Raw genomic sequence first — 55,717 nt, forward strand, 5'->3', positions numbered from 1 at the left:
TCCTGCTCCGGCTCGGCCGACAGCGACACGCGGATCGTGTCGCCGATGCCGGCCCACAGCAGGCTGCCGATGCCGATGGAGGACTTGACCGTCCCGCCGATGAGGCCGCCCGCTTCGGTGATACCTAGATGCAGCGGGCAGTCCACCGCTTCGGCAAGGCCGTGATAGGCCGCAACCGCGAGGAACACGTCGGACGCCTTCACCGCGACCTTGTATTCGTGGAAATCATGGTCCTGCAGCAGCTTGATGTGGTCGAGCGCGCTCTCGATCAGTGCCTCGGGGCACGGCTCGCCGTATTTTTCGAGCAGGTCCTTCTCGAGGCTGCCCGCGTTCACGCCGATGCGGATCGCGCAGCCGTTCGCCTTGGCGGCGCGCACGACTTCGGCAACGCGTTCGGACGAGCCGATATTGCCCGGATTGATGCGCAGGCAGGCCGCGCCCTTGTCGGCGGCCTCCAGCGCGCGCTTGTAGTGGAAGTGGATGTCCGCAACGATCGGGACATTCGCCGCCTTGGTGATCTTGTCGAAATTCGCAGTCGCTTCCTCGGTCGGGCAGGACACGCGAATGATGTCGGCGCCCACATCCTCGCAGCGGCGGATCTGGTCGATCGTCGCCCCCACGTCTTCGGTGGGCGTATTGGTCATGGTCTGCACGGTAATCGGCGCATCGCCCCCGACAGGGACATTGCCGACCATGATCTGGCGGGACTGGCGGCGCTCGATAGTGCGCCAGGGACGTACGGATGACATGGGGGCGATATAGAGGCGCTTCGATGAAGGGGCAATGACAGGCCGCACGACTTGGGGCATGAGACGCGCATGAGCGAAGCGACCGACGAAATCTCGACCCAGACCCCGCTGTTGTTCGGGCGCGTGATGGACGGCAAGGGCGGGGCCCGGCCCATCGGCTGGGACGAGGCGCAGGGATGGACGCCGCAGTCGGCGGACGAAGTGCTGTGGCTGCACCTGCGCCGCGATTTTGCAGGCACGCGCCTGTGGCTCGAAAACGAGCTCCGCATGCCCGAGCCCACTGCCGAACTGCTGACCAGCGACCAGACACGGCCGCGCGCCTTTCGCGAGGACGATACGCTGGTGGCGACATTGCGAGGCATCAATTTCAATCCGGGCGCAGAACCGGAAGACATGATCTCGATGCAGCTGTGGAGCGACGGGCAGCGCCTCATCACCCTGCGCCGCGCGCCGATGCAGACCCCGCGCGAGGTGATGGGTATGCTCGACCGCGGCGACGGCCCGCTCGATGCAGGTGGCACCATCACGCTGCTGGCGGAACTGCTCATCACCCGCATGAGCCAGTCGATCGTCGACATGAACCAGGTGCTCGACGAACTGGAAGACGAGGACCCGGAGAAAGACCCCGAAGGGATGCTGAAGCGCATCTCCACCATCCGGCGCAACTGCCTCAGCCTCAAGCGCCACATGGCCCCGCAGCACGAGGCGCTGGAGCAGATCAGCCGCGATTCGCCCGACTGGTTCGAGGAAGAGGACCGCCGCGAGATCGCGGAAAGCATCGCGCGCCTGCGGCGCTATCTCGACGATATCGACATCAGCAAGGAAAGCGCCGTCGTGCTGCAGGACGAACTGCGCGCCCGCAGCCTCGCCAGCAGCGAACATGCGACCTACATGCTGACCATCGTGGCAGGTATCTTCCTGCCGCTGTCGTTCCTTACCGGCCTGCTCGGCATCAATGTCGGCGGCATGCCGGGGGCCGACAATCCCGAGGCGTTCTGGGTAGTGGTGACCGCCTGCCTTGCGGTTTTCGTCACGCTGATCGTGGTCTTCCGCCGCCTGCGCTGGCTCTAGGCCCTACCAGCGCACCAGCGGGGGCACGGCGATCCGGCCGACGAGCCCCATCAGCGCGACCGGCGCGACATGCCAGATGCCGAGGTGGTCGATGGTGTCGATCGGGCAGGCAAGGCCGTAGGCGAAGCTGCCGATGGCGCCTGCTGCAATGCCGGTGAACAGCCCTGCCGCACCTAGCGAGACAGGCGCGCCGCGCCGCAGCCACAGCACCAGCGCTGTCGCCGTCACGAGGCCGAAGCCTGCGCCGGCAAGGAAGCACTCGAAGCCGTAGCGATCGCTCGACACTGCCGCGTAAAACCCGCCTGCACCCAGCGCGAGCAGTGCGGTCAGGGGCAGCAGGCCGAGCATGGCCGCCGACCAGCGCGCGCCTTCGTGGCGGTTGCCGACGCGCGGGCTCGCCATGGAGATGACCGCGCCTGCCGCTGCCACGCCGAGCAGGCCCAGCATGCCGTTGGCGATAAAGAAAATGCTCGACGCAGCGCCGGTGGCGATGCCGCGCCACAGCCCGTCGACCAGTTCGACCAGCACCACTGTGGCAAGCGCCGACAGCGCGACCAGCAGCGCACCGTGCCAGGGGCGGATCGGGGCGACGGGGGCGAGATCGGCCGCCAGTTCGTCGATCAGCGGATTGGGGACCCGGTTCATTGTCATTCGGCCTTTTCTACGAGCGCGGACAGCTTCTTCAGCCCGCGATGGATGTTCACCTTGACCAGGCTTTCGCTCTGCCCGGTCCGTTCTGCGGCTTCCGCTATGGAGAGCCCCTCTATCTTCACCAGTTCGATGACCTCCACCTGCCGGTCGGGCAGGTGCACGAACAACCTCTCGAGGCTCATTCGGGCCATCACGGCTTCTTCCTCGCTGTCTTCGGCGGCATCGTGGTCGCCCAGCTCGTCTTCCGCGCTGCGATAGACCTTGCGCAGGTGATCGACCCAGCGATAGCGCGCGATGGCTGCCAGCCAGGGGTAGAAGGCGCGGGTGGGGTCCCAGGTGGCGCGCTTGGCATGCACTGCCATCATCACCTCCTGCACCAAATCGTCGAGCTGGGCGGGCGGTACGCGTTTCCTGAAATAGCGCGCCAGCCACAGCTGCACTTCGCCCAGCAGGACGCGGTACATCTCGCGGTCGCCGCTCTGCGCGGCCGCCATCATGTGCGCCATGCTGGCTTCGTCGGCGATCATCGCTGCCCCTCCGCAAGCATGGCTATCACGCCGCCCGCCGCGAGGCGAGGAGCGCGTCGAGCGACAGCGCCCCGCCGCCGCGCGAAACGAGAATCGCAGCCATGGCAACCCAGACGATATGCGTGCTCCACCAGGCCTCCGGATAAACGAAGAGCTGGATCACCAGCGTCATTCCCAGCAGCGACAGCGCGGCAAAGCGCGTGAACAATCCGGCGACCAGAAGGGCGGGAAACAGGTGCTCGGCATAGGTGGCCAGCGGTGCCGCGATGTCGGCGGGCAGGGGCAGGCCGGTATATTCGTATTCGAACAGGAAGACGGCATTGTCGCTGACAGTCAGCGCCGTGCCGTCCTCCACCTTGGTGCGGCCCGAGCGCCAGAAAATCCCGGCCAGCGCCACGCGGGTGAGAAGCAGTGCGAGGCTTTCCGGCCCGCGCGATGCGAGCCAGGCGGCCAGGCGGTCGTAGGGGGTCAGTACTCGCTGCATGTCTCACCTCGTCATGGGCTGGCCGGGCAGGCGGGAGGGACGCGTGGCTCAGCGCTTCACGGGCGTGAGCGAACCCTTGCCCTTGGGCGTGGAGATGGTTTCGCAGCTGCCCTTCTTGACCAGCTTCCAGGCATCGCCCTGCCAGTCGCGGGTGGACGTGCCTGCGCAGCTGGTGCCGGGGCCGGCGGCGCAGTCGTTCTCGCCTGCCTTGGCGACGCCGTAGCACTTCTCCATCGCCGGTTTCTTCTGCGCGGCGGCAGGGCTGGCGGCGAGCGTGGCGGCGATGCCGGCAGTGAGGGCAAGACCCGCAAGGCGGGCGATCGATTGATTGTGCATGGCAAGTCTCTCTTGTTCTCGAATGCTGTGTCGGGGCGGGGGCGCCGCAACTGGCAGGTCATTCGGGGCGAGAGGCGGGGCGGTTACGCCGGCTTGTGAAAAAATTGCCTGTAACCGGTCGCTTGCCGGGGGCGAAGGATGCCGGGTGCACCGACGCACGCATCAGATCACAAGGAATGGATGCCATGAACCTCGCTACCCGCAAGACAGCCACCGCCGCCGCCGCCGCGGCCTTTGCCCTTTCGTCGATGAGCGCGCTTGCCGCGCCTGCCCCCGCCGGCAGCAGCGGCGCGGCGATCGCCGCTGACGATACCGTCCATTGCTACGGCGTGCACAGCTGCAAGGGCCAGGCCGACTGCGCCACCAGCGAGAACGCCTGCAAGGGCCAGAACGAATGCAAGGGCCACGGCTTCAAGGCAATGAAGGCGGGCGAATGCCTGACCAAGGGCGGGACGATCGGCGACATCGGCTGATCTCACTGCCCCAAGCGGGCGGCCCGGCGTGCGGGGGATCCTCCCCCTTCGTATCCCCCAACGTCCCTCGCCGGGTCGCCTTTTCCCATGCTGCCGGAGACAACCATGACGAGCATCGCGCCCTTCCACGGCTTCGGCCTCGGCCTCAGGCGGACGCATTATGCGGACTTCCTCGAAGGCGACGTGCCGGTCGATTTCGTCGAGGTGATCTCGGAAAACTACATGGTGGAAGGCGGCAAGCCGCTGCGCATCCTGGAACAGGTGCGCGCGAAGCATCCGGTGATCCTCCACGGCGTTTCGCTGTCGATCGGCTCGGCCCACGGGATGGACCACGATTACCTTGCGAAGCTGAAGGCGCTGATCGACCGGATCGAGCCGCTCTGGGCGTCCGACCATTTGTGCTGGACGCACAACAGCGCCCATAATTCGCACGACCTCCTGCCCCTGCCGCTCACGCGCGAGGCGCTGGAGGTAGTGTGTGAGAATATCGACCGTGCGCAGACCGCGCTCGGCCGCGTAATGCTGTTCGAGAACCCGTCTAGCTATCTCACCTTTCCGGAGGACGAGATGGCGGAATGGGAGTTTCTGTCCGAAATGGCGCGGCGCACGGGGTGCTACCTGCTGCTCGACGTGAACAACGTCCATGTCAGCGCGCAGAACCATGGCTTCTCGGCGCAGGACTACATCGCCGGCCTGCCGCTCGACCGCGTGCGCCAGATCCACCTTGCCGGACACACGCCGGGCGAGATCGTCATCGACACGCACGACCGTGAGGTCTGCGGCGAGGTGTGGGCGCTTTACGCGGAAACCGTGGCCCGCACCGGTCCCGTCGCCACCATGATCGAACGCGACGACAAGATCCCCCCGCTGGCCGAATTGCTCGGCGAACTCGACCACGCCCGCGCACTGGCGGCGCAGCGGATCGCGGCATGAGTGCGCTTGCCCAGGTGCAGGACGCGATGCTGGCGCGTATCCTCGACGAGGACCTGCCGCTTCTGCCTGGCTGGACCCCGCGCCATGCAGCGGGGCTTGCGGTCTATCGCAACAATTATCGCTCCGCGCTGGTCGAGGCGCTGCGATCCACTTTCGAGCGGACCGCGCGGCTGGTCGGCGAGGACAGTTTCGAGCGCGCCGCCGCGCATCACGTGATTACCCATCCTCCAACCAGTTGGACCCTCGACCTTGCAGGCGAGGGGTTCGATGCGACCTGCGCGCAGCTGTTCGCGCAGGACCCCGAAGTTGCCGAGCTCGCCTGGCTGGAATGGGCCATGCACCGCGCCTTCGTCGCGCGCGATGCGGCAAGGCTCGACGGGGCGGGGTTTGCTGCAGCGACGGCGAGCTACGGCGATGCGGACTGGGCCGGATTGCGGCTGCGCTTCGTGCCCGGCATCGCTCTACGCACGCTCCGTCACGACGTGAAACGTCTCTGGTCAGACAGGGACGCGCACCTTCTGGAAGAGGTCGCCTGCTGCATCGTCTGGCGCGAGGGTGAGCGGCCGGTTTTCCAGCAGGTACCCTTGCCCGAGGGGGAGGCCCTGTCCGCCATGGAGCGGGGCGCAAGTTTCGCCGAAGCCTGCGAGCTGTTGTCCGGCCTGCTGGGCGAGGACGAGGCACCGGCCGCCGCCGGGGCCATGCTCGCACGCTGGCTGGCAGAAGGGCTGGTGGAAACCCTCGCTCAGTAAGCGAAGGTTTCGCCCACCATTTCCTCGCTTATCGCCCACAGGCGGTCGGCATTGCCCTTGTCGATGGCATAGCTGCGCACGCCGCCGCCGGGGCTTTCGTCGTCCTGGTCGGCCACGTGGCAATTCTCGCAATAGAGCCCGCCTGCGCCTTCCAGCTCTTCCGCCGTGGCTGCCCAGCAAGTCGTCGCCGCGCCTTGCGGGATGGACTTGAAGGGTTCGGGCGTCTGGCCCGATGCTTCCGCGTTCTTGCGGATACGCTCGACCAGATCGGCCATGTCCTGTTCGGTCATGTGACGGCTGAGATTGGTCATGATGCCGCCCGGGTGCAGCGAATAGGCATGGATGCCCTTGTCGGCGAGACGGTCCTCGAGGCCCACGGCGAAGAGCACGTTGGCGGTCTTGGACTGTCCGTAGCTCTGCCATTTCTCGTATTCGCGGCGCTCGAAATTGGGATCGTCGAAATCGACCGGCGCGATGTGATGGCCGCGGCTCGACAGGTTTACGATGCGCGGACGCTCGCCCTGCTCGAGCAGCGGGACGAGGTGATTGGTCAGCACGAAATGCCCGAGGTGGTTGGTGCCGAACTGCATCTCGAACCCGTCGGCGGTCTTGGCCTCGTCGCAGGCCATGACGCCTGCGTTGTTGATCAGGAGATCGATCTTGTCGAACCGCTCGTTCGCTTCCTTCGCAGCCGCCCGCACACTGTCGAGCGAAGCGAGATCGCAGACCAGCGTTTCCACGCTGGCGCCGGTTTCCTGCGAAATTTCCGATGCGGCTTCGGCCAGCTTGGCTTCGTCGCGGCCGGACAGGATCAAATGCGCGCCTTTCGCGCCCATGGCCCGTGCCGTTTCGCGTCCGAGGCCGGAATAGGCGCCGGTAATCAGCACCGTCCTGCCGGTCAGATCCTTGCCTTCGAGGACTTCGTCCGCCGTGCTTTCATAACCGAACTTGCTCATCATCCTGTCTCCCCTTGGGCAGGGTGCGGCTTAGCACAAAGGAAAGGGGGCGCGAGACCTTATCGTCCCGCGCCCCCTCCTTGCGTCCCCTTGGGGTCTCGTTATGCGCCCGGCGGCAGCGGGTCGTTGGCCGTGCCCGCCTTGCGCTTCTTCGGCTTCGGAGCAGCGCCTGCAGCACCGGCGAGGTCGCTGTCCATCTGGTCGAGCTTGCGTGCCGCCCAGTCGCGTCCGCCGAGGCCGAAGGCGAGTGCGCCTGCGACCGCGACACCCGCGATCAGGATGGTCAGCGCATTGGCCGGGATCATCCCGCCGATGCCGGTGAACTGCAGGCCCATGAAGACGAACAGGATGATCGTCGCCCAGCGCACGATGGTCGCCGCGGTCGCGTTCTCCCCGTCGCCCGAGATGAGCCGGGCCAGCAAATTGGCGATGAAGAAGCCGAAGGCGATCACCACCGCACCGAAGATCACCTTGCCGCCCAGTTCGAGCACGGCATCGAGGATCGCGGTCAGTTCGGGAAAGCCCAGCAACCTGGTCGCCGCGATGGCGAAGAACAGGATGATGGCCACCTGCACGACGCGGGCGATGATGGTGGATGCGCGGGCATTTTCGCCCATCATCCCGCTTTCCGCCAGCGCCCTGTCGACGCCGAGGCCGGGCAGGACTTCCTTCAGCACCTGCACCACGAACTTGCTGATCAGGTAGCCGATGCCCAGCAGCACCGCGGCAGCGATGATGTTCGGGATGGCGTTGAAGATCAGCTGCAGCATGGAACTGGCAGGCCGTGAGATGCTCTCGATATTGAGCGCATCGAGCGCCATGATCGCCACGAAGATCACGATCACCGCATAGACGATGGTCGCGATCGTATTGCTGATCGCGGTGTTGCCGGTGACATTGTCGACCCCGCCGCGATTGGCCCATTTGTCGAAATCGACCGTCTGCAGCGTGGTGACGATGAGATCGCGCACGATCCGCGCCACCATCAGGCCGATGAAGAAGATCAGCCCTGCACCCACCAGGTTCGGGATGAACGCGACCACGTTTTCGAGCAGGCTGTCGACCGGCCCTGCCACGGCGCCGAGGCCCAGTACCTGCAGGATCACCAGCAGGCCGAACAGCCAGATCAGCAGCGAGACGATCTTGCCGAGCGATGCCCCCAGCGACGAACCGCTGCCGGTGCCCCGCTGGAAGAAGGATATGTTGTCGACCAGCTTGGCGAATGCCCACTTGGCCGCTTTCGCCGCAGCCCAGGTTATGAGCAGGACGATAAGTGCAAGTCCGACCTTTTCGATGACGGTCATCGCCACCTCTTCGTCGAAGCGATATCTACCGATTTGCATGAAACCTCTCCCCATTGGTTCCCCTACGGCATGGCCTATCACGCTGTCGGAAATATCCAAAAATCCACGAAACACTGGAGTGGATAACTTTGGCTGCTATCACGCTCGCATGAGAGGATTTTCCACCCGCTTCGCCTTCGCGGCCACGGGCTTCGCGCTCGCCGTTTCGTACCCCGTCTCGGCGCAGGACCATGCGCAGGCCGGATGGTCGCTCGCCATCCATGGCGGCGCCGGCACCATCGCGCGCGACAGCATGACGCCCGAAGAGGACGCCGCGCATCGCGCTGCCTTGCAGGCCGCGCTCGATGCTGGCGCGAAAGTGCTGGCCGAAGGCGGCAGCGCGCTCGATGCGATCGAGGCGGCGATCCTGATCATGGAAGACGAGCCGCGCTTCAACGCGGGCAAGGGCGCGGTCTACACCTGGGACGCGACGCACGAACTCGATGCCTCCATCATGGACGGCCGCACGCGCGATGCCGGCGCGGTCGCAGGCGTCACCACCGTACGCAATCCCATCCTGCTCGCGCGCAAGGTGATGACCGACAGCCCCCACGTGATGCTGTCGGGCAAAGGCGCGGAAAGCTTCGCCGCGGAACAGGGCATCGAGCTCGTCCCGCCGAGCTATTTCGATACCGAGTTCCGCCTGAAAGCGCTGGAACGGATGAAGGCGAAGCAGCTGTCCGCGCTCGATGTGGACGTGAAATTCGGCACGGTCGGCGCAGTGGCTCTCGACAGGCACGGCAACCTGGCCGCAGGCACTTCTACCGGCGGCATGACCGGCAAGCGCTGGGGCCGCGTGGGCGATGCGCCGATCATCGGGGCCGGCACCTATGCCGACGACCGCGCCTGCGCCGTGTCGGCGACCGGCTGGGGCGAGTTTTTCATCCGCGTGGGCGTCGCCCGCTCGATCTGCGCACTCATGGAATACGAGGATCAAAGTGCGCAGGCTGCCAGCGACGCGGTCATGGACGACGTGAAGGCGCTGGGCGGCGATGGCGGCGTAATCGTCGTCTCACCGTCGGGCGAGGCTGTCTTCAGCTTCAACACCGCCGGCATGTACCGTGGCCGCGCCACCAGTGCAGGCGTCAACGAAGTCGCGATATACGGGGACGAATAGCTCCGAGTCGCGAGGCGGCGGCGGGTCGCGAAAGCCGCGATCTGGCCTGCTTTTCAGGCGTTTGCGCCCCTCTTTTGACTCTCGGGACGGCAAGGCGCAGCCTGCCGCCAGCGTTGGGGGACGAAAATCCATCACAACGGGCCGCGTAAGGTCCTGACGCCGAAGTCACGGGTCGTTCAACTCGTCACCTAGGAGTCACAACCATGAAATCACTTACCAAATCCGTGCTCGCCGCGGGCGCGCTGCTTGTCGCCATGCCGCAGACTGCCGTGGCGCAGGACCAGTACCCGCTCAAGGGCGCGGAATGGATCGAGGTCACCGGCATCAGCCTTGAGGACGGCGGGGGCCTCCAATATGCCAACTGGCTGGCAGGCGAATGGCGCAAGCGCATGGACTATGCCGTCTCGCAGGGCTGGATCGAAAGTTACGAGATCTGGTCGAACGCCTATGCGCGCCAGGGCGAGCCCGACATGTGGCTCCTCACGCGCTTCGACGATCTCGCAAGCAACGAGGAATTCGAAGAGCGCGGCAAGAAGATGCGCGCCTACATGCAGCGCAACATCCAGCAGCTGCAGTCCGAAAGCGGCGACCGGGCGAAATACCGCACCGTGCTCGGCGATGTGCTGATCAAGCGCCTCGTCTGGCGCGACTGACGATTGCCCCCCGGGAGAAGGCGGGTCGCCCTGCGGCCCGTCTTCTCTTGGTCTGCGCCTACCCGCGCTTGCGCGCGCGCGGATAGCTGCCGAGCAGGCGGACCTCGTTGGTCTGGAATGCCAGTTCCTCCAGCGCGGTGTCGACCCGCGCATCGCCCGGCGCGCCTTCGATATCGGCGAAGAACATGGTCGCTGCGAAGCTCGCGCCCTTCTGGTAGCTTTCCAGCTTGGTCATGTTGACGCCGTTCGTGGCAAAGCAGCCCAGCGCCTTGTAAAGCGCGGCGGGGATGTTCTTCACCTCGAAGATGAAGGTCGTCATCGCATCGACACCGGCCAGCGCGCCCGGCGCGAGCGGTTCCTTCGCCAGCACGACGAAGCGCGTGGTGTTGTCATGCGCGTCCTCGACCGCGTCTTCCACGATCCTGAGGCCGTAGAGATCGGCAGCAAGCGGCGGGGCGATGGCGGCGATATTCGCCTCGCCCGTCTCCGCCACATAGGCCGCTGCGCCCGCCGTATCGGCATAGCTCATGCCGGTGATGCCCCGCGCGCGCAGGAATTCGCGCGACTGGCCGAGCGCTTGCGGATGGCTGTAGGCCGCCTCGAACGGACCGTCGCCGACCGCCATCAGCGCATGGGTGATGCGCATGAAATGTTCGGCCACGATCGCCAGCCCGCTTTCGGGCAGCAGGAAGTGGATATCCGCCACGCGGCCGTGCTGGCTGTTCTCGATCGGGATCATCGCGCAGCCGGCCGCGCCGCTCTTCACGGCATCGAGCGCATCCTCGAAACTGAAACAGGGCAGGGGCAGCGCTTCGGGCGCGAACTGCATCGCCGCCTGGTGCGAATTGGAACCGGGCGCACCGCCGAAAGCGATGGCGCGCGCGGGTTCCTCGGCGGCGGCGGCGCGCATGGAATCGACCATGGCGAGGGCGGGCTTGGCGAAATTACGCATGGGATGCCGCTGCTAGGCACCACTTGCACCCATCGCAAGCGCTATTGCACAGGGCGGACTTGCACGAAGGCGCGCACGGCACTAGAGCGGCGCGCAACCATAGATCACACGGATTCTCGCAGGTTCTCACGCAATGGACGACCGTTTCAACACCACCGCCGGCTGGGTACTCTTCTCCGGCATCGTGGCCCTCGGGGCATCGATCGCTTCGGGCATGTACTTCCATGCCGACAGCCATGACTATCCCGAAGGCAAGGATTTCGGCTTCTTCATCGAAGGTGAAGCCGAAGAAGGCGGCGCCGATTCCGGTCCCGATCTCGGCACGCTGCTCGCTGCTGCGGACGCGACTGCCGGCGAAGCCGTCTTCGCCAAGTGCAGCGCCTGTCACACGATCAACCAGGGCGGCGCCAACGGCATCGGCCCGAACCTGTGGGGCGTCCTCGGCACCCCGATCGGCGCACATGCTGCTGGTTTCGCCTACAGCTCGGCGCTGAAGGACAAGGGCGGCACCTGGGACTATGCGGCAATGGACGCATGGCTCGCCAACCCGCGCGGTTTCGCCAATGGTACCAAGATGAGCTTTGCCGGCCTGTCGAAGCCGGAAGACCGCGCCAATGTCATCGCCTACATGAAGGCGAACGGCGGCGGCCCCGACTATCCGGCCCCGGCCGCTCCGGCCGAAGAAGCCGCGGCTGACGCACCGGGCGCGGGCGAAGGTCCGGTCGAAGGCGCACCGGTCGACGGCGCGGAAGCTGCCGGCGCGATGAGCGCGGACCAGCCCGTCGCTGCGGCCAATGCAGCCACCGACACCGGCGGCGCGACCAAGGTCGACTGAGCCACACGGCTTCAGGCAGATTTGACGAAAGGCCCCGCTTCGGCGGGGTTTTTCTTTGCCCTCAGGCCTCGCCCTTGAAGCCTTGGGCGATGACGTACCACTCGCTCGAGCCCTTGCGGCTGGCTGGCGGCTTGGCGTGCTTGACCGTCTTGAAGTGCTTCTTGAGCAGGGCGAGCAGGTCCGCATCGGTCCCGCCGGCCAGCACCTTGGCAAGGAAGGTGCCGCCCTTGTCGAGGTTCTCGACCGCGAACCAAGCGCCGGCTTCGACCAGGCCCATGGTGCGCAGATGGTCGGTCTGCTTGTGGCCGACGGTGTTGGCGGCCATGTCGCTCATCACGAGGTCCGCCTTGCCGCCCAGCGCCTCTTCCAAGACGCGCGGCGCATCGTCGTCCATGAAATCCATCTGGAAGATCGTCACGCCCTCGATCGGTTCGACTTCGAGCAGGTCGATGCCGACCACCTGCGCCTTGGGCCGCAGTTTGCGCACCACCTGGCTCCAGCCGCCCGGCGCGATGCCGAGATCGACCACGCGTTCGACGCCTTTGAGCAGGCCGAATTTCTCGTCCAGCTCGATCAGCTTGTAGGCCGCGCGGCTGCGATACCCCTCGGCCTTCGCCTGCTTCACGTAAGGGTCGTTCAGCTGCCGCTGCAGCCAGCGCGTCGACGACGCGGTGCGCTTCTTGGCGGTGCGAACCCGCGTGTCCCGATCCTTGCCCGACCTAGACATCCTGTTCCCTCATCCTTTGCAGCGCGGCGCGGCTGCGCTCGCCATCGGCATCGGCGGCCATCAGGCTGCGCAAGATGCCTTCGCGGATCCCGCGGTCGGCCACGCCCAGCGTCTGCGACGGCCATATGTCGAGGATCGATTCGAGGATGGCGCAGCCCGCCACCACCAGGTTTGCCCGATCATCGCCGATGCAGGGCAATTCCTGCCGTTCCGCCCCGCTCATGCGGGACAGGCGCGTGGAGATATCGCGCATGGCAATCGATTGGAGGATCAGCCCGTCGACCGCGCGGCGGTCGTATTGCGGGAGTTCGAGGTGCAGGCTGGCAAGCGTGGTCACCGTCCCGCTGGTGCCCAGCAGGCGGATCGGATGCTTGCCCCGCGCGTGCTCGGCAATGCGCTTGGCGAAGGGCTTGAAACTGTCGCCCACGGTGCGGCGCATGCGCGTGTAGCGGTCGAGCCGGGTTTCCAGGCTCTCGTCCGATCCGGTCACTGTGTCGGTCAGCGAAACGACGCCCCAGGGCACGCTCATCCAGTCGAGGATGCGCGGGACCGCGCCGCTCGGCTCCACCAGCACCAGTTCGGTCGATCCGCCGCCGATGTCGAAGATCACCGCCGGGCCGGGGCCGTCTTCGAGCAGGATGTGGCAGCCCAGCACGGCGAGGCGCGCTTCTTCCTGTGCGGAGATGATGTCGAGCACGATGCCCGTTTCCTGCCGCACGCGTTCGATGAACTCCTCGCCGTTGGAGGCGCGGCGGCAGGCTTCGGTCGCGACCGAGCGGGCAAGGTGGACGTGGCGGCGGCGCAGCTTTTCGGCGCAGACGTGCAGCGCGGCCAGCGTGCGCTCCATCGCGGCGTCCGACAGGCGGCCGCTGGCGGCCAGCCCTTCGCCAAGGCGCACCACGCGGCTGAAAGCGTCGATGACCGTGAAATTCTCGCCCGAGGGGCGGGCGATCAGGAGGCGGCAATTGTTAGTGCCGAGGTCGAGCGCGGCATAGGCCTGCCGCCGCTGGAAACCGCGTTCCGCGGGCGCTGTCTGCCGGTTGTTGTCGATCGGGTTGGCCTGCTTGTCCGCCGCGCGCGGTTTCGCAGGGCGCGGGGCCGGCTTTCTGCCGGGCTTGCCATCGGGCCGGGAGGGGCGCTTGTAGCGGAAATCGGCTACCTTGCCGGACGTGCCGCCCCTGTTCTTACCAGGCCCCCTTTTACTGTCCGGCGGAGAATGATCCGCCATGGGGTGTCTTCTTTCTATCCTCCCGCACGAACCAACGCGCACGGGGACTTGCCGCCGACGCTAGCGACCTAGAACCGAGGCGTAAAGTGGGAGCAGACCCAGCCTAGGCGTGCGGGCGTGTGTCGGGCAGGGGCAAGTTATAGGGCGGAGGGCGCAACCAAGCGGGCGTTCCCCTGTGTTTGATCAAAAGCCGGAGCTTGTCGAAGCGCCCGCTGAGGCCGAGGGGCGGATTGAGGATGGGATAACCGAGCCTGTGCAGCGCAATCGCGCCATATTCCTCGAAAAGGGAAATTTCCGCTGGGCTCAATTCACGCAGCCAGCGTTCGCTTTTCGACGGGTCGGGCGGGGACATTGCAGAGGTGTGATACTGCATCGAGCCGCTCGGTACCTCCTTTGCGGCCCGCGAATGGAAATCCAGCATGAGCGGATCGAAAGGCACCCCCAGGAATTCCGCTACGCGCTCCAGTTCATCTCGCGGGTGGCGGATCAGCTGTTCGTACCGCAGGGACAGGAACCGCGACCCCAGGGCCGACCCGACTTCCTCGGCGATGAGCGAAGCTGTCGCCCATGCGACCGACAAGGCACCCGGGCTTCGCGTTCCCCAATCCACTCGCTTGTGGGACAGCATGCAGGCCCGTCCGTCGCGAACCAGGTGGATGAACCGCGCCCTCGGGAACAATCGGGCGAGCCGCGCAATCTCGAATGTCTGATTGGGCGATTTGTCGCCCCAGATGCGCGAGCCCCGGCTTTCGGCATGGCCTTCGAAAAGCGCAGCAATCAACTGCGGCAGGGTTGTCGCTTGCCTTGCGGCCGCGATGCCGCGCTCGGTCAACAGATTGCCCTTGCGGACAAACGGATAGTTGCGGATCAGCTCGACAATGGTTTCGGCATCCTCGCGCTCGAGCGCGCCCTGCGCGAAGGGGAGGCGTGCAATTTCCGGAATGAACGCGGTTTCGTGCGGCACGCTGATGTCCGGATGCGCATCCAGCATCAGCCTCAGCATGGTGGTACCCGATCTTTGGAAGCCGAGTATGAAGAAGTTTTCCATCTGGCCGGCACCTCCTTCGCGGCTAGCTTGCTGGATTAGCCTTGCGGTATAGCAAAAACTAGCTTGCCCGGGCGGCACAAGCTTGACCTTGTCCCAATGCGAAACTAAGTGCGCCCCCTCTCCCGGAGGCATGCGCGATTCTCGCCGCCGCCCGGTGAGGCTGATGCCCCGTCGTCTAATGGTAAGACTACGGACTCTGACTCCGTCAATTGAGGTTCGAATCCTCACGGGGCATCCAATTTTTTCCAAGGAATTACAAAGGCTTATTTGTCGGAATAGGCCAGTTCCCGTGCTGCACGGTGCTGCACCTCTAACCCCTTGTAATTCCTTCCATTCCCCTCCTGTCCCGGCGGCTCCTTGCAGCATGGATGCAGCATGGGATGAGCGCCGAGGAGCTGATTCGGCGCTCTAATTTGCTGGGCTTGTTGCTCCTGATCAGTTGCCAAAGGCCAAATCGGCACATCCCCGAACCGTAGTTTTCCGCATGAGTGCAGCGAGGGAATTGCACCCACTGCTCGATTGGTAATTGGGGCTGGAATTGTCCTGTGGCTTCAAGGGCGCGGTCCCAGGCCATCGCTCAACCGACATGACGGGATTGAACCGCGATTGGAGTTACCGCGACTTTCGACCTTGCGAAGTTGTCCCACTAGCCGTCGCAGTCGTAAGCTTGATTGCAGGCACTACTAATCGATGAAGCTCAACCAGCCTACTCTGAGCTTACAGCTGTGGCACTCGCTCACCAGCCATTTCAGATCACCGGGCTCCTTCCGGGAAAGCCACTTTCGCTGTCGCTTCGGGGAAGTCGAACTCAATCCAAGCCTGGTCCAGCCTTCTTTCACCGTAAATCAGGAAGCTGCAGACAGCGTCTTCGTACAGGGAGGCGTATAGGACATTAAGATCTGGTGGCGGAGTGGCCCCGCTTTCGACCCACCGGTGAATCTGATCAACATGCGCAGTGATTTTCCTATCCTCCGAGTTCCGAAGGAATTCCGATCGCGCTAGCCCTCGCGCGGCCGCCGCTTGGAAGTTAGGAGAGTCCTTCCGTTCGTTGGCCAAGATCGGCAAAATCCTGCGAAGGTGTACGAAGCTTTCTTCCGAATAGTCCAAGGGGTCGGGAAGCCCTTGAAACGCGCTAAACCCGTCCAAGCCTCGATACCCACGTGCCTGCAAATCGCTGGCGAGCACCTTCGCATCCTCAGTCGCCTGTTCCCTCGGTCCGAGGCTGAAAGACCTGCCTTGTTCGGCGGCCATAGTCTCGAAGCCTAAGCTATTGAGGAGTTGGGACCGATAGGTTTCAGCAGGTTGCAGGATGGCCCGCGCTTCTTCCTCCGACGGTTCATGAAAAAGGCTCGCCTCGTGCAGGGTCCGGGTTGAAGGTTCGAGTCCATCGAGTTCCTGGTCAATCCAATCTTCGAGAATCCCCCCGAGGCGGTCGCGCAGGAAATCGATGAAGGCGGGTTCTTCTGAGAAGAGGGCTAACAGCTTTCGTTGCCGAACTCCGAAGCGCTTGTCTTTTACGGCGACCATGAGTGGCCAGGCAATCCATAGGGCTGCCTTGGCCGCGACCCCAACTCTCATTTCCTTGAGGACCAGGCTTGCGATGATAAGGCGCATCGCATCTTCATATGCATTCCGCCACTCGGCAGCTTCGGCCGGGCTCAGATTTTCATTCGCTATGCGATCGATGCGTCTTTGCTGATCTTGGAAGAACCGAGCCGGTTGCATTCCGCGCTGTCCATGGTTCGCATACCGTACATTCTCTCGCAGCTCGTATGAGCCAATCGCGAAAGACTCCATCCAGGCATCAAAATCGGGTTTTTCGCCCACCAGTAAAAGCACGAGCTTAGCGATCTCAGCTTCTCTCTCTTCCGGAGTGGTGAGAATTCGAACGATGTCCCTCGCGTCGCCTCCTGCAATTTCAGGATCCGTTGCCCAGCGCTCCCTAAACGCTTTCAGATGCTCGGGTCTGAATAGCTCTTCCAATCCGAGTTCCAACATAAATGCGACGCCTTCTAGTTGCAGTTTCGAGGCGCAGGCAGCGCATCGAACTAAAGATTTGGTGATCGAGAGATGCCATGACAAAGCCCGTCATCACTCGCTGATAACCCATGACATTTGACCATCGGAATGTTCAAACTTAGGCGGATGTCACGTGACATCCGCTTTGGCGCAATACCGTAAAAGTGGGGCACCCACTTTTACCTTTGCGGCCTCTGGAGAGGCTGTGCCGACAACGTCAGCAGGGCCACCGCACCCGCTTCGACGGGTGCTCCGGCAGGCGGGGGCATCACTATGTGATGCCCCCAAGGATGTCGATTAGTTCCCAGCATAAAATTCCGGGACAACCGTACGGTGACGATCGAGGACGATAGCAGCGATCGCCTGGTAGTCTTCGGCCTCAAGGGTCGAAAGGGCACTGCCGTCAATCCCGAATTCAGAGAACAAGCAGTCGACAAAATCGTATGTCAATTCGGACAGTTGTCGCTGGTCACGCTCTGATCGATCCCGCCGAATTTTCCGCTCGTGGGAGCGGTACTGGTGCAGCTCATGCCTGGCGATCTCGATCTTGATGATCCGACAGGCTGCATCTTCGAGGATCGGTTTCAGCTGCTCTGTTTCTTGGAGGATCAGGGCATGCCTGGTGGCGATCGGTCCCGCATTGGGGGTGGTCATGAGTTTGGCGCTGAAAGTGCGCTTCCTCGCATCCTCATTCCGTGTCTTCTTGGCATGAATCTGTGCGACGGTCTTCTGCAAATCCCCAACCTGACCAAAGTATCGCTCCAACACAGACGTCGCGAAGGAAAACAGGCCAGTCCTGCTCAGGAGCCCAGATTTGGTGCGGCGGTAGTTGTCATTTTCGTGGTCCATTGGTTCTCCAATACAGAATAAAAGCATCGCATTGCGATGCCTTGGCTTGACGCCGATGGAGCAGAGAATGGATCGGATGCCGCTCGTACAGCATCCATTCGGTCCTCTGCCGGGCGTAATTCTCTTGTAGGAAGAACGGAGGGCGAAAATTTCGAGATCGGGATATTTTTTTAATCGTGGCCGATCTTGTGGTAGCGAATTCCTGGGCTCACCTTCAGTAAGATGCTGACAAAGGCTTTAGTTCAGCCCAGAGGGGGTGGGTGCAGAGCATTTCGCAAGTCTAGCACCTCTCTGTTTAGGGTGACTGGCGGGCGAGCACTGCTTGCAATACGCTAGCCTGAGACGCTGGCATCAACATGGTTCGCTTTAGCCTGCACGACGAAGGCGGGCCGGCACATTTCATGGCCCAGCGCTTCGACCGCACGCCAGACGGCAAGGAGCCTAGATGCAGTCACTGCACGCAATGCGGCATTTCGATTTCGACCTGGCCCGTGCCTGCAGCTACGATCAGGTGATCGAGGCCATGCGCATGCTCAAGTTCGGAAGAGTTGCTGACCTGAAATCTGCTGAGACCCGGTCAATAATCGAAATAATCCGGGCTGCGATCAGCAGCTGGGACAGGTACTGAAATACCGCTGGAGTGGAAGCCGACACGGCACGGATGGCTAGGCGCGGTTCCAGATTATTTTAGCAGGTCAGTATGGCAGTCCGATAGACAACCGCTACCTCCTTTACCGTCAGCAGCTTCAGGGGATTTGAGAAATTATCGGACCAATTACGATCCTCGCCGGAAACGCACAATCACCATCAGCGCGAGAATTCTCTTCCGGTCATGCGATCCGCTTAATGAAACCTGCACCTCATGCCATGACCTTTGACGTGCTCCCCTGAAATGTGACCGGTTTTTGGTAGAGTCCGACGCGAAGGAGTTGGATTCGAATGAAGCGAAGCAGGTTCAGCGAAGAGCAGATCATCGCGGTTTTGAAGGAGCAGGAGGCTGGGATGCCGACGGCAGAAGTGTGCCGCCGTCACGGAATCAGCTCCGCCACGTTCTACAAGTGGAAGTCGAAGTTCGGCGGTCTGGAAGTGTCTGATGCCCGTCGGCTGCGGACGCTCGAGCAGGAGAACAGCCGGCTGAAGAAGCTGCTGGCAGAGGCGATGCTCGACAACGTCGTGCTGAAGGATCTGGCATCAAAAAATGGTAACGCCCGGCGCGAAGCGGGAAGCCGTTGCCCATGCCCGTGAACAGCACGGGCTGAGCGAGCGTCGGGCGTGTAGTCTGGTTGGCGTGAGCCGCAGAGTGATCCGTTACGAGCCGACAAGGCCGGATGACGCGGCGTTGCGACAACGGTTGCGCGAACTGGCAGCGGAACGTCGCCGGTTCGGCTATCGCCGTCTGGGCTACCTGCTGGCGCGGGAAGGCATGACGCCCAACCACAAGAAGCTGCTGCGCATCTACCGCGAGGAAGGGTTGCGCGTGCGCCGCCGTGATGGCCGTAAGCGGGCGCTGGGCACGCGCAGGCCAATGGTGCTGCCGGATGGTCCGAACCAGAGGTGGAGCCTCGACTTCGTCTCCGACAGCCTGATCTGTGGCCGACGCTTCCGCATCCTGTGCGTGGTCGACGACTACACGCGGGAATGCCTGGCGCTGGTGGCCGATACATCACTGACTGGGGCACGCGTGGCCCGGGAGTTGACCAGCCTGATAGGGATGCGCGGCAAGCCGCATACGGTGGTCAGCGACAATGGCACCGAACTGACCTCATCGGCCATCCTGCACTGGTCGCAGGAGCGGCGGGTCGAGTGGCATTACATCGCGCCGGGCAAGCCGATGCAGAACGGCTTCGTGGAAAGCTTCAATGGCCGTCTGCGCGACGAGTGCCTCAACGAGACGCTGTTCACCTCGCTGGCCCATGCCCGGTTCGTGCTCGCTGCATGGCGGCACGACTACAACACGGTCAGGCCACACTCGAAACTGGGTGGGAAGACCCCCGCCGAGATCGCCGGCGAACGTGTCTGGGGGCATGCCCCCAGACACGTTGCCATCCCATCAAACATCAATCATGAAGGAGCGAGACTCTACCTCTGAATGGTAACAATCAGGGGAGCACGTCACCTTCATTCGATCAGTAGCTTCAGCGAAGAACTGTAGCGCCACCTCGATCTCGCCCTTGCAGGTCGTCGGGGCTGTACTCAGACGAACGACCTCGGCAGTTTCATTAGTATCGAGTCCCATTGCACGCAGAACGTGGCTTGGTTCGGGAATTCCGGATGTACAGGCCGAACCTCGCGCCAAGGCGACGTCAGGCTGCAGGAGGGCAACGAGCCTCATCCAGCGTGAGCTCCACGATGTGTGGGTGGTACTCGTATGGGGTGAGAACGTCGTCCTCGATCGCCTGCCGCAAGGTGTAGCTGAAGACTATGTCGCCATAGTATTCCGTGAGGCGCCGGTTATCCCATAGGCACCTTCCTCGCCTAACAGCAGTCGAACAGAATCCGTCATATCTGCTTGCGCTCGACGATGAGCGATTCAACGTCGGCTCTTGCGAAAACGGCGAGAGAGGGCGAATGGCTGAGTTTAGGAGGTGAAACCGACATTGATTGAGGTTGTAGTTCGAAGCTGGAAATTCAATTTTGAGTCCTGAAAAAGGCATCGAACCAATGCATTAGACGGTTTTTGCGGGCCTTTTGCGGGCTCTTTGCATAAACCGAATTATCTAAATATCTGAAAATAGATGGAAAAAGAGGCCGAATGTGATGCCTCTTCTGGGCACCAGTATCTTAAATCACTGAAATATAATGATAAAATGATACGAATGTGGGTCCTTGTTTAGGATCCAATGTCATTGTCTCTGTTCGTCTTTCTCATTCCTTGGCGAACCCAGGTAATATCGGATCGAATCGTCCCAAGACAAGCCAACTAAAAATTTCTGCGGGCCTATTTCCAAAGCCCGCAGGTTTTCGCTTCATATCGCATCACGCACCTTGCATAAGCATGCGCGAGACAGCCTTGCGAGCTGGCGCAAGCCGTGCTGTCCGTATTCCCAACTGGCGGACTATTCGACCCGGGAGCCGATCGTCGGTGTACAAGCCGACAATCGCATTCGTGGCGGCATACAGGGGCCAGGTCGCTGAACGGTGTCCCGCTTGGAACCTTTTAAGAACAATCGGATGCCCCGGATCGCCTGTTTTCGCGATTCCCGACCGGACAAGGCGAACCAGACGTTCCGTTCCCGCCAAACCCAGATTGAAACCATGAGCGGTTACCGGATGCATACCCACAGCCGCATCACCAATCAGTGCTGCGCGCTCGGCCATGAAGCGATGAGCGTATGTCGTCGTCAACGGATAGCAGTGCAGTGAGGTGATCGCGCGCATCGCGCCGAACCGTCGATCAAATCGTCGGGTGAGCTCTTGTCCAAGCGCCACGGTGTCCAGTGCCGCCAGTCTGGTGGCTTCACCATCGGGCAGCGTGACCACAGCCGAGGCCTGCTTCGGAGCAAGTGGCAATAACGCAAGTGTTTGTCCGTTGTCGAACCATTCGGTCGCTATGCCTCCGTGATCTTCTTCTATCTTCACGCGTCCGACCAGCATCGACTTTCCGAGACGGTTCATGCGTGCGGAAATCCCTAGCAACCCTCTTATTGACGAAAAGCGCGAGTCGGCGGCCACCAACAGGCTCCCGCAGTGCTCAGATCCGTCGCTCAGGGTAACCTGCGCCTGATGCGGGTTCGTCCTCACCGCTTCGATACGCACGTCATCAAGCAAGCGAATATTTCGCTGTTCGGAAGCTGTGGCGAAGAGCGCCCTGCGGATATCGCAGTTGGAAACGAGCGAACCAAGCTGCCTTGAATTGGCAGAACCGGCATCGAACGATAAAGCCAGCGAGGATTTGCCATTGAGGACCCGCGCTTCGACCAAAGGAAAAACGTTCTCGGCCGGAATCTTGTCCCACGCTCCGAGACGCCTCAGCGCCGCGATCGAGCTATGGGTGAGCGCGATCTCGCGCCCGTCGAAGACTGGCTCGGCCAGTCGGTGTTTGTCCTGAGGCTCGATCAACACGACCTCAAGTCCAGCTTTCGCAAGCCCGATGGCCAGCGCTAGTCCTGCAGGTCCGGCGCCGCCTATCAGTACGGGATTGGTCATATCGAAGCTTCCTTTTTCGTCTGCAACGGCTAGCGGAATTCGAGTGTTATCGGGCTTTGCGCGGCCAGCCTCGTTTGATCGATAGCGCGCCTGTTCTCAGGAAGATTACCCAGCGTCGGACAATCTTTTCCGGTAATCGCCTGTTGGATCGCGAATGTGCCTTCGTAGCCACGTGAGGCGAGGTCATGGGCCATGGCGAGCACGTCTTGCTCGCCGAGCAGATCGGTGTGGACGGTCGTGCGTACTTCGACGGGCACTTCGCTTTGGGCGCACAGCAAAGTGAGCGTTTGCTTGAACCGATTGAATGCGGTGACGGTGGTGACCTTGCGAAACAGGGCCCGCGGAGCCTTGTAGTCGAGCGCGACCCGGTCGAGCAGATCTTGATCGAGCAGACGCTTGACCACGTCCGGCCGCAGGCCGTTGGTGTCCAGCTTGATGGCAAAACCGAGCTGTTTGATCTGCGCCATAAACCGCGCGAGACCCGGCCATGTCGTCGCTTCGCCGCCCGAGAAAACAACACCGTCGAGCAGCCCGCGGCGCTTGCCTAGAAACTCCAGGACTTGGTCTTCTCCGATTGTGCCTTTGCCAAGCACGATCTGCGGATTGTGGCAGTATCCGCAGCGCATGTTGCACCCGGCGATCCAGAGTATGCAGGCCGTCTGGCCGGGAAAGTCCAGCATTGTAAAGGGAGTGAGCGCGTAGAAGGGGGCGACCGAAGCCTTCGTTTCTCGCCGCCCCGGCCGCGTGGACATAGCGTCCGACATCTCGCGATCAATCCTGCCGCGCGAACAGGTCGCCCACCATCGCCGCATCCTCGGTGAAATGCCGTCGTTGCCGGTGTTCGCCCTGCTTCCCGCGATTGAAGCTGTCGACCGGGCGGAAATATCCCATGACCCGTGTCCAGACCTTGGTTCGTTCGCCGCATGTCGGACACTCGGGCTGCTCGCCGTCGAGATAGCCATGGGTGTCGCAGACCGAGAAAACGGGCGTGAGGGTTACGTAAGGCAGGCGGTAATTGCTAAGAACCTTGTGGAGGAAGTTGCGTGCCGCATCCGCGCTCGACAATTGCTCGCTCATATAGAGATGCAGCACCGTACCGCCGGTATATTTGCACTGAAGATCATTCTGGAGTTCCAGCGCCTCGAACGGATCATCGGTCAGGTCGACCGGGATCTGTGACGAGTTGGTGTAGTAGATGTTCTCACCGCTTCCTGCCTGGAGGATGTCGGGGAAACGCTTCGCATCTTCTTTTGCAAACCGATAGGTCGTGCCCTCTGCTGGGGTTGCTTCGAGATTATACAGATTGCCCGTTTGCTCCTGATAGCCGACCATTCTCTGGCGCATGTGCTCCAGGATATCGAGCGCCATGGAAATTCCGTCGTGGTCGGCTAGATCGAAGGTGTCATCGGTGAAATTGCGCACCATCTCGTTCATGCCGTTGACCCCGATGGTCGAAAAGTGATTGCGAAGGAATGGCAGGTAACGCGCCGTGTAGGGGTAGAGGCCGCGGTCATACATCTGCTGGACGAAGGCACGCTTCTTCTCCAGCGTTGAACTGGCGAGGTCCATCAGCCGGTCGAGCTCGTTCATGAGGCCCGTAAGATCGCCTTTGAAGCGATAACCCAGTGCCGCCATGTTGATGGTGACCACCCCCAAAGAGCCGGTCATTTCGGCAGAGCCGAACAATCCGTTTCCGCGCTTGAGAAGCTCACGCAAGTCGAGCTGGAGCCGGCAGCACATCGAGCGCACCGCGCCTGGCTGGTAGGCCTCTGGGTTGCGGCGTTTCTCGCCTGTCTCCGGATCGCGAATGAACTGGCTGCCGATGAAGTTCTGGAAATAGGAGGATCCAACTTTCGCCGCGTTTTCGAAAATTGCGGTCGCGACCTTGCTGTCCCATTCGAAATCCTCGGTGATATTCACGGTGGGAATAGGGAATGTGAAGGGTTGACCCGTCGCATCACCCTCGGTCATGACCTCGTAATAGGCGATGTTGATCATTTCCATTTCAGCAGCAAAATGGGGAAATCTCAGGTCCTCGAGACCGCGTATTCCCATGTCACGGGCCTGGGCTCGCGCAAGCAGCGTGTCATTTTCGATGCCGTGAAAAAGATGGCGGTCGCGATAGGTCGGATAGAGTTCGCGCAGATCTTCAGGCACCACAATGTCGAGCGTAATATTGGTGAAGGGCGATTGTCCCCACCGGGCTGGAACATTGAGGTTGTAGACAAACTGCCGGATGGCTTTTTTTACCTCGGAGAAGGTAAGGTTGTCATAGAAGACATAGGGCGCGAGATAGGTATCGAAGCTTGAGAAGGCCTGGGCACCGGCCCATTCGGACTGAAGGATACCGAGGAAATTGCTCATCTGGCCGAGCGCTTCGCGGAAGTGGCGTGGCGGCCTTGATGACACCCGCCCGGCGACGCCGTTGAAGCCGTCATTCAGGAGCGCGCGAAGCGACCACCCGGCACAATACCCGGTCAGACAGTCGAGATCGTGGATATGGATGTCCGCTTGGCGGTGCGCGTTGCCCTCCGCGGGAGAATAGATTTCATCGAGCCAGAAATTGGCGATGACCTTCCCTGCTACATTGCTGACTAGACCCGCATGCGAATACCCGACATTGGCGTTGGCCTTGATGCGCCAATCGGCTCCCGAAATATACTCGCCAACGGTCTCGGAACAATCGATGGAACGCCCGCTCCACAAGGATTCACCCAGTCGATCAAACGGCTCTGCCCGATCGTTCGCAGCCTTGATTTCGTCTGTGAGCTTGCCCCTCGGTTCAGCGGTCATGGTCGTTCATCCTCCTGCGCGTGGCTCAGCCGCTGCACAGCTTGAGCACAACATGTTGTATGGAGGAGTTTCGATATACCCAATATGGAGATTCTCATTTGATAAATATCAAATGGGAAACTTTCACGGGTTCCAAATGAGGTGAGAGAAGCCAACGATCCTGCCAATTTGACTTCGATCAAGGCAAGCTGGGCGGCTGTAATCGAGAGCAGCGCCTCGACATGTCATACACGATTTCAACCGCGCTGCTTCATGCGCTGAAAGACCGGGGTGCGGATCGCATCTTCGGGCTTCCCGGCGATTTCGTCCTGCCATTTTTTAGGTCCATCGCCGAGAGTGGAATCCTTCCTCTCCATACGCTCAGCCACGAACCGTCGGTGGGATATGCAGCGGATGCCGCCGCCCGCATAGGCAGTACTCTGGGCGTCGCAACCGTGACTTATGGGGCCGGAGCGCTCAACCTCGTCAATGCTGTTGCGCAAGCCTACGCTGAGAAGTCTCCGTTGGTTGTGATTTCAGGGGGGCCAGGTGCCGACGAAGCAAAGCTGGGTCTCAGCCTGCATCACCAGGTGAAGAGCTTGAGTTCGCAATTCGAGATATTCCGCGAGGTTACCTGCGCGCAATGCATCCTTTGCGACCCAGCAACGGCGCCTGCCGAGATAGCTCGTGTTCTCGATACTGCTGTAAGCCTATCTCGGCCGGTGTATATTGAGATACCGCGCGATATTGCCGATGCAGCGTGCGATCCCGTCCCTGCGTCGGTGCCAGCGGCCACTGACAGCGATGCGGCGCGAGCTTGTGCAGCAGAGGTGCTACACAGATTGTTGTCCGCAAGCTCGCCGGCAATTCTGGTGGGGGTCGAAGCGAGGCGCTACGGGCTGGAAGAAAAGATCAGCGAGCTTTGCAGCGTGCTGGGCTTGCCTGTTGCGACCAGCTTCATGGGCCGCGGCCTGTTTGCAGGAAGGACCCTCCCGCTTCTCGGGACCTATCTCGGATCCGCGGGAGATCCTCATATCTCTACGGTAATCGAGCGAGCGGACTGTCTGTTAATGCTCGGTGCTATTGTCTGCGATACCAATTTCGGTGTCTCCGGCCGCAAGATCGACATGCGCGCCGCGATCCGGGCCCTCGATCGCAGTGTGGTGTTCGGCCATCATCTATATCCAGACATCTCGCTTGAAGCCTTGATCGAGGCCATGCTCGATATCGCCGAGCCTATCGGCAACCCGGTGCCCCAGAAACGCGCAGAATATCCAAGGGGCCTGCCCGACGATGACACGGCGCTGGAACCATCGCATCTGCCGCTTGCCCTTAACGACCTGTTCGATGATCACGGTCCTATGCCAATCGCCGCTGACGTCGGGGATAGTCTCTTCATTGGCCTCGAAATCACCGACACGCAGCTGATCGCGCCCGGTTATTATGCATCAATGGGCATGGCTGTTCCTGCGGGGATGGCGATCAATGCGGTTACGGGTCGCCGCCCAATCGTGCTTGTCGGCGATGGCGCATTCCAGATGACAGGCTGGGAACTGGGTAACTGCCCGACATATGGATGGACACCGATAGTAATCGTTCTCAATAATCGCAGCTGGGAAATGCTACGCAGCTTCCAACCGGAACAGCGTTACCACAATTTGCGAGACTGGCACTTTGCCGATATCGCGCCATCGCTTGGGGGCAAGGGGGCTAGGGTCAAGACCTGCGCGGAATTGAAACACGCACTTGAAGCAGCCCTTGCGGACTGCAGTCGATTTCATCTGATCGAGGTAATGCTTCCTCGCGGCAAGACATCCGGTTCGCTGCGCAAGTTCGCTTCTGCAATCAGGCAGATATCGGTGATGAAAGACGAATAGCGCACTGGGCACAGAAGACGTTCGTTCCAAATACAGCTCGACGCGCTAGTCAACGGCGGGCATTGCCCGTTCGATGATTGACTCGACATCGACATAGGCGTCGGATGCGCCATAGGCAAACGCCGGATGTTGCAGGCGCAGCTTGCAAAACGCTTCGGAAACCGGATTCTCCGCGGCAATCAATGCAGCCCCTTGCGCCGCAAGGGCCAGGCGTTCGACATGATACCGGGCATGTCTTTCGCTCACTGCGGAAAGATCGAGACCATCGACCCAACGGTCATACGCTCTGAGGGTCCCGCGTGCGTCGCTCAAAAAGCTGTGCACCGCTTCAAGCGCTCCCGGTTCGCGGTCAATTGCCCGCAGGAGATCGAGCGCGATGACATTGCCTGAGCCTTCCCATATGGCGTTAAGCGGCGACTGTCGGAAGAGGCGGGCCATGACACCATCCTCGATGTATCCTGAGCCGCCCAGGCATTCCATCGTTTCAAAGACCATTCCCGGTGCACGCCTGCAGACCCAGAACTTGGCAATCGGGGTCAGCAGCCGCGCCAACGGCTCCTGTTCATCGAAGGCATTGGCAACGCGGAAGGCCAATGCCGTCGCAGCTTCGCTTTCGACCGCGAGGTCCGCAAGCACTGCAGCCATCGCTGGCTGATGCGCCAGAACCTTTTGGAAAGCCGTTCGGTGCGATGTGTGCCAGAGCGCTTCGGCAAGCGCAGCACGCATCGTCGCCGCCGACCCGATAACACAGTCGAGCCGCGTGTGCTGAACCATTTGCAGGATAGTTGCCACGCCGCGCCCCTCATCCCCAATTCGCTCGGCGTAAGCCCCGTGATACTCAATCTCGGACGAGGCATTGGAACGATCGCCGAGCTTGTCTTTCAGACGAATGATCTGGAATCCGGCATTGCGCTCGCCGTCGGGTGTCCACCGAGGGACCAGAAAACACGTTAGCCCTCCTTGCGCATAGGCAAGTGTCAGGAACGCATCGCACATTGGCGCTGAGCAGAACCATTTGTGACCGGTGAGCCGGTATCCATCGTCCGTCCGCTCCGCGCGCGTGGTATTCGCCCGGACATCGGAGCCACCTTGTTTCTCGGTCATCGCCATGCCGATGGTCACGCCGACTTTCTCGCCAGCAGGTCGGACGGATGGGTCATATAGTGATGCCGTGACGCCAGCGATCCACTGGTCGCCGACCTCAGGCCCTATGGCGAGCGCCGGGACCGCAGCATATGTCATCGTCATCGGGCAGCTGGTTCCGGCATCGACCTGCCCGGACAAGTAGCTCAAGGCAGCATGCAGCGTGTGTCCTGCCTCGGTGCCGTCCCAGGCCGCCGCCGCGATCCCTTCGTTCAGGCTGAGCGCCATGAGATGATGATAGGCAGGATGAAATTCGACCTCGTCAATCCTTTGGCCAAACCGATCATGAGTGTGAAGCACGGGGGGATTGCGGTTGGCGGCCTCCCCCCAGCCGATCACCTCGGCGCTGCCGGTTTTCTCGCCGAAGCGGGCAAGCTTCTCGCGATGATTTGAGGCCCCCGCGCCTGCCACCGCATCCTGCAATGCCTGATCAGACAGAAATCGATTGAAGCTCGCAAGCGGAGGCGGTTGGTTGATAACCTCATGTGTCCTTAGGGTCGTGACGGGGCGAAGCGGTGTCATGCCTATACGGTCTCCCTTGGCTTAGTCGTGTGTGCCGGCGGGCTTGTCATTGACCTGGCTCAAGGAAGTCGACCTTGCCACTATCGAGATGATAGAATGCGCCGACCACCTTCAAGGCTCCGCTGCGCTGAGGTTCGAGCAGTGCGGGCGGTGACTCTTGCTGCAATTCCCGCACCACGCGGCGCACATTGCTGATTGCGGCCGCATTGGGAAGCTCATCTGCCCAGGGATCGGTTTCCAGCACAGCTGGTAGAAGCGACTGGAGCACCTTGGCGATATTGCCCGAATACTGCGCATCGCCCCGCGCCATCGACACCGCTGCGCGCAAGGCTCCGCATCCCTCGTGCCCCATGACCACTATCAAAGGTACTTTGAGGTGCGTCACGGCGAACTCCAAACTGCCAAGCGCACTCTGACACAGTGTGTTGCCCGCATTGCGGATGATAAACAGTTCGCCCAATCCGCGTTCGAACAGGAGCTCAGGCGGTACTCTCGAGTCCGAACAGCTCAGATAGGCGGCAAAAGGGCGCTGCGCCGCGGCGATCTCCAGCCGTCTGAGCCGATCCATATTCGGCTCGTATGCCACATCCTCAAGGAAGCGACGGTTTCCTTCTATCAGGAGTTCAAGAGCCTCGTCCGGAGTCAGTGGTTCGTTGTCTTCCATTTGCGCTATCCTGGTTTGCCATCTCGCCGGGGCGTCAGGTAAATGACAAGATTGCGCAGCAGCCACGGCAACAAGCCAAAAGCAAACACCGCAGCTGCTGTAACAAGCAAGGCGCCGTTTTCAATTTTGATCGCGGCGAAAACCCGAGCCAAAGTCGCGATCTGGATAGCGCAGAACGCTACCCATGCTGCGACTGGCATAGTAAGCGGGCGCCCCGAATGGCCCTGGGTCACCCGCGTAACCATCGCCACCAATAGACTGCCTGCAAACCCGATCAGCAAAGCATGGTCGGGTCCGCGACCAAGGACATTGGCCGCGCTGTCGATGGCCGCGAGAGCAAAGCCAAGCGGAGCCCAGGCGAACCCCCAGATTAGCACGTTGAGCAAACCGGGCGCTGGTGAACGCGGCCACCACTTCCAGCACATGTATGCCGTGACGACGGCTAAAGCGCCGTTGGCGATAAGCGAGCCGGATAAACTGCCGAACAACTCGCTCGAAAGTCGCGCCGCCAACAACGCCCAGAGGATGGCGAGCAGCCAGTCAGGCCGCCAGCGTACATACTCGTCGACCACGTTTCCGGCGAAAAACGGGATCATGCGGTGCGCTACCGTCAGGAATACAGGCAAGAGCACCCCGGAAATGCCCAGCCGATTGGCGTAGACCATCAATTGTCCATCGCCACTAGCGATGAAGGTTGTGGCGGAGAGCACGCCGATCCATCCGGCCAGGACCCCGAGCAGCGCAGACCACGCATGCCAGCATGGAGGCTTGCCGGTGCGTGAATAGCGCCACAGGACGCCTGCCAGGACGATAATTGCAAGGGTCCAGCTTCCGGCTAGAAGGCCAAAGCCTATCACGACCGCGCTGTCGGCCCCCGACCATATCCCGGCAATGATGATAGAAACCCCGAAGAAAAGCAGTGCTGCAACCGGGCCGAACTGGCTCGCGGTGAGATCTTCCTGGCTCATCCAGCGCGGAAAGACGGTCAACAGGAAGCCGAATATGAACGGTGCGAGCGCAGCGTATATCATGGTCGGTCCATGCAGCAGCGTGCCGGGCAATTCGGTTTGGGCTGGCGAAGGAAAATCGGCGAAAAATGCAAACATTTGCGCCGCCCACCATAGTGCCAATCCGGCTACACCTATGGTCCCAGTCAGAAACGGAAGCCGGTGTGGCGCTGCAATCAAAAGCCGTATCATCTCAACTGTCCGCGCATCCTAGATCAAGCCGTGCGCGCCAGCCATGGCGCCAGCGACCGTAACGAGCGTCGCAAGCGACAGTAGGCGATGCAGGCGCACCATCCGGTCAAAGTCTTTTGCGGGCGTGCTCGAGGTGCTCATTCGTCGATGGAGGAAGAAAGGCTCAATCACGAACAGCATCAGGAAGAATACAAGCCACAAAGCGAGCATCGCATGCATCCACCAGAAGCCTGGCGCTGCAAAACGCGACCACATGTCTGCCCCCCAAGTCATCCAGAACCCTGTTGCGCCAGCAAGTATCACCCAGAATTTGGCCTGGATCGAGAAACCCTGTTCGATCCGGTGAAATGCCTTCAGCCTCTGCTCGGGTGGCTCTGAGCGGGCGATGGCTGGCATCACCACGAATGTCACGAACCAGACACCCCCGATCCAGCCGACAACGGCGACGACGTGCAGCACTCGTGCAAGGGTGAAATCATCCAACGACATGAGCTGCGATGTGCACAAACGAGCATCCAGCGACTTTGACGCAAATCAAATACTCTTTTTGCGCGAACGCTAATTGAGCCGGCATGACCAAATCTGTTCTAACGCTCGCCGCCTCCGCGCTTGCCTTGACCCTTCCTGGCGTGGTGCAGGCTCAAGCCAGTGACCCTCTTCCGGTCGATCCCTATCTCGATATCCTCTACCGGCTCGAGGTCGTCGATCAGGAAGGTCTGACTGAGGATGCGACTGCATCGACCATGCGGATCAAGGCGGGCGTCGAGACCGATGAATGGAATGGCTTCAGCGCGTTGGTCGAAGGCGAGGCGATTGTGCGGCTCGGACCGGAGGACTTCAACGATACGGTCAATGGGCGCACGAGCTTTCCCATCGTCGCAGATCCTTCGGACGTGCTTCTCAATCAGGCTTTCGTAAAATGGCGGCCCATCGAAGAAGCCTCGATCACCGCTGGGCGACAGGCGATCAATCTCGATAATCAGCGTTGGATCGGTTCGGTCGGTTGGCGCCAGAACGACCAGACATTTGACGCGGTTCGCGCAAGCGCGGAGCCTCTTGCCGGTGCATCGATTGACTATTTCCATGCCTGGCGGGTCAATCGCATTTTCGGCCCGGATTCGCCTCAGGGTATCTGGCGTGACAACGATATTCACGGGGCTCGTGCTTCCTACGAGTTCTCGGGCGTCGGCACGATTTCGGCCTATGGCTACTTCCTCGATATTCCCGATGCACCTGCTGCCAGTTCGCAGACGCTCGGCGTTCGTCTATCGGGCAACACCGCACTGAGCGGCGCTGTGAAATTCCTCTATACTGGAGAATACGCGCGCCAACGCGATTTCGGGCCGAACCCTGCCGACTTTTCGCTCGACTACCTGCTCGTCGAACCTGGCGTGTCGGTGGGCGGGTTTATTGCAAAGGTCGGACTGGAGCGACTTGAAGGTAATGGGGTGGTCGCGTTACAAACCCCGCTGGCAACATTGCACGCCTTCAATGGCTGGGCGGACAAATTCCTGGCCACGCCGCCGAATGGCCTACGCGATACTTATGCCGATCTCAGCTACCGTTTTGGTGACGGATCGTCCCTGAAGGGTTTGCTGCTACGCGGGCTTTTTCATGATTTCAATGCGACCGAGGGGAGCATCTCCTACGGCCAGGAGTGGAATGTTCTCGCGGTTTATCCCTTGCGGAGCAACGTGACTCTTCTTGCCAAATTTGCACACTATGAAGCGGACGCCTTCGCCACTGACACGACCAAGGGGTGGCTGTCTGTTCAACTGAAATTCTGATAAAATTCAACACGTGGAGGAGCGATGCGCGAGAAAAAGAACACTGCAATTGTCCGCAGCTTTGTTGCCGCTTGGTCTAGGCTGGATGTCGATGAACTGGTGGGCTTCTTCGCGGTGGACGGGATCTATCACAACATGCCGCTCGCACCCGTTCAGGGTCACGCCGCGCTGAAGAAATTTATCGCAGCTTTCCTGTCGGGATGGAGCCGGACCGAATGGGATATCCTAGCTGTCGCCGTAGCTGGAGACACTGTTTTCGTCGAGCGACTGGACTGCACTGTCGTCGATGGAAAGAAGGTCGACTTGCCGTGCTGCGGGGTCTTCGAGATGGAGAACGGCAAGATCCGGGTCTGGCGCGATTATTTCGATATGGCGACCTATCGCAACGCTGTGGATGCTTGACAGGTCATTGCCTGTCTGATTCAGGACTGCGCCAGTTCTCGCGGGTCATCTCCCAGCAGTGCGAACGGCGAGTTGTGCCGTCTGATCGTTTGCTGTCGTGTATCCCAGTATAGACGAAGCCTGCTGCCTCGATGACCTTGGCTGAGCGCACATTGTCGAGCGCCGCTGTCACTGCGATCAAGCGCACATCGAGTTGTTCGAACATCCACTCGAAACTCCGCGCTGCTCCGGCTTTTCCCATTCCCATGCTCTGAGCATCCCGACGATAGGCGCCGGCGATCTCGGCAGCGGAGAGTTCTGGCCAGACCGTGAAGTAAGAGTAGCTCACGATCTTGCCGCTCTTGTCCTCCATGATTGCCAGCAATGCCTCTCCTTTGCGTTGCCCCTTTTGTGCTGCAAGAATCCAGTGTTTGATCGTCTCGTGGGTTAAGGGCCGCGGAAGATCGTAAATCGGATCGGAAACTTCCGGATCAGCGAGCAAATCGAGCAAAGCTCCAGCGTCCTTTGCTGTCGCCAGCCGATAGCCTGAGCCGAGCAAGGTAACATCCGCCATTCTTACGGCGGCTCGGATTTGCGTCTCTTCTTCGCCGGTCACGCGCAACTGTGTTTGCGGAGGGGTGCTCACTGCAGGTTGTTCCTAAAATCGGTCAGGCGGTACAGGATCCGGGCGCGAAAATGCCGCGAGAGCTTCCTTGTCTTCGATACGCACTTTCGCTCCGGCTACGCTCACGCCGTGCTGCTTCAATGCCCCGAACGCGCGTGAGAGGTTCTCCGGCGTCATACCGAGGAGGGAGGCCAGCACGCGTTTCTCGCCCTTCAGTTCGAACTCCCATTCACCGCCCAAGCGGGTACTATACTCGAGCAAATGGTTTCCGAGCCTTTCTGCCGATTGCCGCGATTTGAGGTCCGTCAGCGCGCGGACGAGATCACGATAGCCGAGCGCCATTTCACGCATGGTTGCCTCCATCAAACCCTCATCGCGGTTCATGGCTTCGCGCAGGTGGACGGCTGGGACCAGCAATATCCTCGAGGAGGCCAGCGTGCGGGCTGACATGAGATAGGGCATGTCGGTGACTACTGCGGCCAAGATGTAACTCGAAACAGGTTCGACAATCCGCATCGTCGTGTCGCGGCCCGCGCCACCGACATAGAGTTCGACCAGTCCATCAACAAGGACATGGAGAAAGTCGGCCTGTTGTCCTGCCTCGAACAGGGTGAGCTGCGGCGGGAAGACCTGCAAATAGGATGCGGAAAAGACTTCTTCGCGTTGCGCCTCATCCATCTCTCTGAACAAAGGCAGACGGGCAATTTCCGGCTTCTCACCGATTCGCATTAAGAGCCTCCATGTGCGGCGGAATTTGCTACGTATCTTCCTGCTTGATGAATATCAATTGCTCGATTGACCTGTTTCGTTCGTGTTGAGCTGCAAAATCAGGTCTCTTCGAATTTTGACTGAACTGCTTCTGTAATTTGACGGAGATCAAAGTGCTTGGCCCAGGCATGGGCAATCCCCCCGATACGCAATCGCTTTAGCGTTAGGACCATGTCATGCCGTCAGGGGAAATCGCCAGCTCAGCCGAACAAAACCGCGCGCTGGGGCTTAGCACCTTCGCATTCACCATCTGCTTTGCGGTTTGGACGATCTTCGCGATCATCGGCATCGAGATAAAGGAAGAATTGGGACTGAGCGATACGCAGTTCGGTCTTCTGGTCGGCACGCCGATATTGACCGGGTCGCTCACACGCCTTTTCCTGGGCGTCTGGGCCGATCAATATGGCGGGCGCGCGGTTTTTCCGCTGACCATGCTGGCATCTGCGGCGGCTACCTTCCTGCTTTCCTATGCGACAAGCTATCCGGTCATGCTGCTGGCAGCGCTCGGCCTGGGTGTTGCCGGAGGCACATTTGCGGTCGGCGTCGCCTATGTTTCCAAATGGTTCCCGCAGGAGCGACAGGGGGCTGCACTCGGATTCTTCGGCATGGGTAACGTCGGCGCGGCCCTGACAAAATTCGTCGCACCATGGGTCATGGTGGCGCTCGGCTGGGAGGCTGTCGCGCAGATCTGGGCCGCAGTGGCCGCCGTAGTAGCTGTCGTCTTCTTCCTGTTTGCGAAGGATGACCCCGAATTTGCCGCGCGCAAAGCAAGCGGTGCCAAGGCCAAGACCCTGAAGGAACAGCTCGAGCCGCTCAAGAACGAGCAAGTCTGGCGTTTCTCACTTTATTATTTCTTCGTATTCGGCGCCTTTGTTGCTCTTGCCTTGTGGCTGCCGCAGTACATGGTCGGTCTGTACGATCTCGATGTGAAGACCGCAGGCATGCTCGCGGCGGCATTTTCACTCTCTGCAAGCGTCTTCCGCGCCTATGGCGGTATTCTTTCCGACCGCTACGGCGCGCGCAAGGTGATGTATGCAACCTTCGGCGTTTCGCTCGTCCTGCTGTTCATGCTGTCCTACCCGGCGACCGATTATGTCATTCACGGAATCGAGGGTGATATCACCTTCTCGACTTCTATGAGCCTTATACCCTTCGTCATCAGTGTCTTCATACTGGGATTCTTCATGTCGCTGGGCAAGGCGGCCGTCTACAAGCACATCCCCGTCTATTACCCGGAACATGTCGGATCGGTAGGCGGCCTGGTTGGCATGGTCGGCGGGCTTGGAGGGTTCATTCTGCCAATCGTGTTTGGTGCGGTCAGCGACCTCACCGGCATCTGGACCAGCTGTTTCATGGTGCTCTTCGCGCTCGTCGCGGTGGCGCTCACCTGGATGCACTTTGCGATCCGGCAAATGGAACAAAAAGCGGCTGGCATCGACACCCGCTCGCTGCCCGAGTTCCCCGAGATGGCAGGGATACACGAAGAGGAAAAGCATGGTGCCGCCAAACCAAGCAAGGTGCTGAGCGAGTGGAAACCGGAAGATTCCGAGTTCTGGGACCAGACCGGCGAAAAAATTGCCCGGCGCAACCTCTACATTTCCATTCCTGCGCTCCTCCTCGCGTTTTCGGTCTGGATGGTCTGGTCGATGGTGGTGGCGAAACTGCCCTCGATCGGGTTCAACTATACCACTGACCAGCTGTTCTGGCTGGCTGCGTTGCCGGGGCTATCGGGGGCGACACTGAGGATATTCTACAGCTTCATGGTGCCGATCTTCGGCGGACGACTGTGGACGACCCTGACCACCGCCTCGTTGCTGATCCCGGCTTTCGGCATCGGCTACGCGGTCCAGAATCCGACTACACCTTACGTGATCTTCCTGGTCCTTGCGCTGCTCTGCGGCTTCGGTGGCGGGAACTTTGCTTCCTCGATGTCCAACATCAGTTTCTTCTTCCCCAAGGCGCAGAAGGGCAACGCGCTGGCGCTTAATGCGGGTCTCGGCAATCTCGGCGTTTCAGTGATGCAGTTCGTCGTTCCACTGGTAATCGTGGCGAGTGTTTTTGGAGCGCTCGGTGGCGAACCCCAGCAGACTGCCGAAGGGGGCCAACTGTGGCTGCAGAATGCCGGCTTTATCTGGGTGCCGTTTATCATGGCCTCCACGCTGCTCGCGTGGTTCGGAATGAACGACATTGCCGACGCGAAGGCGAGCTTCCGTGAGCAGGCAGTGATCTTCCAGCGCAAGCACAACTGGCTTATGTGTTGGCTCTACACCGGCACCTTCGGATCCTTCATCGGCTTTTCTGCTGGGCTGCCGCTGCTTGCGAAACACCAGTTCCCTGATATCGACGTGCTCAAGTTCGTCTTCCTTGGGCCGTTGGTGGGCGCGCTCAGCCGTGCCGCAACCGGTTGGGTATCTGATCGCTGGGGCGGTGCGCGGGTCACCTTTTGGGTCTTTGCCCTGATGATGCTTGGGGTGCTCGGGGTGATGTATTTCCTTCAAGCGGCAAATTGGTGGGGCTTCCTCGCGGCATTCATCTTCATGTTCTTCATGACCGGCGTGGGCAATGCCTCGACCTTCCAGATGATCCCCAACATCATGCGACAGGAAGTGCCTCGCCTGATGCCCGATCTCGATGCGGCAGCCCGTGTCCGTCAGGCCGAAAAGGAATCGGCCGCGATCGTGGGCTTCACCTCGGCTATCGCAGCCTACGGCGCCTTCTTCATCCCGAAGAGCTTCGGTAGTGCGATCGCCGCCACCGGTTCTCCGATGGCTGCCTTGTGGGGCTTCTTCATCTTTTACGCCAGCTGTGCGGCGCTGACCTGGTGGGCCTACACCCGCCGTGGCGGTTTGCTGCACGATATCGAACGCGGCCGGGCGCCAGCCCCGGTTGAATCACCCGCTCAGCTCAAGGGAGCACAAGCATGAGCCATCTTCTCGACCGACTGACCTTCTTCAAACAGGCCAAGCAGCCTTTTTCGAAGGGCCATGGGATCACCACCAACCAGAATCGTGACTGGGAGGATAGCTATCGCAAGCGCTGGCAGCACGACAAGATTGTTCGCTCCACCCATGGCGTGAACTGCACCGGGTCGTGCAGCTGGAAGATCTACGTCAAGGGCGGGATCATCACGTGGGAAACGCAGCAGACCGATTATCCACGCACCCGGCCTGATTTGCCGAACCATGAACCGCGTGGGTGCCCGCGCGGAGCAAGCTACAGCTGGTACATCTATTCGGCCCAGCGACTGAAGTACCCGATGGTGCGTTCGCGTTTGCTCAAACTCTGGCGCGATGCGCGCGCGCTTCGTACTCCGGTCGCGGCCTGGGCTTCGATTGTCGAGGATCCGGTCAAGCGCAAGAGCTACACTGCGATCCGCGGCCATGGCGGCTTTGTTCGCTCGACATGGGACGAGGTCAACGAAATCATCGCGTCGGCTAACGCCTACACTGCCAAGACCTATGGGCCGGACCGTGTGATCGGGTTCAGTCCGATCCCGGCAATGTCGATGGTCAGCTATGCGGCGGGATCGCGCTACCTCTCGCTCCTCGGCGGCACCTGCATGAGCTTCTACGACTGGTATTGCGATCTTCCCCCCGCCAGCCCGATGACCTGGGGCGAGCAGACAGACGTTCCTGAAAGCGCCGACTGGTACAATGCCGGCTTCCTGATGATGTGGGGTTCGAACGTGCCGCAAACGCGTACGCCGGATGCTCACTTCATGACCGAGGCGCGCTATCGCGGCACGAAGACGGCAGTCGTTTCGCCCGACTATGCCGAAGCGACCAAGTTTGCCGATCTGTGGCTCAACCCCAAGCAGGGCACAGACGCCGCGCTCGCCATGGCGATGGGCCATGTGATCCTGCGCGAGTATCACCTTGATCGGCAGGCCGAGTATTTCGAGGACTATTGCCGCAAGTATTCAGACATGCCGATGCTTGTGCGTCTGGTTGAGAAGGATGGCGCCTACATTCCCGAGCGTTTGCTTCGCGCGTCGGACTTCCTCGAGGATCTTGAAGAGGCGAACAACCCTGAATGGAAGACCGTTGCTGTCGACGATACGACCGAAGAGGTGGTGGTGCCCACCGGCTCGGCTGGGTTCCGATGGGGAGAGCAGGGCAAGTGGAACCTTGAAGAAAAGGATGGTCGCGGCAACGATACCGTGCTGCGAATGACCAACATCCTCGAGGGGCAGCATGATGAGGTGATCGAGGTTGCTTTTCCCTATTTCGGCAATCGCGAGCACGACCATTTCGAGGGCACCGATCACCCCGATGTGTTGAATCGTCGGGTCCCGGTGCGTCAGCTGCAACTGAAGGAAGGCAAGGCCTTTGTCGCCACGGTCTTCGACCTGTTCTGCGCCAATTACGGTCTCGATCGCGGTCTGGGCGGCGAGCATGTCGCACGCGATTATTCGGAGATGGTTCCTTACACGCCTGCCTGGGCAGAGAAAATCACCGGGGTTCCCGCCGACAATATCATCACCGTTGCCCGTGAATTTGCGAGCAATGCCGAAGCGACCAATGGCAAGTCGATGGTGATCCTGGGGGCCGGTCTCAACCACTGGTACCACATGGACATGAACTATCGCGGCATCATCAATTTGTTGGTGATGTGCGGCTGCGTCGGCCAGTCAGGCGGCGGCTGGTCGCACTATGTCGGCCAGGAAAAACTGCGGCCACAAACGGGCTGGCTGCCGCTGGCATTTGCGCTGGACTGGAATCGCCCCCCACGTCAGATGAATTCGACCAGCTTCTTCTACGCGCACACTGACCAGTGGCGCTACGAGACGCTCGATATCGGCGAGATCCTCTCGCCGACCGCGCCCGATGATGACTGGGACGCGAGCCTTATCGACTACAATGCGCGGGCTGAGCGCATGGGCTGGCTGCCCAGCGCGCCGCAGCTCAAGACCAATCCGCTGGAAGTGGGCAAGGCGGCTAAGGCTTCAGGCAAGGAAGCTAAGGACTACGTTGCCGAGCAGCTCAAGGCGGGCGAGCTCGAGATGTCCTGCTTCGATCCGGATGATCCCGCCAACTGGCCGCGCAACATGTTTGTCTGGCGCTCCAACTTGCTCGGCTCCTCGGGCAAAGGTCACGAGTATTTCCTCAAACACCTGCTCGGCACCGCGCACGGCGTACAGGGCAAGGATCTGGGTGAAATGGGAGGCCAGAAGCCCAAGGAAGTGAAGTGGCACGACGAAGCGCCGCAAGGAAAGCTCGACCTGCTGGTTACGCTCGATTTCCGCATGTCGACAACCTGCGTCTATTCGGACATCGTTCTTCCTACCGCGAGTTGGTACGAGAAGGATGATCTCAACACGTCCGACATGCACCCATTCATTCACCCGCTCTCGGCTGCGGTGGATCCAGTGTGGGAGTCGCGCAGCGACTGGGACATCTACAAAGGCATCGCGAAGAAGTTCTCCGAAGTCGCGCCCGAAGTGCTGGGTGTGGAGCAGGACGTTGTCATGGTCCCGATCCAGCACGACAGTCCGAATGAAATAGCCCAGCCCTTCGAGGTCGAAGACTGGGGCCGGGGGCAGGCCGAGCCCGTCCCCGGCAAAACCATGGCCAATGTCGCGGTTGTTGAGCGAGATTATCCCAACCTCTACAAGCGTTTCACCGCGCTCGGTCCGCTGATGGACAAGCTTGGCAATGGCGGCAAGGGCATCGCCTGGAACACCGAGCATGAGGTCGAAAATCTGCGCAAGCTTAACGGCGAGGTGCGCGAGGATGGCCCGACCAAGGGCATGGCGAAGATTGAAAGCGCCATCGATGCTGCCGAGGTCATTCTGATGCTAGCGCCAGAAACCAATGGTGAAGTAGCGGTCAAGGCGTGGGATGCGCTGTCAGCGAATACCGGCCGCGATCACAAGCATCTTGCGCTGCCCAAGGAAGAAGAGAAAATCCGCTTCCGAGATATCCAGGCGCAGCCGAGAAAGATCATCTCCTCGCCGACCTGGTCGGGGCTCGAGAGCGAGCATGTCTGCTACAATGCGGGATACACCAACGTCCACGAGTTGATCCCGTGGCGCACGCTGACCGGGAGGCAGCAGCTCTATCAGGATCACAAGTGGATGCGCGCATTCGGCGAAGGCTTTTGCCTCTATCGCCCGCCGATCGATACCAAGGCAGTGAAGCCGATGCTCGACGAGGCGAAGGACGCGCCGCATGTGGTGCTTAACTTCATCACCCCGCACCAGAAATGGGGCATCCATTCGACCTACACAGACAACCTGTTGATGCTGACACTGTCGCGCGGGGGGCCGATTGTCTGGATGAGCGAGGTAGACGCCGCCAAGGCCGGACTGGTCGACAATGACTGGGTCGAAACCTTCAACGCCAACGGCGCGCTGGTGGCGCGCGTGGTCGTGTCGCAGCGGATGAAGGAAGGCACATTGTTCATGTACCATGCGCAGGAGAAGATCGTGAATGTTCCGGGCTCGCCGCTCACCGGCCAGCGTGGCGGCATCCATAACTCGGTCACGCGCGCGGTGCTCAAGCCGACCCATATGATCGGGGGTTATGTCCAGCAGAGCTACGGTTTCAACTATTACGGGACGGTCGGTTCGAACCGTGACGAATACGTCATCGTCCGCAAGCTTCAAAAGGTCGACTGGCTCGAAGAAGCGCTTCCTGAAGGGGAGAATGCAGCATGAAGATCCGCGCTCAGATCGGCAAAGTGCTTAATCTCGACAAATGCATCGGCTGCCACACCTGCTCGGTCACGTGCAAAAACGTGTGGACCAGCCGCGAAGGCATGGAATACGCCTGGTTCAACAATGTCGAAACCAAACCCGGCATCGGCTATCCCAAGGATTGGGAAAACCAGAAGCGCTGGAACGGCGGCTGGGTTCGCACGCCCGGCGGCTCGATCCGCCCCAAGATGGGCGGCAAGTGGCGGGTGCTGGCGAAGATTTTCGCCAATCCCGATTTGCCCGAGATCGACGACTATTATGAACCCTTCACCTTCGATTATGCGCATCTGCAGAAAGCCGGCGAAAGCAAGGCCTTCCCGAGCGCGCGCCCACGCAGTCTCGTGTCGGGCGAGCGGATGGAGAAGATCGAGTGGGGCCCCAACTGGGAGGAAATCCTGGGCGGCGAGTTTTCCAAGCGTTCCGAGGATTACAATTTCGAAGGGGTCCAGAAAGAGATTTACGGCCAGTTCGAAAACACATTCATGATGTATCTGCCGCGGCTGTGCGAGCACTGCCTCAATCCGACCTGTGTCGCCGCCTGCCCATCGGGCGCGATCTACAAGCGTGAGGAAGACGGCATTGTCCTGATCGACCAGGAAGCCTGCCGGGGCTGGCGCATGTGCGTGTCGGGCTGTCCGTACAAAAAGATCTATTACAACTGGAAAACCGGCAAGAGCGAAAAGTGCATCTTCTGCTACCCGCGCATCGAAGCGGGTCAGCCTACGGTCTGCTCGGAAACCTGCGTCGGGCGCATCCGCTATCTCGGTGTGATGCTCTATGATGCGGATCGGATCGAAGAGGCAGCCTCGGCAGAAAGTATCGAGGATCTTTACCAGGCGCAGCTCGACATCTTCCTCGATCCCAACGATCCCGAAGTGATCGAACAGGCGCGCAAGGATGGCGTACCCGAAGCCTGGCTCGAGGCCGCGCGCAAATCGCCGGTGTGGAAGATGGCGATGGAGTGGAAGGTCGCCTTCCCGCTCCACCCGGAATACCGCACCTTGCCCATGGTCTGGTACGTGCCGCCTTTGTCGCCGATCAGCGCAGCGGCCAATGCGGGCAATATCGGCATCAATAACGGCATGCCCGATGTCCGGTCCCTGCGCATTCCGCTCAAATATCTCGCCAACCTGCTGACCGCGGGAGACGAGGAACCGATCGCGCTTTGTCTTGAACGGATGCTGGCCATGCGCGGATATATGCGGGCCAAGACGGTGGAGGGCGTTCACAACGAAGCTATCGCCAGCGATGTCGGCCTGACCGGCGCTCAGATCGAGGAGATGTACAAGGTCATGGCGCTGGCCGATTACGAGGATCGCTTCGTGATTCCGACCGGCCACCGCGAGGATGCCGAAGACATGTACGACGAACGCGGCTCCTGCGGTTTCTCGTTCGGCAATGGATGTTCGGGCGGCAGCGGCGAACCCAACCTGTTCGGCGCGCCTGCCGCGCGCAAAAAACTCCAGACACCGACGGAGGTCTTCTGATGCAATCTCTCCATCTTCTCTCGCTCTTGCTGCAATATCCAAGCAAGGACTTGCAATCAGTGGCTGGAGAGATCCGCCAGCGCCTGCACTTGGATAAAGCGCTGCCTGCCGATGCAGTCGCTGAACTTGACCCGCTCCTTACCCGGCTTGCCACCAGCGACATCTATGAGGCGCAGGAAAACTACGTCGAGCTGTTCGATCGGGGGCGAGCGCATAGCCTGCACCTGTTCGAACATGTTCACGGCGAAAGCCGCGATCGCGGACAGGCCATGGTCGATCTGCGCGAGCGCTATCTCGCCGCAGGCCTGGAACCCACCGGCAACGAACTGCCCGACTACTTGCCGCTGTTTCTCGACTATTGTTCGACGTTGCCCGAAGAGGCCGCGCGCGATATGCTGGCGGAACCCGGCGTAGTCCTTGTCGCGCTGGCTGCGCGATTGGCCGAGAAGCAATCCGACTACGCCCCGCTCTTTGCGCTGCTGTGCGACATTGCCGACGTCGAAATGAACGAAGACGCGATGAACGCGATCCCCCCTGCGGACGATCCGGAAGATCTCGAAGCGCTCGACGCACAATGGGAAGAAGAAGAAATCCGTTTCGGCGCAGAAGCCGCGCCAGACCCGAATGCAGCATGCCCGAAAGTCGGCGAAATGCTTGACCGCATGCGTGATCCCGCTGCCCCCCAAACCCCGGTTAGGAGCTGAGCCATGGGCGATTTCATCCACCACCTGCTCTATGGTATCTATCCATACATCGCGCTTGTCGTACTTGCGGTCGGGTCGATCATTCGTTTCGACCGCGAGCCCTATAGTTGGCGCTCTGGATCAAGCCAGTTGCTGCGCCGAAAGCAGCTGATGGTCGGCTCGGTGCTCTTTCACGTAGGCGTACTGTTTATCTTCGTCGGTCACCTTGTTGGCCTTCTGACACCCATCGCCATTTTTGATGCTCTCGGAATCAGCCACGGCGCCAAGCAGCTTCTGGCGATTGTTGCAGGCGGAATCGCCGGGGTGGCTGCGATAATCGGTGCCACTTTGCTGATCCATCGCCGCTTTTTCGACCCGCGCGTTCGCGCCGCTTCGAACTTCAGCGACAATATGATCATCCTGATTCTCTGGGTGCAGCTCGCCCTCGGCCTTGCGACCATACCGCTCTCGGCTGGCCATCTCGATGGCGAGGAAATGGTCAAGTTCATGAACTGGGCGCAGGGCATCTTCACCTTCCAGGGAGACGCGGCGAGTTACATCACCGACGTGCATATCATCTTCAAACTGCACCTGTTCCTGGGCCTGACCATCTTTGTGCTCTTCCCGTTCACGCGGCTCGTGCACATGCTTTCGGCTCCGGTGCGCTATCTCTGGCGCGACGGATACCAAGTGGTCCGTACACGCAGGGGTTTGAGCCATGGCTGACGTTTTGGAGCATCCGACCGTCCGCGTCGGCGGGGTCGAAATCCCCGCTGGCGCGATCGCTGCCGAGGCGCAGAACCACCCGGCGGGCGATGCAGAAGAAGCATGGTGCGAGGCTGCCAAGGCCCTCGCCGTCCGGCAATTGCTGTTGGCCGAGGCAGACCGACAGGAGATCGTTGCTGAAGAATGCGTCGATGCCGAAGGCCGGAAACTGGTGGACGATGATGCCCGGATCGATGCGCTACTCACCAACAACGTCGATGTACCGACCGCGACCAGCGAAGAGGCGAAGCGTTTCTACGACAATCATACTGAGCGCTTCTGCAGCGAAACCCTGATCGAAGCCGAGCATATCCTGTTCTCCGCCAGTCCGGATGATGCTTTCAACTACAGCCTCGCGGTGGGCGATGCGCGTATGGCTATTCGAGACATTGAGGCCGATCCGACGTGCTTCGCCGAACTCGCAAAGTCCAAATCTGCCTGCCCTTCGAAAGATCAGGGTGGCAATCTAGGCCAGATCGGTAAGGGACAGACGGCGGCTGAGTTCGAACAGGCGCTTTTTGCTTTATCCGCAGGCGAGCTATGCCGCGACCCTGTCAAATCACCGTTCGGCGTCCACGTCATTCGTGCCGGACGGCGGGCCGAAGGCAAGCAATTGCCGTTCGAAGTGGTCGAACAATCAATCCGGAACTATCTCGAAGAAGCCAGTTATCGCAAAGCAGTGTCGCAATATCTGTCGATCCTTGCCAGCGAGACCGATATCGAAGGCGTCGATCTCGCCGCAGCCGAAGGCCCCCTGGTCCAGTGACACACATGCGCAACATCGATGCTGGTAGCGCCCAAAGGCATCCAGACCACTTGTTCGACGGGATCGGACGGCGGTTTGAATATTTGCGCCTCTCACTGACCGATGTCTGCAATTTCCGCTGCACCTATTGCCTGCCCGATGGCTACAAGAAGCCGTGCAATCGCCCGGCAGAGCTCAGTGTCGGTGAAGTGCGCCGCGTAGTCAGCGCTTTTGCCAGACTAGGGCTGTGGAAGGTGCGCTTGACGGGCGGTGAACCGACGCTGCGGCGTGACTTTGATGAGGTCGCCCGCTCTGTTGCAGAAATTCCGGGCATTCGGCGCGTGGCGATGACGACCAACGGATATCGGCTCGCGGAACGGGCTCAGGCATGGCGTAACGCAGGGATCAGCGCGATCAATATCAGCGTGGATTCGCTTGATCCGGCCCGATTTGCCGAGATCACCGGTCATGACAGATTGCGCGAAATCCTAAAGGGTATCGATGCGGCACAGAAAGCGAATTTCGACAGCATCAAGCTCAACGCAGTGCTGATGCGCGGAGTCAATGACCGGGAGCTTGAGGCAATGGTCGATTTCGTATCGTCGCGCGATCTTTCGCTGCGGTTTATCGAAGTCATGCGCACCAACGACAATGCCAAGTTCTTTGCAGAGCGGCACGTGGCGGGACAGTCCGTGATCGATCGGCTACAGGCTCTGGGATGGGCGCGGCTCCCGCGACAGCCCGGCGCCGGGCCCGCAGTCGAATTCGGGCATGACCAGGCGAAAGGGCGGATCGGGATTATCGCGCCGTATTCCAAGGATTTCTGCGCCACGTGCAACCGGCTGCGTGTCTCTTCGCTCGGCAAATTGCATCTGTGTCTGTTCGGCGATGCCGGGATCGATCTGCGTCCCCTGCTTCAGAGCGATGATGACGAACGAGATTTGATCGAACGGATATGCAAACTCACATCCACCAAGGCACCGGCGCATCGTCTGCACCAGGGGAATAGCGGCGCTACTCCTCATTTGGCGTCGATTGGAGGCTGAATTGAACAAGTCAATCGACGTCGAACTCTGCGGGAAGCTGGCCGATAGCTATGGCGGCTCGGTCACTCTCGACATCTCGCAAGATGGCTTGTCCGTCAGGGAGCTGTTTGCCGCAGTGAGCAGCGCCTACCCGCTGCTTGCACCGGTCCTCGCTGGCGGTCGCATAAGAGCCTGCGTCAATGAAGTTATCGTGCCTGACGATGCGATGATCCACCATGGCGACGCGGCGGCCCTCTTCCCGCCTGTTTCAGGCGGATGAACACGCATGTCGAAGTGAAACAGACGGCATTCGATCCGTCTGCATGCCTTGCGGAATTCGTCGGGCGTATTGGGGATGAAGGAGCTGTTGTTAGCTTCACCGGCAGGGCCAGAGGGCACGCCAAGGACGGCGCGCTAATCGAGGCACTGGTGCTGGAAAGCTATCGCGGGGTCACGCTCGCTTCGATGCGGCAAATTGCGGCGGACGCCCACGCGAAATTTCCGATAACCGCCAGCCATGTCATCCACCGCACGGGCCGGATCGCTCCCGAGGAGGCGATTGTCTTCGTGGCAACCGCATCGCCTCACCGCAGAGCAGCGTTTGAGGCTGCCGACTATCTGATGGACAGGCTCAAGACAGAAGCGGTGTTCTGGAAACGCGAGGAACATGCCAGCGGCTCGACCTGGATCGAGCCGACCGATGCCGACCGAAGCGACGCAATGCGTTGGTCCAATTCGCTGTCATGATCCACTCGCAACCCAGCTCTTCTGGATAGGCGCGCGAGGATGTATTGCTTCGGATCGAGTCAGCCCCAAAACGCCTGGGTCACTGCGCGATGATCATCGACAGACTTGACGAACGGGATCGCCGCGACAGCCGTACGCGAAGGCAAGAGTGCGTCCTCGTCTTGCACGGTCCCTGTCAGCGTCACGACGCCTCCCGAGACCGCTACATCCGTTAACCAGGCGCTTGCCCCTTTTATCGTCAAGAGCTTCTCGATCACCCGCGCGCGAATGATGTCATCGTCGTTGGTCATGGGGCCATGAGAGCCGATGGGACGTACGATCAGTGCTCGCACGATATCGGCCCGGCTGACGATCCCAACGAGCTCGTTTTCGCGCAGGACCGGCAAATGCTTGATCCGGTGTTCGTCCATAAGGTTTGCGATTTCGGACAGCGTGGTGTCCTCCTCGACGGTCACGACAACCGGCGTCATCACTTCCCCGACGGTTTGGCCGAACGCCTTGACGCATTCCGGTTCCGGAGAGTCGATATCGCAGGAATCAGGCGGATTGCCCAACTCTTCCCGGTGGAGCAAATCGGTTTCGCTCAGGATTCCTAGGATTTTGCGCCCCGAAACGACCGGGAGCGCGCTGACCCCGTGCTCGATCAGCATTTCCGCAGCGTCATGGATCGACACATCCTCGTGTATCGAAATCACGGAGCCGCTCATGATGTTGCAGGCTTTCAGCTCAGTGTGAGTAGGGGGTCCTGTGCCCTGGTCTGTGCTATTTCGGCGTGTTGCCGCAGACTTCGTATCATTTGCTTTAGTCATGACTGCCTCCTTGTTTGTGGAGGCGTCGCTTCATTCTCAGTGCGTGGCGGAACTGCCGGCCGCTAAGCCCAGGATCCGGGCTGGAGTTTGTAAGGTATCCTCCATTTCATCAGCATGTCATGGAGGCAGCGGCCAGTCATTGATCCGCGTCAAATACGCAGGCGCCAAATCCAGACAATGAGGGGCAACTGAACTGAGGAAATCTTCGTGCCTGGAATAGACGATAGCCTGGAATTTCATCCGCTTAACGTGGCGGTGCTGACGGTATCGGACACCCGAACACCGGATACCGATACATCTGGCGGGCTTCTAGCCGAGCGTCTTCAGGATGCAGGCCACCGACTCGCGGACCGCTGTATCATTCCCGACGAGGTCCGTTCCATTCAGCAGCAGGTATCCGCCTGGGTTGCAGATCCTGAGATCGACATCATCGTCAGCACTGGAGGGACGGGTTTCACCCCGCGCGATGTCACCCCCGAAGCCGTCATCCCCTTACTGCGCCGGGTAATGGATGGCTTCAGCGTGGTATTTCATCAGGTCAGTATGGGCACAATCGGCGTTTCCACACTTCAATCGCGCGCCTTTGCGGGGCAGGCCGAGGACACCTTCATATTTTGCGTCCCCGGCTCGACCGGAGCCTGCCGCGATGCCTGGGATCATATCCTCGCGCTTGAGTTCGACAGCCGATACCGTCCTTGCTCGATCGCCGGGCAGGTGCCTCGCCTGAGGCACCTTTGCGCATGACGGGCCTCACCCACTTGGACCGCGAGGGCCGCGCGAGGATGGTCGATGTCGGAGAAAAGGCACCGACCAGCAGAACTGCCGAGGCGATCGGGCATCTTCGCTGCGCCCCAGAGACACTGATAGCAGTAAAACACGGTAAGACGCCCAAGGGTAGTGTGGCTTCGACTGCCGAACTAGCGGGAATCATGGGAGCCAAACGTACGGCAGACTTGATCCCGCTGTGCCATCCTCTCCCGTTATCGAGTGTCGTTGTAGAGGCCGTTATCGATGAGAGCCTTCCTGGTTTCACCGTCAAGGCCACGACCCGCTGCGAAGGAAAAACCGGCGTAGAAATGGAGGCGCTGACGGCTGTCTCGATCGCCGCCTTGACGCTTTTTGACATGCTGAAGGCGATTGATAGGACCATGCAAATCGAGGGAGTTCGGGTGATTTCAAAAACTGGTGGCAAGTCGGGCTCTTGGCAGGACCGATGATTTCTTTCGAGGACGCCATTGGACTGCTCGACGAAAACGCGACGATGCTTGGCGAGGAAATTATCCCTCTCGAACAAGCCTCTGGCCGGGTACTCGCGGCTTCTCTTTATGCCCCACGCGATGCTCCGAATTGTCCAGTCGCAGCGATGGACGGGTATGCCGTGCTCGATGCATCCACCAAACCCGGTGAGCGATTGCGACTGATCGGGCAGTCGGCCGCCGGGGCTGGGTTTAATGGATGCGTCGGGCCGGGCGAGGCTGTGCGTATCTTTACCGGAGCTCCCATGCCGGAGGGCAGCGACCGTTGCATCATGCAGGAATATGCGGAGCGCGAAGGCGATACTGTGATCTTTAGCGATCGTTACGGTCCTGGATGGCACGTCCGCTCACCGGGCAGTGATTTTTCCGCAGGCGCCCAGCTTGTTCCGGCGGGAACCCGGCTCAATGCTCGCGCTATGGTCGCTGCGGCCGCAGCCGATGCCGCGTCCGTGCGCGTGAGCGTGCGACCGCGCGTTGCAATCGTCGGAACGGGTGATGAACTGATGACGCCGGGGTCCGCACACATGCGAGCTGACGCGATTCCAGAGAGTGTGACCTACGGCGTCGCGGCGATGGTTGCCGATGCAGGCGGCATTGTGGTGGAACGGACCTTGGGCTCTGACGACCTGCCAGCGCTTGAGGAACTGGCCGGCACACTGCTCTCCAAGGCAGATGTGGTCATTGTAACCGGGGGAGCCTCGGTCGGTGAACGTGATTTTGCCAAACCGATGTTTGCGTCTCACGGGTTGGAATCTTTGTTCGAGAAAGTCGCTATCAAACCCGGAAAACCCGTCTGGCTTGGCCGCGCGCAAGGCAAATGGATCCTTGGCCTCCCCGGCAATCCGACCTCGGCAATGGTCACGGGCCGGCTGTTTTTGGTGCCGCTCTTGGCAAAACTTCAAGGGCAGGAGCTCGATCAGGCGCTGGTTTGGCGAACCATGCCATTGGCCGCGCCTCTAAGACAAACAGGTGGCCGCGAAACTTTTGTCCGGGCACTCCTTTCCGAAGACGGTCTCGAACCGCTCGATAATCAGGAGAGCGGCTCTCAGGCCGCCTTGATGCAAGCTGACTGGCTAATACGGTGCCCACCCAATGCGAAGTCTTCCCATGCGGGCGAACGGGTTACTGCGCTTGCTTTCTGAGTCTTCGCTCGGCTTCAGCCAAGGCAATTTCATCGTTGATGTTGGTGAAGATCTCGGAGGAATCAGATCCCCTCCAATGCACCTTCGTGCAACCAACCAATTCAGCGAACCGCCACAGCGAACGGGCCCCGCTTGAGATATACTCATGCAAGGTGGCTCGATCTATTCGCCATAAGGCGACGAGAGGATGTGCTCTGTCCTCGCTATGGGCCATGGCGCATGCACTAGATCCGATTTCGCTTGCCAGGCGCGACACGAGGTCATTGGGCAGGAATGGTTGGTCGCACCCGATCAACAGGACAGCGTCGCAATCGTTTTCCTCGGCAAATCTGAATGCGCTTTGCAAGGCGCTGATCGGCCCGATACCGGGGATTGCGTCGATCAGGATGGGGACGTTATCCAGTGTGCACTGGTCCGGTTGCCGCACAGCCACAGCAACAAGATCCGCCTGTTTCTTGGCCCAATCCAGCGCATGTTCGATAAGTGGTTTGCCAGCAAGAAGCCGCGCTGGCTTGTCTCCGCCAATACGTGTTCCTTCGCCCCCCGCGGCGATGACTATGGCCGGACCGATATCGTTCATGGATAGACCAGGTAGCGCTGCCAAGAGCAATTGTCTTGCAGATCGAACACAGCGCGCTCGTGCAAGCGGAACTCTTTAGCGGTCCAAAACTCGAAGCGGGTTGGCACGATACGAAACCCCGACCAGAAGGGGGGCCTTCCAAGGTCTTTCAGCGAATAGGATGCAGTGTACCGAGCGACCCGCCTCAGCAGTTGCTGCTTGGTTTCAAGCGGACTCGATTGCTTCGATGCCCAGGCTCCGATCCGGCTCGCTAAAGGTCTTGAGGCAAAATAAGCGTCTGCTTCTTCACTCGTGACTGCTTCTACCGAGCCTTCGATCCGTATCTGAAGACCAAGAACGCCCCAGTAGAAACACAAGGCTGCATGAGGATTGTCTGACAGGTCGCATGCCTTGCGACTGCCGAGGTTGGTGTAGAACACGAACCCTTTCCGGCTATGCTCTTTCAGGAGCACCATACGGCTGGATGGTTTTCCTTCGCCTGAAACGGTGGCCAGATTGACCGCAGAGGCTGCCTCTTGGCCAAGCATTTTGGTAGCTTTGGACAACCAGTCGTCGAATATCTCGAAGGGATCCGTTGGCTGTACGGTCAAGGTCCGGTACCATCAGGCCCGTCAGCGATCTCGCCATTCGGCGAGGCGTGTCCCCACCTGCGCTAGCTCTATCCGGGCGATCGATCGCAAGTGCACCTCGTCGGGTCCATCGGCGATCCGCAATGCCCGCATACCGGCATAGACTTCTGCCAGGCCGAAATCGTCAGAGAGGCCGCCCGCGCCGTGGGCCTGCATTGCGTGATCGAGCACCTTCAAGGCCGTTCTCGGTGCAGCGACCTTGATCAGGGCGATTTCCAGCTTGGCGGCCTTGTTGCCTGCCTTGTCCATCATGTCGGCGGCCTTGAGGCAGAGTAGTCTCGTCATTTCGATATCGAGCCGCGCCTCGCCCAGTCTTTGTTCCCAGACGGATTGTTCGGACAAACGTTTGCCGAATGCGATGCGTGACTGGAGCCGTTCGGCCATCTTCTCGATCGCGCGTTCGGCGGCGCCGATAGCACGCATGCAATGGTGAATCCGCCCGGGTCCAAGCCGTCCTTGGGCGATTTCGAAACCACGCCCTTCGCCCAGAATGATATTCCCTGCCGGGACTCTCACGTCTCGTAGGACCACTTCGCCATGCCCGTGCGGGGCTCCATCATAACCGAAAACCGGCAGCATACGCACGATCTCGATGCCGGGGCTATCGAGCGGCACAAGGATCTGCGATTGCTGCTGGTGTGTTTGAGCGTCCGGGTCAGTCTTGCCCATGACGATCGCCAGTTTACAGCGTGGATCACCGACTCCGGACGACCACCACTTGCGCCCGTTGATAACATACTCGTCCCCCTCGCGGCGGATCGAAGTCTGGATATTGGTCGCATCGGAAGATGCGACATCGGGTTCGGTCATCAGGAAGGCAGACCGAATTTCGCCATCAAGCAGAGGACGCAACCATTGCGCCTTTTGCTCGGGGGTTCCGTATCGGTGGAGGACTTCCATGTTGCCCGTATCGGGAGCGGAACAGTTGAACGCTTCAGAAGCGAAGCCGACCCGCCCCATTTCCTCCGCGCACAACGCATAATCAAGGTTGCTAAGCCCTGCGCTCCGATAGTCTTCTTCGTCATGTTCAGACGGCGGCAGGAACAGGTTCCACAGTCCTTCGGAATAGGCTCTAGCCTTCAGTTCTTCGACAATTGGCGGTACCTGCCATCGTTCGTTACCATGCTTACCAAGCTGTGCTTTGTATGTCTCCTCTGCACGATAGACATGCGCGTGCATGAAGTCCCGCACGCGGTCGCGCCAAAATGACTGTTTTTCGGAAAGGCTGAAATCCATCGATAGGCTGCTTTGCTGAAGAGATTTTCTGGAGCCTAAAGATAGCCTCTGGCCGACGATTTGAATTGATCTGGGTCAAGGCTTCGCGATCGGTTCTGTTCTCTAAAAGCCGTCATGGATTGTCGTGAGCACATCGAGTTTGTGCAGTCGCAGTTGCTCCCATGGCAGAGAATTGGGGCGGGACTCGCGCGGCCCGATGCTGAGTACAAGATGCTGAGCCGCGACCCAGACAGCGGTGCTTGCACTGCATTAATGCGTTATCCTCCTGGCTGGTCGCGCGAAGGGCCCGAGTACATCGAAGCGGACGAAGAATTCTTCGTTCTTGATGGCTCACTGGAGATGGGCGGCGAAGTTTATGAGGCTGACGGTTATGCCTTTCTCCCTGCTGGCTGGACGCGTCAGAACATGGCAAGCAACTCTGGAGTTGTTGTGCTGGCGTTCTACAGCTGCGAGCCTGTTCTCGTGGGCAGGGCGGGTGAACGCGACCTGTCTCGCGCAGTTCCCCATCTCAAAACCCGGCAGATGACATGGGACATGACGCTCAATGACCCTAATCTGCGCCATCTGGGGATCTCGCGGAAGGATCTGCGGACGGATCCCGAAACCGGCGAGCGCACATTCCTGTCTTTGATTCTGCCGCAATCAGAGCCGCCAGCTGGCAGAGGGCCGCAGGAAAGCCACCCGGTCATCGAAGAATGCTACATGATTGCCGGTTCGCTCACGGGACCGCCGGGGACGATGCATCCAGGCGCTTATTTCTGGCGGCCGCCTGCTATTCCTCACGGTCCCTACGGCTCGCGCTGGGGTGCGGTCTCGCTTATCCGATTTGTCGGCGGGAAGCATGAGAATATCTGGAGCGAAGACCAGGCGGATTTCTCGTTCAATCAGGTTTACGATCCTATCTTACCCGAGCGACTGAAGCATTTGCGCGATTCTTCGTGGCAAGGCGCGCTCCCCTTTTAGCAGCCGCTTTGTATCCTTCGGCTGCCGGTGACTGTGAAGATAAGAAAGGAGCTCATGCCGAGTAATGCGGAACGTCTTGCATTGCGGCGCCATCGGATGAAACGCGGGCCGCTCATCTTTCGCGGTGCCTATCGCCCCTTCTTCCTCGGCGCAGCGCTTTGGGCCATCGTGGCACTCAGTCTCTGGCTGGGGCATGTTCTTGGTCTAGTTCCCGGCGGTGTCGTCTCGGATGCCTTGGCATGGCATAGACATGAGATGCTGTTCGGGTTCGTTGGAGCGGCAATCGCTGGTTTTGCACTTACGACCGCGCCCAACTGGACTGGGCGGCTGCCCATCGCCGGATGGCCGCTTGCAAGCCTTTTCACCTTCTGGTGTTTGGGGCGCCTATTGCCAGTTGCCCTGCCAGACACGAGCGGGCTGCTTATTACCATGGACGGCGGATTCTACATTTTTCTTTCTTTCCTAATCGGCCGAGAAGCGGCTCAGAGCCGCAAGCAAAATGTAGCAATCGGCTTGGTAATCGCCGCATTCGGGTTAGCCGACATTGTCGACCGCTTGGAGATGGCCCGATTGGTCGATTGCGGCGGCCTCGGCTTGCGAGCGGGAATCGCTCTCGTGACACTTCTTATCAGCTTGGTCGGGGGCCGGATAATTCCCAGCTTCACGCATAACTGGTTGGCAAAGAAAACCAAGATCGGCCCCATTCCAACCCAGCCAAATCGCAAAGATGCGGTGGTTTTGGCAGTGACGTTATGCGGCCTTTTGGCATGGCTTTTGGCCCCCGCGAGCGACGCGTCTGGAACCTTTCTCATGCTTGCAGGCATTGCGAATTTCGCGCGGTTGGCCAGATGGTTCGGTTGGCGGTGCTTGTCCTGTCTATCCGTTTTTATTCTCCACGTCGCATACCTGTGGCTTGCGTTCGGCTTGACGTTGCTTGGAGCGGCGCAATTTGGATGGATAGTCGAGAGCGCTGCAATTCATGCACTTTCGACCGGTGCAATGGCGACGATGATACTGGGCGTGATGAGCCGAACATCCCTTGCATTGAGCGCGCACGAACCAAGGTTTGGTTCAGCCATTGCATCAGCATGCGTTCTGCTTACCCTCGCGGCTGTCGCTCGGGTTGCAGCTGGATTCGGAGTGGGCGAGCCCACAGTTCTACTGGCGGCCGCTGGGGTCGGATGGCTCGCGGCCTTCGGGTTGTTTCTGACGGTCTTCGCGCCGATACTCGGATCGCCCAGAACGACCACGTCGGGCAGAGCGGTGCCCGGAGGCGAGTAGTTTCGCCAACCGCAGGCCATGCGCCATCATAGCCGCAGTGCGCGGTTCCAAATGTCGACCTTCATATGATTCTGGACGAGCGCCTCGCTTGACTTGGCGGACTTTTAAACCGCCGCTATTCTTAAAGACATGGATTCGCTTGAAATCGACACTCCCATGAATTTCTGTCAGGCGTGCGCCGTTCGCAATCGCGCGATCTGTGCCGATCTCGACGACGAAGAGATTGGACTCCTGAACGCGATCGGTCGTCGAAAACGCCTACGCGCCGGTGAGCAGCTGCTCTGGGAAGGCGATGAGGCGATCATCGTGGCCAATGTGGTGGAAGGCGTTCTCAAACTCTCGACGCAGACAGCGGATGGCAAAGAGCAAATTCTGGGGATGGTCTATCCATCGGACTTTCTCGGCCGACCGTTTGGCGAGACCACGCCCTATGGCGTCGAGGCGCTCAGCGATGCACAGGTCTGTGTTTTCAGGCGCGCCGATTTCGACAGATTTGCTCGCGAGCACCCGCGTCTAGAGCACAAGCTCCTAGAACGCACACTTGCCGAATTGGACCGCGCGCGGCGTTGGATGGTCCTGCTTGGGCGGATGAACGCAGAGCAGAAATTGGCCACTTATCTGGTCGAAACAGCGGAGCGGCTGTTGCCCGCTAATTGCGATGAGACGAAGCTCGGCGACGAGCGCACACTGACCTTGCCGCTTTCTCGTCAGCAAATGGCAGACGTTCTTGGTCTGACCATTGAGACGGTCAGTCGGCATATCAGCAAGCTGAAGAAAGAAGGGTTGATCGATCTCCCGGGTCGTAGAGAACTGACAATCAATTCGCTCAAGGCTTTGGCAGAACGAGGCGGTTAGTCCAGCCCATTGCCACGAGGGGCGGTTCTACAGCCCTTATCGAACACGGCCTAGACGACGCTGCTGGGAACCGCATCGACCCGCAGTTCAGACCAAAATTTTTTGGTTTGACCAAAATCAATGACGACCTTCCATCCGTCGTCCAGATTTCTCTGATGCATGCGAAGCAATCAGCTGCGGCATTGCCGAATTCGATCATTTTCCCGGGAGCGAAAGCACCCGTGGCTTCTCTTGGTGCGGAAGAGGCGACACATCTTCGTCTGCAGGCGCTTGCCAGATATGCGGGCGCTCGCTCAAGAGACTCTCGCGTCATCGACAATAGCGTCAGCCAGGTGGTTCTAGTCGTAGAAGGGGCGGTGAAGCTCATTGCCAGCGCTGCGGCTGGACGCACGCAGGTGATGGGCTTCTACTTTAAAGACGACTTCATCTACGTTCCAGCAAGAGATACACACGCCTACAATCTCTGTGCCTTGACGGACTGCGAGCTTGTCGCATTTCCGGCTACGGAGTTCATTCGTCTGGCGCAAAGCGACAAGACCCTCAACAACAATTTCCTGAGCCATCTGCTACGCGCCCTCGGTCGATGTCGCGAGAAGTCGCTTGCTCTTGGTCAGAAAACTGCGCGGGAGCGGGTCGCGACGTTCCTAGTCAGTATGGCAGAGCGGATCGGTGCCCCATTTTCCAATGGAGCGGTGCTCGACCTTCCCATGTCTCGGCGCGATATCGGCGATAATATCGGCCTCACGATCGAAACAGTAAGCCGTCAAATGACAGAGCTTCGGAATGCGGGCATCGTGTCCACTTCAGGACGATCGCAAGTGAAAATCCTCGATCTTGCGGCCCTCAAGCAAGAGGCCGGGCATCTTCCTGTCCCTACCTGAGAACTGCGTCGATAAGGCTTGACAAGAATGGCCTTGGGAAAGCTTGGCTTCCCAAGGTCAGCTTGGGACTGCCTTTTTGATACGGATCAAAGACGCCTGCGCATAGCGCTCGTACCTTTGCACCTGGGGCGAGTTGATTGGAAAGAATGCGCAGATGCCTCCCGACAGCCAGGTGCGGCGGGCGCAATAATCAAATAAGGTGAATGCGCTGAATTGGAGGTGTGAAAGGGAGTTGATCTGCCCCCTTCTGAGTGGCCCATTTTCTATTTTAGAAATGGCCACGAAGGAGGAATGGAATGGCAAGAAAGCACAAGCCGGAGGAGATCATCGCCAAGCTGCGTGAGGCGGAGAT

The 55,717-nt window shown here is 60.3% G+C and carries 54 protein-coding genes and 1 tRNA gene (1 of these 55 only partly in view); 29 read left to right on the forward strand and 26 right to left on the reverse strand.

All coding sequences use genetic code 11. The annotated features are described in order from the left end of the window. Positions 1-749: the 5' portion of a flavodoxin-dependent (E)-4-hydroxy-3-methylbut-2-enyl-diphosphate synthase gene (ispG, locus tag LC083_RS08225; protein WP_160608878.1), read on the reverse strand. It extends 391 nt beyond the left edge of the window; the window shows 749 of its 1,140 coding nt (coding positions 1-749); the start codon lies at positions 747-749; the stop codon falls past the left edge of the window. A 69-nt stretch (positions 750-818) separates the two neighbouring features. Here ispG and LC083_RS08230 point away from each other — a divergent pair, with 69 nt between their 5' ends. Next, entirely contained in the window at positions 819-1,820 is a 1,002-nt protein-coding gene (locus LC083_RS08230) for a zinc transporter ZntB (protein WP_226699942.1), read from the forward strand. 3 nt (positions 1,821-1,823) lie between these two features. Here the strand turns inward: LC083_RS08230 and LC083_RS08235 are convergent, their stop codons facing one another. From LC083_RS08235 to LC083_RS08250, 4 genes are read right to left on the reverse strand one after another with little or no spacing between them, the layout of a single operon-like run. After that, on the reverse strand, positions 1,824-2,465 hold the full coding sequence (locus LC083_RS08235) for an NrsF family protein (RefSeq protein ID WP_226699943.1): 642 nt from the start codon (positions 2,463-2,465) through the stop codon (positions 1,824-1,826). 2 nt (positions 2,466-2,467) lie between these two features. Next, on the reverse strand, positions 2,468-2,998 hold the full coding sequence (locus LC083_RS08240) for a sigma-70 family RNA polymerase sigma factor (RefSeq protein WP_226699944.1): 531 nt from the start codon (positions 2,996-2,998) through the stop codon (positions 2,468-2,470). 25 nt (positions 2,999-3,023) lie between these two features. Further along, the gene (locus tag LC083_RS08245) at positions 3,024-3,482 is read right to left on the reverse strand and encodes a DoxX family protein (protein ID WP_226699945.1); all 459 of its coding nucleotides are present in this window, start codon (positions 3,480-3,482) and stop codon (positions 3,024-3,026) included. A 48-nt stretch (positions 3,483-3,530) separates the two neighbouring features. After that, positions 3,531-3,818 (reverse strand): DUF2282 domain-containing protein, encoded by a 288-nt coding sequence (locus LC083_RS08250; RefSeq protein ID WP_160608883.1) that lies wholly within the window; start codon positions 3,816-3,818, stop codon positions 3,531-3,533. 185 nt (positions 3,819-4,003) lie between these two features. Between LC083_RS08250 and LC083_RS08255 the strand changes: the two genes are divergently transcribed. The 3 genes from LC083_RS08255 (at position 4,004) to LC083_RS08265 (ending at position 5,973) form a co-directional block, all read left to right on the forward strand. Beyond that, a complete protein-coding gene (locus LC083_RS08255; protein WP_226699946.1) occupies positions 4,004-4,291 on the forward strand; it encodes a hypothetical protein in 288 nt (95 codons plus the stop codon). A 105-nt stretch (positions 4,292-4,396) separates the two neighbouring features. Next, on the forward strand, positions 4,397-5,224 hold the full coding sequence (locus LC083_RS08260) for a DUF692 domain-containing protein (protein ID WP_226699947.1): 828 nt from the start codon (positions 4,397-4,399) through the stop codon (positions 5,222-5,224). Beyond that, entirely contained in the window at positions 5,221-5,973 is a 753-nt protein-coding gene (locus LC083_RS08265; RefSeq protein ID WP_226699948.1) for a putative DNA-binding domain-containing protein, read from the forward strand. Before LC083_RS08260 ends, LC083_RS08265 begins: the two co-directional genes overlap by 4 nt. Here LC083_RS08265 and LC083_RS08270 read toward each other — a convergent pair. Together LC083_RS08270 and LC083_RS08275 are read right to left on the reverse strand one after the other, a co-directional pair. Next, the gene (locus LC083_RS08270; RefSeq protein WP_226699949.1) at positions 5,967-6,929 is read right to left on the reverse strand and encodes an SDR family NAD(P)-dependent oxidoreductase; all 963 of its coding nucleotides are present in this window, start codon (positions 6,927-6,929) and stop codon (positions 5,967-5,969) included. The genes LC083_RS08265 and LC083_RS08270 overlap by 7 nt on opposite strands. 101 nt (positions 6,930-7,030) lie before the next feature. Continuing rightward, positions 7,031-8,272 carry a mechanosensitive ion channel gene (locus LC083_RS08275; RefSeq protein ID WP_226699950.1) on the reverse strand — a complete coding sequence of 414 codons (1,242 nt, stop codon included), beginning with the start codon at positions 8,270-8,272 and terminating at the stop codon, positions 7,031-7,033. A gap of 109 nt (positions 8,273-8,381) precedes the next feature. On the opposite strand from LC083_RS08275, the gene LC083_RS08280 reads away from it, so the two are divergent. Both LC083_RS08280 and LC083_RS08285 read left to right on the forward strand, forming a co-directional pair. Beyond that, positions 8,382-9,389 (forward strand): isoaspartyl peptidase/L-asparaginase family protein, encoded by a 1,008-nt coding sequence (locus tag LC083_RS08280; protein ID WP_226699951.1) that lies wholly within the window; start codon positions 8,382-8,384, stop codon positions 9,387-9,389. Positions 9,390-9,592: 203 nt separating this feature from the next. Beyond that, a complete protein-coding gene (locus LC083_RS08285) occupies positions 9,593-10,042 on the forward strand; it encodes a hypothetical protein (RefSeq protein ID WP_226699952.1) in 450 nt (149 codons plus the stop codon). Between the two features lie 58 nt (positions 10,043-10,100). Here LC083_RS08285 and LC083_RS08290 read toward each other — a convergent pair whose 3' ends face one another. Further along, complete coding sequence (locus tag LC083_RS08290; protein ID WP_226699953.1) at positions 10,101-10,994, reverse strand: prephenate dehydratase; 894 nt, start codon at positions 10,992-10,994, stop codon at positions 10,101-10,103. Positions 10,995-11,127: 133 nt separating this feature from the next. Between LC083_RS08290 and LC083_RS08295 the strand changes: the two genes are divergently transcribed. Further along, positions 11,128-11,829: a c-type cytochrome gene (locus LC083_RS08295; protein WP_226699954.1), complete on the forward strand. Its 702-nt coding sequence runs from the start codon at positions 11,128-11,130 to the stop codon at positions 11,827-11,829. A 61-nt stretch (positions 11,830-11,890) separates the two neighbouring features. Here LC083_RS08295 and LC083_RS08300 read toward each other — a convergent pair whose 3' ends face one another. The 3 genes from LC083_RS08300 to LC083_RS08310 form a co-directional block, all read right to left on the reverse strand. Continuing rightward, entirely contained in the window at positions 11,891-12,556 is a 666-nt protein-coding gene (locus LC083_RS08300) for an RlmE family RNA methyltransferase (RefSeq protein ID WP_160608892.1), read from the reverse strand. Next, the gene (locus LC083_RS08305) at positions 12,549-13,784 is read right to left on the reverse strand and encodes a Ppx/GppA phosphatase family protein (RefSeq protein WP_226699955.1); all 1,236 of its coding nucleotides are present in this window, start codon (positions 13,782-13,784) and stop codon (positions 12,549-12,551) included. Before LC083_RS08305 ends, LC083_RS08300 begins: the two co-directional genes overlap by 8 nt. 103 nt (positions 13,785-13,887) lie before the next feature. Then, positions 13,888-14,832, reverse strand: coding sequence for a sulfotransferase family protein (locus tag LC083_RS08310; RefSeq protein ID WP_226699956.1), 945 nt, complete (start codon positions 14,830-14,832; stop codon positions 13,888-13,890). Positions 14,833-14,996: 164 nt separating this feature from the next. On the opposite strand from LC083_RS08310, the gene LC083_RS08315 reads away from it, so the two are divergent. Continuing rightward, positions 14,997-15,070 (forward strand) — tRNA-Gln (locus LC083_RS08315). 515 nt (positions 15,071-15,585) lie between these two features. Here LC083_RS08315 and LC083_RS08320 read toward each other — a convergent pair. Both LC083_RS08320 and LC083_RS08325 read right to left on the reverse strand, forming a co-directional pair. After that, positions 15,586-16,830: a hypothetical protein gene (locus tag LC083_RS08320; RefSeq protein WP_226699957.1), complete on the reverse strand. Its 1,245-nt coding sequence runs from the start codon at positions 16,828-16,830 to the stop codon at positions 15,586-15,588. Between the two features lie 318 nt (positions 16,831-17,148). Next, the gene (locus LC083_RS08325) at positions 17,149-17,700 is read right to left on the reverse strand and encodes a hypothetical protein (protein ID WP_226699958.1); all 552 of its coding nucleotides are present in this window, start codon (positions 17,698-17,700) and stop codon (positions 17,149-17,151) included. A gap of 445 nt (positions 17,701-18,145) precedes the next feature. Between LC083_RS08325 and LC083_RS08330 the strand changes: the two genes are divergently transcribed. Together LC083_RS08330 and LC083_RS08335 are read left to right on the forward strand one after the other, a co-directional pair. After that, a complete protein-coding gene (locus LC083_RS08330; protein ID WP_226699959.1) occupies positions 18,146-18,328 on the forward strand; it encodes a hypothetical protein in 183 nt (60 codons plus the stop codon). A gap of 311 nt (positions 18,329-18,639) precedes the next feature. Then, positions 18,640-19,789, forward strand: a protein-coding gene (locus LC083_RS08335; protein WP_226699960.1) for an IS3 family transposase whose coding sequence is annotated in 2 segments (ribosomal slippage) — positions 18,640-18,896 and positions 18,895-19,789 — 1,152 coding nt in all. Because the reading frame shifts where the segments join, the coding sequence is not laid out codon by codon here. Between the two features lie 887 nt (positions 19,790-20,676). Here the strand turns inward: LC083_RS08335 and ubiM are convergent. From ubiM to LC083_RS08350, 3 genes are read right to left on the reverse strand one after another with little or no spacing between them, the layout of a single operon-like run. Continuing rightward, on the reverse strand, positions 20,677-21,846 hold the full coding sequence (gene ubiM, locus LC083_RS08340) for a 5-demethoxyubiquinol-8 5-hydroxylase UbiM (RefSeq protein WP_226699961.1): 1,170 nt from the start codon (positions 21,844-21,846) through the stop codon (positions 20,677-20,679). 29 nt (positions 21,847-21,875) lie between these two features. Then, positions 21,876-22,610, reverse strand: coding sequence for an anaerobic ribonucleoside-triphosphate reductase activating protein (locus LC083_RS08345; RefSeq protein ID WP_226699962.1), 735 nt, complete (start codon positions 22,608-22,610; stop codon positions 21,876-21,878). A 7-nt stretch (positions 22,611-22,617) separates the two neighbouring features. Further along, a complete protein-coding gene (locus LC083_RS08350) occupies positions 22,618-24,639 on the reverse strand; it encodes a ribonucleoside triphosphate reductase (RefSeq protein WP_226699963.1) in 2,022 nt (673 codons plus the stop codon). 221 nt (positions 24,640-24,860) lie between these two features. On the opposite strand from LC083_RS08350, the gene ipdC reads away from it, so the two are divergent. Beyond that, a complete protein-coding gene (ipdC, locus tag LC083_RS08355) occupies positions 24,861-26,495 on the forward strand; it encodes an indolepyruvate/phenylpyruvate decarboxylase (protein WP_226699964.1) in 1,635 nt (544 codons plus the stop codon). A gap of 45 nt (positions 26,496-26,540) precedes the next feature. Here the strand turns inward: ipdC and LC083_RS08360 are convergent, their stop codons facing one another. From LC083_RS08360 to LC083_RS08375, 4 genes are read right to left on the reverse strand one after another with little or no spacing between them, the layout of a single operon-like run. Then, positions 26,541-28,160 (reverse strand): acyl-CoA dehydrogenase family protein, encoded by a 1,620-nt coding sequence (locus tag LC083_RS08360; protein ID WP_226699965.1) that lies wholly within the window; start codon positions 28,158-28,160, stop codon positions 26,541-26,543. A 46-nt stretch (positions 28,161-28,206) separates the two neighbouring features. Beyond that, positions 28,207-28,824, reverse strand: a complete 618-nt coding sequence (locus LC083_RS08365; protein ID WP_226699966.1) for a carbonic anhydrase — start codon at positions 28,822-28,824, stop codon at positions 28,207-28,209. A 5-nt stretch (positions 28,825-28,829) separates the two neighbouring features. Beyond that, a complete protein-coding gene (locus tag LC083_RS08370) occupies positions 28,830-30,023 on the reverse strand; it encodes an NnrS family protein (RefSeq protein WP_226699967.1) in 1,194 nt (397 codons plus the stop codon). 18 nt (positions 30,024-30,041) lie between these two features. Next, positions 30,042-30,506 carry a DUF4149 domain-containing protein gene (locus LC083_RS08375; protein ID WP_226699968.1) on the reverse strand — a complete coding sequence of 155 codons (465 nt, stop codon included), beginning with the start codon at positions 30,504-30,506 and terminating at the stop codon, positions 30,042-30,044. Between the two features lie 89 nt (positions 30,507-30,595). Here LC083_RS08375 and LC083_RS08380 point away from each other — a divergent pair, with 89 nt between their 5' ends. Beyond that, positions 30,596-31,810: an alginate export family protein gene (locus LC083_RS08380; RefSeq protein WP_226699969.1), complete on the forward strand. Its 1,215-nt coding sequence runs from the start codon at positions 30,596-30,598 to the stop codon at positions 31,808-31,810. A gap of 24 nt (positions 31,811-31,834) precedes the next feature. Further along, positions 31,835-32,212 (forward strand): limonene-1,2-epoxide hydrolase family protein, encoded by a 378-nt coding sequence (locus LC083_RS08385; RefSeq protein ID WP_226699970.1) that lies wholly within the window; start codon positions 31,835-31,837, stop codon positions 32,210-32,212. Positions 32,213-32,216: 4 nt separating this feature from the next. On the opposite strand, the gene LC083_RS08390 is transcribed toward LC083_RS08385, so the two are convergent. Together LC083_RS08390 and LC083_RS08395 are read right to left on the reverse strand one after the other, a co-directional pair. Continuing rightward, complete coding sequence (locus LC083_RS08390; protein WP_226699971.1) at positions 32,217-32,807, reverse strand: GNAT family N-acetyltransferase; 591 nt, start codon at positions 32,805-32,807, stop codon at positions 32,217-32,219. Positions 32,808-32,849: 42 nt separating this feature from the next. Beyond that, on the reverse strand, positions 32,850-33,545 hold the full coding sequence (locus LC083_RS08395; protein ID WP_226699972.1) for a helix-turn-helix domain-containing protein: 696 nt from the start codon (positions 33,543-33,545) through the stop codon (positions 32,850-32,852). A gap of 215 nt (positions 33,546-33,760) precedes the next feature. On the opposite strand from LC083_RS08395, the gene LC083_RS08400 reads away from it, so the two are divergent. Genes LC083_RS08400 through LC083_RS08440 form a run of 9 tightly spaced genes read left to right on the forward strand, consistent with a single transcriptional unit; the run spans position 33,761 to position 45,733 of the window. Further along, on the forward strand, positions 33,761-36,508 hold the full coding sequence (locus LC083_RS08400; RefSeq protein ID WP_319003426.1) for an MFS transporter: 2,748 nt from the start codon (positions 33,761-33,763) through the stop codon (positions 36,506-36,508). After that, the gene (locus LC083_RS08405; RefSeq protein WP_226699973.1) at positions 36,505-40,242 is read left to right on the forward strand and encodes a nitrate reductase subunit alpha; all 3,738 of its coding nucleotides are present in this window, start codon (positions 36,505-36,507) and stop codon (positions 40,240-40,242) included. The genes LC083_RS08400 and LC083_RS08405 overlap by 4 nt, the downstream gene beginning before the upstream one ends. Then, positions 40,239-41,768, forward strand: coding sequence for a nitrate reductase subunit beta (gene narH / locus LC083_RS08410; protein ID WP_226699974.1), 1,530 nt, complete (start codon positions 40,239-40,241; stop codon positions 41,766-41,768). Before LC083_RS08405 ends, narH begins: the two co-directional genes overlap by 4 nt. After that, positions 41,684-42,472, forward strand: coding sequence for a nitrate reductase molybdenum cofactor assembly chaperone (gene narJ / locus LC083_RS08415; RefSeq protein ID WP_226699975.1), 789 nt, complete (start codon positions 41,684-41,686; stop codon positions 42,470-42,472). Before narH ends, narJ begins: the two co-directional genes overlap by 85 nt. A gap of 3 nt (positions 42,473-42,475) precedes the next feature. Further along, a complete protein-coding gene (gene narI, locus LC083_RS08420) occupies positions 42,476-43,177 on the forward strand; it encodes a respiratory nitrate reductase subunit gamma (RefSeq protein ID WP_226699976.1) in 702 nt (233 codons plus the stop codon). After that, a complete protein-coding gene (locus LC083_RS08425) occupies positions 43,170-43,982 on the forward strand; it encodes a peptidylprolyl isomerase (RefSeq protein WP_226699977.1) in 813 nt (270 codons plus the stop codon). The genes narI and LC083_RS08425 overlap by 8 nt, the downstream gene beginning before the upstream one ends. A gap of 5 nt (positions 43,983-43,987) precedes the next feature. Continuing rightward, on the forward strand, positions 43,988-45,007 hold the full coding sequence (moaA, locus tag LC083_RS08430; protein ID WP_226699978.1) for a GTP 3',8-cyclase MoaA: 1,020 nt from the start codon (positions 43,988-43,990) through the stop codon (positions 45,005-45,007). A 1-nt stretch (position 45,008) separates the two neighbouring features. Next, positions 45,009-45,266: a MoaD/ThiS family protein gene (locus LC083_RS08435; RefSeq protein ID WP_226699979.1), complete on the forward strand. Its 258-nt coding sequence runs from the start codon at positions 45,009-45,011 to the stop codon at positions 45,264-45,266. Beyond that, positions 45,263-45,733, forward strand: a complete 471-nt coding sequence (locus tag LC083_RS08440) for a molybdenum cofactor biosynthesis protein MoaE (protein WP_226699980.1) — start codon at positions 45,263-45,265, stop codon at positions 45,731-45,733. Before LC083_RS08435 ends, LC083_RS08440 begins: the two co-directional genes overlap by 4 nt. Before the next feature lie 59 nt (positions 45,734-45,792). On the opposite strand, the gene LC083_RS08445 is transcribed toward LC083_RS08440, so the two are convergent. Then, a complete protein-coding gene (locus tag LC083_RS08445; protein ID WP_226699981.1) occupies positions 45,793-46,542 on the reverse strand; it encodes a CBS domain-containing protein in 750 nt (249 codons plus the stop codon). A 207-nt stretch (positions 46,543-46,749) separates the two neighbouring features. On the opposite strand from LC083_RS08445, the gene moaB reads away from it, so the two are divergent. Genes moaB through LC083_RS08460 form a run of 3 tightly spaced genes read left to right on the forward strand, consistent with a single transcriptional unit; the run spans position 46,750 to position 48,940 of the window. After that, on the forward strand, positions 46,750-47,286 hold the full coding sequence (moaB, locus tag LC083_RS08450; protein WP_226699982.1) for a molybdenum cofactor biosynthesis protein B: 537 nt from the start codon (positions 46,750-46,752) through the stop codon (positions 47,284-47,286). Continuing rightward, positions 47,283-47,759: a cyclic pyranopterin monophosphate synthase MoaC gene (gene moaC / locus LC083_RS08455; RefSeq protein WP_226699983.1), complete on the forward strand. Its 477-nt coding sequence runs from the start codon at positions 47,283-47,285 to the stop codon at positions 47,757-47,759. The genes moaB and moaC overlap by 4 nt, the downstream gene beginning before the upstream one ends. Beyond that, positions 47,756-48,940: a molybdopterin molybdotransferase MoeA gene (locus tag LC083_RS08460; protein ID WP_226699984.1), complete on the forward strand. Its 1,185-nt coding sequence runs from the start codon at positions 47,756-47,758 to the stop codon at positions 48,938-48,940. The genes moaC and LC083_RS08460 overlap by 4 nt, the downstream gene beginning before the upstream one ends. On the opposite strand, the gene LC083_RS08465 is transcribed toward LC083_RS08460, so the two are convergent. Genes LC083_RS08465 through LC083_RS08475 form a run of 3 tightly spaced genes read right to left on the reverse strand, consistent with a single transcriptional unit; the run spans position 48,921 to position 51,385 of the window. Beyond that, on the reverse strand, positions 48,921-49,520 hold the full coding sequence (locus tag LC083_RS08465; protein ID WP_226699985.1) for a molybdenum cofactor guanylyltransferase: 600 nt from the start codon (positions 49,518-49,520) through the stop codon (positions 48,921-48,923). The genes LC083_RS08460 and LC083_RS08465 overlap by 20 nt on opposite strands. Then, positions 49,517-50,110, reverse strand: coding sequence for a pyridoxamine 5'-phosphate oxidase (pdxH, locus tag LC083_RS08470; protein ID WP_226699986.1), 594 nt, complete (start codon positions 50,108-50,110; stop codon positions 49,517-49,519). Before pdxH ends, LC083_RS08465 begins: the two co-directional genes overlap by 4 nt. A 21-nt stretch (positions 50,111-50,131) precedes the next feature. Continuing rightward, the gene (locus LC083_RS08475) at positions 50,132-51,385 is read right to left on the reverse strand and encodes an acyl-CoA dehydrogenase family protein (protein ID WP_226699987.1); all 1,254 of its coding nucleotides are present in this window, start codon (positions 51,383-51,385) and stop codon (positions 50,132-50,134) included. 114 nt (positions 51,386-51,499) lie between these two features. On the opposite strand from LC083_RS08475, the gene LC083_RS08480 reads away from it, so the two are divergent. From LC083_RS08480 to LC083_RS08495, 4 genes are all read left to right on the forward strand, one after another. Beyond that, positions 51,500-52,348, forward strand: coding sequence for a cupin domain-containing protein (locus tag LC083_RS08480; protein WP_413469447.1), 849 nt, complete (start codon positions 51,500-51,502; stop codon positions 52,346-52,348). Positions 52,349-52,444: 96 nt separating this feature from the next. Continuing rightward, the gene (locus LC083_RS08485; protein ID WP_226699989.1) at positions 52,445-53,629 is read left to right on the forward strand and encodes an NnrS family protein; all 1,185 of its coding nucleotides are present in this window, start codon (positions 52,445-52,447) and stop codon (positions 53,627-53,629) included. Positions 53,630-53,785: 156 nt separating this feature from the next. Then, positions 53,786-54,484 (forward strand): Crp/Fnr family transcriptional regulator, encoded by a 699-nt coding sequence (locus LC083_RS08490; RefSeq protein ID WP_413469452.1) that lies wholly within the window; start codon positions 53,786-53,788, stop codon positions 54,482-54,484. 107 nt (positions 54,485-54,591) lie between these two features. After that, entirely contained in the window at positions 54,592-55,365 is a 774-nt protein-coding gene (locus LC083_RS08495; RefSeq protein ID WP_226699991.1) for a Crp/Fnr family transcriptional regulator, read from the forward strand. The last annotated feature ends 352 nt before the right edge of the window (positions 55,366-55,717 follow it).

It is taken from the genome of Qipengyuania gaetbuli (assembly GCF_020524765.1).
Lineage (GTDB): Bacteria > Pseudomonadota > Alphaproteobacteria > Sphingomonadales > Sphingomonadaceae > Qipengyuania > Qipengyuania gaetbuli_A.

Excerpts from the sequence above, each read along its gene's own strand:
- LC083_RS08230 (WP_226699942.1), top strand. The coding sequence starts at position 819 with ATGAGCGAAGCGACCGACGAAATCTCGACCCAGACCCCGCTGTTGTTC.
- LC083_RS08235 (WP_226699943.1), bottom strand. The coding sequence starts at position 2,465 with ATGAACCGGGTCCCCAATCCGCTGATCGACGAACTGGCGGCCGATCTC.
- LC083_RS08240 (WP_226699944.1), bottom strand. The coding sequence starts at position 2,998 with ATGATCGCCGACGAAGCCAGCATGGCGCACATGATGGCGGCCGCGCAG.
- LC083_RS08245 (WP_226699945.1), bottom strand. The coding sequence starts at position 3,482 with ATGCAGCGAGTACTGACCCCCTACGACCGCCTGGCCGCCTGGCTCGCA.
- LC083_RS08250 (WP_160608883.1), bottom strand. The coding sequence starts at position 3,818 with ATGCACAATCAATCGATCGCCCGCCTTGCGGGTCTTGCCCTCACTGCC.
- LC083_RS08255 (WP_226699946.1), top strand. The coding sequence starts at position 4,004 with ATGAACCTCGCTACCCGCAAGACAGCCACCGCCGCCGCCGCCGCGGCC.
- LC083_RS08260 (WP_226699947.1), top strand. The coding sequence starts at position 4,397 with ATGACGAGCATCGCGCCCTTCCACGGCTTCGGCCTCGGCCTCAGGCGG.
- LC083_RS08265 (WP_226699948.1), top strand. The coding sequence starts at position 5,221 with ATGAGTGCGCTTGCCCAGGTGCAGGACGCGATGCTGGCGCGTATCCTC.
- LC083_RS08270 (WP_226699949.1), bottom strand. The coding sequence starts at position 6,929 with ATGAGCAAGTTCGGTTATGAAAGCACGGCGGACGAAGTCCTCGAAGGC.
- LC083_RS08275 (WP_226699950.1), bottom strand. The coding sequence starts at position 8,272 with ATGCAAATCGGTAGATATCGCTTCGACGAAGAGGTGGCGATGACCGTC.
- LC083_RS08280 (WP_226699951.1), top strand. The coding sequence starts at position 8,382 with ATGAGAGGATTTTCCACCCGCTTCGCCTTCGCGGCCACGGGCTTCGCG.
- LC083_RS08285 (WP_226699952.1), top strand. The coding sequence starts at position 9,593 with ATGAAATCACTTACCAAATCCGTGCTCGCCGCGGGCGCGCTGCTTGTC.
- LC083_RS08290 (WP_226699953.1), bottom strand. The coding sequence starts at position 10,994 with ATGCGTAATTTCGCCAAGCCCGCCCTCGCCATGGTCGATTCCATGCGC.
- LC083_RS08295 (WP_226699954.1), top strand. The coding sequence starts at position 11,128 with ATGGACGACCGTTTCAACACCACCGCCGGCTGGGTACTCTTCTCCGGC.
- LC083_RS08300 (WP_160608892.1), bottom strand. The coding sequence starts at position 12,556 with ATGTCTAGGTCGGGCAAGGATCGGGACACGCGGGTTCGCACCGCCAAG.
- LC083_RS08305 (WP_226699955.1), bottom strand. The coding sequence starts at position 13,784 with ATGGCGGATCATTCTCCGCCGGACAGTAAAAGGGGGCCTGGTAAGAAC.
- LC083_RS08310 (WP_226699956.1), bottom strand. The coding sequence starts at position 14,832 with ATGGAAAACTTCTTCATACTCGGCTTCCAAAGATCGGGTACCACCATG.
- LC083_RS08320 (WP_226699957.1), bottom strand. The coding sequence starts at position 16,830 with ATGTTGGAACTCGGATTGGAAGAGCTATTCAGACCCGAGCATCTGAAA.
- LC083_RS08325 (WP_226699958.1), bottom strand. The coding sequence starts at position 17,700 with ATGGACCACGAAAATGACAACTACCGCCGCACCAAATCTGGGCTCCTG.
- LC083_RS08330 (WP_226699959.1), top strand. The coding sequence starts at position 18,146 with ATGCAGTCACTGCACGCAATGCGGCATTTCGATTTCGACCTGGCCCGT.
- ubiM (WP_226699961.1), bottom strand. The coding sequence starts at position 21,846 with ATGACCAATCCCGTACTGATAGGCGGCGCCGGACCTGCAGGACTAGCG.
- LC083_RS08345 (WP_226699962.1), bottom strand. The coding sequence starts at position 22,610 with ATGTCGGACGCTATGTCCACGCGGCCGGGGCGGCGAGAAACGAAGGCT.
- LC083_RS08350 (WP_226699963.1), bottom strand. The coding sequence starts at position 24,639 with ATGACCGCTGAACCGAGGGGCAAGCTCACAGACGAAATCAAGGCTGCG.
- ipdC (WP_226699964.1), top strand. The coding sequence starts at position 24,861 with ATGTCATACACGATTTCAACCGCGCTGCTTCATGCGCTGAAAGACCGG.
- LC083_RS08360 (WP_226699965.1), bottom strand. The coding sequence starts at position 28,160 with ATGACACCGCTTCGCCCCGTCACGACCCTAAGGACACATGAGGTTATC.
- LC083_RS08365 (WP_226699966.1), bottom strand. The coding sequence starts at position 28,824 with ATGGAAGACAACGAACCACTGACTCCGGACGAGGCTCTTGAACTCCTG.
- LC083_RS08370 (WP_226699967.1), bottom strand. The coding sequence starts at position 30,023 with ATGATACGGCTTTTGATTGCAGCGCCACACCGGCTTCCGTTTCTGACT.
- LC083_RS08380 (WP_226699969.1), top strand. The coding sequence starts at position 30,596 with ATGACCAAATCTGTTCTAACGCTCGCCGCCTCCGCGCTTGCCTTGACC.
- LC083_RS08385 (WP_226699970.1), top strand. The coding sequence starts at position 31,835 with ATGCGCGAGAAAAAGAACACTGCAATTGTCCGCAGCTTTGTTGCCGCT.
- LC083_RS08395 (WP_226699972.1), bottom strand. The coding sequence starts at position 33,545 with ATGCGAATCGGTGAGAAGCCGGAAATTGCCCGTCTGCCTTTGTTCAGA.
- LC083_RS08400 (WP_319003426.1), top strand. The coding sequence starts at position 33,761 with ATGCCGTCAGGGGAAATCGCCAGCTCAGCCGAACAAAACCGCGCGCTG.
- LC083_RS08405 (WP_226699973.1), top strand. The coding sequence starts at position 36,505 with ATGAGCCATCTTCTCGACCGACTGACCTTCTTCAAACAGGCCAAGCAG.
- narH (WP_226699974.1), top strand. The coding sequence starts at position 40,239 with ATGAAGATCCGCGCTCAGATCGGCAAAGTGCTTAATCTCGACAAATGC.
- narJ (WP_226699975.1), top strand. The coding sequence starts at position 41,684 with ATGTTCGGGCGGCAGCGGCGAACCCAACCTGTTCGGCGCGCCTGCCGC.
- narI (WP_226699976.1), top strand. The coding sequence starts at position 42,476 with ATGGGCGATTTCATCCACCACCTGCTCTATGGTATCTATCCATACATC.
- LC083_RS08425 (WP_226699977.1), top strand. The coding sequence starts at position 43,170 with ATGGCTGACGTTTTGGAGCATCCGACCGTCCGCGTCGGCGGGGTCGAA.
- moaA (WP_226699978.1), top strand. The coding sequence starts at position 43,988 with ATGCGCAACATCGATGCTGGTAGCGCCCAAAGGCATCCAGACCACTTG.
- LC083_RS08440 (WP_226699980.1), top strand. The coding sequence starts at position 45,263 with ATGAACACGCATGTCGAAGTGAAACAGACGGCATTCGATCCGTCTGCA.
- LC083_RS08445 (WP_226699981.1), bottom strand. The coding sequence starts at position 46,542 with ATGACTAAAGCAAATGATACGAAGTCTGCGGCAACACGCCGAAATAGC.
- moaC (WP_226699983.1), top strand. The coding sequence starts at position 47,283 with ATGACGGGCCTCACCCACTTGGACCGCGAGGGCCGCGCGAGGATGGTC.
- LC083_RS08460 (WP_226699984.1), top strand. The coding sequence starts at position 47,756 with ATGATTTCTTTCGAGGACGCCATTGGACTGCTCGACGAAAACGCGACG.
- LC083_RS08465 (WP_226699985.1), bottom strand. The coding sequence starts at position 49,520 with ATGAACGATATCGGTCCGGCCATAGTCATCGCCGCGGGGGGCGAAGGA.
- LC083_RS08475 (WP_226699987.1), bottom strand. The coding sequence starts at position 51,385 with ATGGATTTCAGCCTTTCCGAAAAACAGTCATTTTGGCGCGACCGCGTG.
- LC083_RS08480 (WP_413469447.1), top strand. The coding sequence starts at position 51,500 with ATGGATTGTCGTGAGCACATCGAGTTTGTGCAGTCGCAGTTGCTCCCA.
- LC083_RS08485 (WP_226699989.1), top strand. The coding sequence starts at position 52,445 with ATGAAACGCGGGCCGCTCATCTTTCGCGGTGCCTATCGCCCCTTCTTC.
- LC083_RS08490 (WP_413469452.1), top strand. The coding sequence starts at position 53,786 with ATGAATTTCTGTCAGGCGTGCGCCGTTCGCAATCGCGCGATCTGTGCC.